46 protein-coding genes and 1 pseudogene (1 of these 47 running past the window's edge) are annotated in these 57,671 nt (G+C 70.0%); 27 read left to right on the forward strand and 20 right to left on the reverse strand.

The window, feature by feature from the left end:
- A partial coding sequence (locus ACIBAF_RS39165; RefSeq protein WP_399469824.1) for an RNA-guided endonuclease InsQ/TnpB family protein occupies positions 1-855 on the forward strand: 855 nt, incomplete at its 5' end.
- 17 nt (positions 856-872) lie between these two features.
- Positions 873-1,091: pseudogene (locus tag ACIBAF_RS39170) on the forward strand (hypothetical protein); the annotation flags it as partial.
- A gap of 8 nt (positions 1,092-1,099) precedes the next feature.
- Here ACIBAF_RS39170 and ACIBAF_RS39175 read toward each other — a convergent pair.
- Positions 1,100-1,672 (reverse strand): cob(I)yrinic acid a,c-diamide adenosyltransferase, encoded by a 573-nt coding sequence (locus ACIBAF_RS39175; RefSeq protein WP_399469826.1) that lies wholly within the window; start codon positions 1,670-1,672, stop codon positions 1,100-1,102.
- A 449-nt stretch (positions 1,673-2,121) separates the two neighbouring features.
- Here ACIBAF_RS39175 and ACIBAF_RS39180 point away from each other — a divergent pair, with 449 nt between their 5' ends.
- Positions 2,122-2,445, forward strand: a complete 324-nt coding sequence (locus tag ACIBAF_RS39180) for an STAS domain-containing protein (protein WP_079659504.1) — start codon at positions 2,122-2,124, stop codon at positions 2,443-2,445.
- Between the two features lie 237 nt (positions 2,446-2,682).
- Positions 2,683-5,223, forward strand: a complete 2,541-nt coding sequence (locus ACIBAF_RS39185) for an ATP-binding protein (RefSeq protein ID WP_399469828.1) — start codon at positions 2,683-2,685, stop codon at positions 5,221-5,223.
- An 84-nt stretch (positions 5,224-5,307) separates the two neighbouring features.
- Here ACIBAF_RS39185 and nucS read toward each other — a convergent pair whose 3' ends face one another.
- Positions 5,308-5,988 carry an endonuclease NucS gene (gene nucS, locus ACIBAF_RS39190; protein ID WP_399469830.1) on the reverse strand — a complete coding sequence of 227 codons (681 nt, stop codon included), beginning with the start codon at positions 5,986-5,988 and terminating at the stop codon, positions 5,308-5,310.
- Positions 5,989-6,308: 320 nt separating this feature from the next.
- On the opposite strand from nucS, the gene ACIBAF_RS39195 reads away from it, so the two are divergent.
- Positions 6,309-6,701, forward strand: coding sequence for an SCO5389 family protein (locus ACIBAF_RS39195; protein WP_079659502.1), 393 nt, complete (start codon positions 6,309-6,311; stop codon positions 6,699-6,701).
- 92 nt (positions 6,702-6,793) lie between these two features.
- On the opposite strand, the gene ACIBAF_RS39200 is transcribed toward ACIBAF_RS39195, so the two are convergent.
- Positions 6,794-7,822 carry an LLM class flavin-dependent oxidoreductase gene (locus tag ACIBAF_RS39200; protein ID WP_399469833.1) on the reverse strand — a complete coding sequence of 343 codons (1,029 nt, stop codon included), beginning with the start codon at positions 7,820-7,822 and terminating at the stop codon, positions 6,794-6,796.
- A 241-nt stretch (positions 7,823-8,063) separates the two neighbouring features.
- Here ACIBAF_RS39200 and ACIBAF_RS39205 point away from each other — a divergent pair, with 241 nt between their 5' ends.
- Positions 8,064-8,396: an ATP/GTP-binding protein gene (locus tag ACIBAF_RS39205; RefSeq protein ID WP_399469835.1), complete on the forward strand. Its 333-nt coding sequence runs from the start codon at positions 8,064-8,066 to the stop codon at positions 8,394-8,396.
- A gap of 43 nt (positions 8,397-8,439) precedes the next feature.
- Here the strand turns inward: ACIBAF_RS39205 and ACIBAF_RS39210 are convergent, their stop codons facing one another.
- The 4 genes from ACIBAF_RS39210 to ACIBAF_RS39225 all read right to left on the reverse strand — a co-directional run bounded on the left by ACIBAF_RS39210 (position 8,440) and on the right by ACIBAF_RS39225 (position 12,539).
- Entirely contained in the window at positions 8,440-9,321 is an 882-nt protein-coding gene (locus tag ACIBAF_RS39210; RefSeq protein WP_399469837.1) for an ABC transporter permease subunit, read from the reverse strand.
- Positions 9,318-10,697, reverse strand: coding sequence for an ATP-binding cassette domain-containing protein (locus ACIBAF_RS39215; protein ID WP_399469839.1), 1,380 nt, complete (start codon positions 10,695-10,697; stop codon positions 9,318-9,320). Before ACIBAF_RS39215 ends, ACIBAF_RS39210 begins: the two co-directional genes overlap by 4 nt.
- A 109-nt stretch (positions 10,698-10,806) precedes the next feature.
- Positions 10,807-11,577, reverse strand: coding sequence for an ABC transporter permease (locus ACIBAF_RS39220; RefSeq protein WP_399469917.1), 771 nt, complete (start codon positions 11,575-11,577; stop codon positions 10,807-10,809).
- A 2-nt stretch (positions 11,578-11,579) separates the two neighbouring features.
- Positions 11,580-12,539, reverse strand: coding sequence for an ABC transporter ATP-binding protein (locus tag ACIBAF_RS39225; protein ID WP_399469841.1), 960 nt, complete (start codon positions 12,537-12,539; stop codon positions 11,580-11,582).
- Positions 12,540-12,723: 184 nt separating this feature from the next.
- Between ACIBAF_RS39225 and ACIBAF_RS39230 the strand changes: the two genes are divergently transcribed.
- Entirely contained in the window at positions 12,724-12,975 is a 252-nt protein-coding gene (locus ACIBAF_RS39230) for a hypothetical protein (RefSeq protein ID WP_399469843.1), read from the forward strand.
- Positions 12,976-13,033: 58 nt separating this feature from the next.
- Here ACIBAF_RS39230 and ACIBAF_RS39235 read toward each other — a convergent pair whose 3' ends face one another.
- The 3 genes from ACIBAF_RS39235 to mce form a co-directional block, all read right to left on the reverse strand.
- Positions 13,034-13,972, reverse strand: coding sequence for a cellulose-binding protein (locus ACIBAF_RS39235; protein WP_079659495.1), 939 nt, complete (start codon positions 13,970-13,972; stop codon positions 13,034-13,036).
- A 183-nt stretch (positions 13,973-14,155) separates the two neighbouring features.
- On the reverse strand, positions 14,156-18,037 hold the full coding sequence (scy, locus tag ACIBAF_RS39240) for a polarized growth protein Scy (RefSeq protein WP_399469845.1): 3,882 nt from the start codon (positions 18,035-18,037) through the stop codon (positions 14,156-14,158).
- Between the two features lie 232 nt (positions 18,038-18,269).
- Complete coding sequence (mce, locus tag ACIBAF_RS39245) at positions 18,270-18,710, reverse strand: methylmalonyl-CoA epimerase (protein ID WP_319675716.1); 441 nt, start codon at positions 18,708-18,710, stop codon at positions 18,270-18,272.
- Positions 18,711-18,861: 151 nt separating this feature from the next.
- Here mce and ACIBAF_RS39250 point away from each other — a divergent pair, with 151 nt between their 5' ends.
- On the forward strand, positions 18,862-20,073 hold the full coding sequence (locus ACIBAF_RS39250; RefSeq protein ID WP_399469848.1) for an acetyl-CoA C-acetyltransferase: 1,212 nt from the start codon (positions 18,862-18,864) through the stop codon (positions 20,071-20,073).
- A gap of 64 nt (positions 20,074-20,137) precedes the next feature.
- The gene (meaB, locus tag ACIBAF_RS39255) at positions 20,138-21,094 is read left to right on the forward strand and encodes a methylmalonyl Co-A mutase-associated GTPase MeaB (protein ID WP_399469850.1); all 957 of its coding nucleotides are present in this window, start codon (positions 20,138-20,140) and stop codon (positions 21,092-21,094) included.
- Positions 21,095-21,110: 16 nt separating this feature from the next.
- On the opposite strand, the gene ACIBAF_RS39260 is transcribed toward meaB, so the two are convergent.
- A complete protein-coding gene (locus ACIBAF_RS39260) occupies positions 21,111-21,527 on the reverse strand; it encodes a hypothetical protein (RefSeq protein WP_399469852.1) in 417 nt (138 codons plus the stop codon).
- A gap of 178 nt (positions 21,528-21,705) precedes the next feature.
- On the opposite strand from ACIBAF_RS39260, the gene ACIBAF_RS39265 reads away from it, so the two are divergent.
- Together ACIBAF_RS39265 and ACIBAF_RS39270 are read left to right on the forward strand one after the other, a co-directional pair.
- The gene (locus tag ACIBAF_RS39265) at positions 21,706-25,446 is read left to right on the forward strand and encodes a helix-turn-helix domain-containing protein (protein ID WP_399469854.1); all 3,741 of its coding nucleotides are present in this window, start codon (positions 21,706-21,708) and stop codon (positions 25,444-25,446) included.
- Between the two features lie 175 nt (positions 25,447-25,621).
- Complete coding sequence (locus ACIBAF_RS39270) at positions 25,622-26,860, forward strand: MFS transporter (RefSeq protein WP_399469856.1); 1,239 nt, start codon at positions 25,622-25,624, stop codon at positions 26,858-26,860.
- Between the two features lie 31 nt (positions 26,861-26,891).
- On the opposite strand, the gene ACIBAF_RS39275 is transcribed toward ACIBAF_RS39270, so the two are convergent.
- The 4 genes from ACIBAF_RS39275 to ACIBAF_RS39290 all read right to left on the reverse strand — a co-directional run bounded on the left by ACIBAF_RS39275 (position 26,892) and on the right by ACIBAF_RS39290 (position 29,554).
- On the reverse strand, positions 26,892-27,368 hold the full coding sequence (locus tag ACIBAF_RS39275; RefSeq protein ID WP_399469858.1) for a MarR family winged helix-turn-helix transcriptional regulator: 477 nt from the start codon (positions 27,366-27,368) through the stop codon (positions 26,892-26,894).
- A gap of 92 nt (positions 27,369-27,460) precedes the next feature.
- A complete protein-coding gene (locus ACIBAF_RS39280; protein WP_399469919.1) occupies positions 27,461-28,267 on the reverse strand; it encodes an AIM24 family protein in 807 nt (268 codons plus the stop codon).
- Positions 28,268-28,269: 2 nt separating this feature from the next.
- On the reverse strand, positions 28,270-28,920 hold the full coding sequence (locus ACIBAF_RS39285; RefSeq protein ID WP_399469860.1) for an AIM24 family protein: 651 nt from the start codon (positions 28,918-28,920) through the stop codon (positions 28,270-28,272).
- Position 28,921: 1 nt separating this feature from the next.
- A complete protein-coding gene (locus ACIBAF_RS39290) occupies positions 28,922-29,554 on the reverse strand; it encodes an AIM24 family protein (protein ID WP_399469921.1) in 633 nt (210 codons plus the stop codon).
- Positions 29,555-29,736: 182 nt separating this feature from the next.
- Here ACIBAF_RS39290 and ACIBAF_RS39295 point away from each other — a divergent pair, with 182 nt between their 5' ends.
- The 3 genes from ACIBAF_RS39295 (at position 29,737) to ACIBAF_RS39305 (ending at position 31,584) form a co-directional block, all read left to right on the forward strand.
- A complete protein-coding gene (locus ACIBAF_RS39295; RefSeq protein WP_399469862.1) occupies positions 29,737-30,081 on the forward strand; it encodes a DUF3817 domain-containing protein in 345 nt (114 codons plus the stop codon).
- Complete coding sequence (locus ACIBAF_RS39300) at positions 30,078-30,371, forward strand: MTH1187 family thiamine-binding protein (RefSeq protein WP_319346316.1); 294 nt, start codon at positions 30,078-30,080, stop codon at positions 30,369-30,371. The genes ACIBAF_RS39295 and ACIBAF_RS39300 overlap by 4 nt, the downstream gene beginning before the upstream one ends.
- 223 nt (positions 30,372-30,594) lie before the next feature.
- Positions 30,595-31,584, forward strand: coding sequence for a matrixin family metalloprotease (locus ACIBAF_RS39305; RefSeq protein ID WP_399469865.1), 990 nt, complete (start codon positions 30,595-30,597; stop codon positions 31,582-31,584).
- 39 nt (positions 31,585-31,623) lie between these two features.
- On the opposite strand, the gene ACIBAF_RS39310 is transcribed toward ACIBAF_RS39305, so the two are convergent.
- The gene (locus tag ACIBAF_RS39310) at positions 31,624-32,607 is read right to left on the reverse strand and encodes a DUF5937 family protein (protein WP_399469867.1); all 984 of its coding nucleotides are present in this window, start codon (positions 32,605-32,607) and stop codon (positions 31,624-31,626) included.
- Positions 32,608-32,703: 96 nt separating this feature from the next.
- Between ACIBAF_RS39310 and ACIBAF_RS39315 the strand changes: the two genes are divergently transcribed.
- The 8 genes from ACIBAF_RS39315 (at position 32,704) to ACIBAF_RS39350 (ending at position 50,586) form a co-directional block, all read left to right on the forward strand.
- The gene (locus tag ACIBAF_RS39315) at positions 32,704-34,092 is read left to right on the forward strand and encodes an MFS transporter (RefSeq protein WP_399469869.1); all 1,389 of its coding nucleotides are present in this window, start codon (positions 32,704-32,706) and stop codon (positions 34,090-34,092) included.
- Positions 34,093-34,103: 11 nt separating this feature from the next.
- On the forward strand, positions 34,104-34,613 hold the full coding sequence (locus tag ACIBAF_RS39320) for a MarR family winged helix-turn-helix transcriptional regulator (RefSeq protein WP_079659470.1): 510 nt from the start codon (positions 34,104-34,106) through the stop codon (positions 34,611-34,613).
- Positions 34,614-34,657: 44 nt separating this feature from the next.
- Positions 34,658-34,996 carry a DUF3817 domain-containing protein gene (locus ACIBAF_RS39325; protein ID WP_079664761.1) on the forward strand — a complete coding sequence of 113 codons (339 nt, stop codon included), beginning with the start codon at positions 34,658-34,660 and terminating at the stop codon, positions 34,994-34,996.
- Positions 34,997-35,122: 126 nt separating this feature from the next.
- Positions 35,123-36,823, forward strand: a complete 1,701-nt coding sequence (locus ACIBAF_RS39330; RefSeq protein ID WP_399469871.1) for a methylmalonyl-CoA mutase — start codon at positions 35,123-35,125, stop codon at positions 36,821-36,823.
- 515 nt (positions 36,824-37,338) lie between these two features.
- On the forward strand, positions 37,339-40,974 hold the full coding sequence (locus ACIBAF_RS39335; protein ID WP_399469923.1) for a LamG-like jellyroll fold domain-containing protein: 3,636 nt from the start codon (positions 37,339-37,341) through the stop codon (positions 40,972-40,974).
- 119 nt (positions 40,975-41,093) lie between these two features.
- Positions 41,094-48,101 (forward strand): polymorphic toxin-type HINT domain-containing protein, encoded by a 7,008-nt coding sequence (locus ACIBAF_RS39340; RefSeq protein WP_399469873.1) that lies wholly within the window; start codon positions 41,094-41,096, stop codon positions 48,099-48,101.
- Positions 48,102-48,984: 883 nt separating this feature from the next.
- Positions 48,985-49,110, forward strand: coding sequence for a hypothetical protein (locus ACIBAF_RS39345; RefSeq protein ID WP_399469875.1), 126 nt, complete (start codon positions 48,985-48,987; stop codon positions 49,108-49,110).
- A gap of 633 nt (positions 49,111-49,743) precedes the next feature.
- Positions 49,744-50,586 (forward strand): tyrosine-type recombinase/integrase, encoded by an 843-nt coding sequence (locus ACIBAF_RS39350; RefSeq protein WP_399469877.1) that lies wholly within the window; start codon positions 49,744-49,746, stop codon positions 50,584-50,586.
- On the opposite strand, the gene ACIBAF_RS39355 is transcribed toward ACIBAF_RS39350, so the two are convergent.
- A complete protein-coding gene (locus ACIBAF_RS39355; protein WP_399469879.1) occupies positions 50,507-50,740 on the reverse strand; it encodes a DUF397 domain-containing protein in 234 nt (77 codons plus the stop codon). The two genes, ACIBAF_RS39350 and ACIBAF_RS39355, sit on opposite strands and share 80 nt — an antisense overlap.
- A gap of 11 nt (positions 50,741-50,751) precedes the next feature.
- Positions 50,752-51,633 (reverse strand): helix-turn-helix domain-containing protein, encoded by an 882-nt coding sequence (locus tag ACIBAF_RS39360; protein ID WP_399469881.1) that lies wholly within the window; start codon positions 51,631-51,633, stop codon positions 50,752-50,754.
- A 144-nt stretch (positions 51,634-51,777) separates the two neighbouring features.
- Here ACIBAF_RS39360 and ACIBAF_RS39365 point away from each other — a divergent pair, with 144 nt between their 5' ends.
- Positions 51,778-52,179 (forward strand): ATP-binding protein, encoded by a 402-nt coding sequence (locus tag ACIBAF_RS39365; protein ID WP_399469883.1) that lies wholly within the window; start codon positions 51,778-51,780, stop codon positions 52,177-52,179.
- A 20-nt stretch (positions 52,180-52,199) separates the two neighbouring features.
- Here the strand turns inward: ACIBAF_RS39365 and ACIBAF_RS39370 are convergent, their stop codons facing one another.
- Complete coding sequence (locus tag ACIBAF_RS39370) at positions 52,200-52,823, reverse strand: TetR/AcrR family transcriptional regulator (protein WP_399469885.1); 624 nt, start codon at positions 52,821-52,823, stop codon at positions 52,200-52,202.
- A 187-nt stretch (positions 52,824-53,010) separates the two neighbouring features.
- Between ACIBAF_RS39370 and ACIBAF_RS39375 the strand changes: the two genes are divergently transcribed.
- From ACIBAF_RS39375 to ACIBAF_RS39390, 4 genes are all read left to right on the forward strand, one after another.
- Positions 53,011-53,988: a tetratricopeptide repeat protein gene (locus ACIBAF_RS39375; RefSeq protein WP_399469887.1), complete on the forward strand. Its 978-nt coding sequence runs from the start codon at positions 53,011-53,013 to the stop codon at positions 53,986-53,988.
- Between the two features lie 647 nt (positions 53,989-54,635).
- Positions 54,636-55,271, forward strand: coding sequence for a DUF6230 family protein (locus tag ACIBAF_RS39380; protein WP_399469889.1), 636 nt, complete (start codon positions 54,636-54,638; stop codon positions 55,269-55,271).
- Between the two features lie 118 nt (positions 55,272-55,389).
- Positions 55,390-56,028, forward strand: a complete 639-nt coding sequence (locus ACIBAF_RS39385) for a DUF6114 domain-containing protein (protein WP_399469891.1) — start codon at positions 55,390-55,392, stop codon at positions 56,026-56,028.
- Positions 56,018-57,391 carry a hypothetical protein gene (locus ACIBAF_RS39390; RefSeq protein ID WP_399469893.1) on the forward strand — a complete coding sequence of 458 codons (1,374 nt, stop codon included), beginning with the start codon at positions 56,018-56,020 and terminating at the stop codon, positions 57,389-57,391. The genes ACIBAF_RS39385 and ACIBAF_RS39390 overlap by 11 nt, the downstream gene beginning before the upstream one ends.
- 135 nt (positions 57,392-57,526) lie before the next feature.
- On the opposite strand, the gene pyk is transcribed toward ACIBAF_RS39390, so the two are convergent.
- On the reverse strand, positions 57,527-57,671 hold the 3' end of the coding sequence (gene pyk / locus ACIBAF_RS39395; protein WP_399469895.1) for a pyruvate kinase. Its footprint extends 1,286 nt past the window's final position; only the last 145 of its 1,431 coding nucleotides appear in the window; the start codon falls outside the window, past its right edge — the gene reads right to left on this strand; the stop codon is at positions 57,527-57,529.

Raw genomic sequence — 57,671 nt, forward strand, 5'->3', positions numbered from 1 at the left:
AAGGTGCCCGGCTGCGGCTGGGTCCGCTTCCGCCTCAGCGCCAAGGGCAGGGGCGCGCGACTGCCCGACGCGAAGACGTTCCGGGTCACCTACCGGGGCGGGCAGTGGCACATCGCGTTCGCCGTCATCCCCGACCCGGTGCCGTCGCCCGGCACGGGCGGGGTGATCGGCATCGACCGGGGTGTCACCGTCACCGCTGCCCTCTCCGACGGCCGCAAGCTGAACTGCCCGCAGCTCACCGTCAAGGAGCGGGCACAGATCCGCAAGCACCAGCGGCGTGCCGCCCGCGCGCCGAAAGGCAGCGAAGCCAAGGCGGCCGGGCACGCGAAGGTCGCCAGGCTCAAGGCGCGGGAGGCGAACCGGCGCAAGGATTGGTGCGAGAAGACCAGCACCTTGCTCGCCCGCACCTACGACCTGATTCGCTTCGAGAAGCTGAACATCAAGAACATGACCCGCTCCGCGAAGGGAACCGTGGAGCAGCCCGGCCAGAACGTGGCGCAGAAGTCCGGCCTCAACCGGGGCATCCTCGCCCAGGGATGGGGCCTGCTCCGGCAGCGCACCGGGCACAAGGCCCCCGGCCGGGTCGAGGACGTTCCCGCTCCCTACACATCTCTGCGGTGCAGTGCCTGCGGGTGGATCGAGAAGAAGTCGCGCAAGAGCCAAGCCGACTTCGAGTGCGTGTCCTGCGGTTTCACCTGCAACGCGGACACCAACGCAAGCCACAACGTCGCGGCAGGACAGGGCGGGATCCCCCGCCCCCGGCGGACAGCCGGTGCCGGAGGGGTGACAACGGCCACCAGCCGCTCGAGCGCCCGTGAACCTCAACCCGACCGGGTTGGAATCCCCCTCTTTTAAGAGGGGGAGGATGTCAAGAGTGGAAGGTCGCGGGCCGCTGGATCCTCGCCGCGCTGGTCGCCGCGGCCCTGCTGCAGGCGGCCGTCTGGTACGTCGGCGGCGACGGCGAGACCGACTCGCTGCGGGCGTGGCAGCAGCGGATGCTGTTCGTCATCGGCATCAACGTCGTCATCGCCGGGAGCTACACCCTGTTCCCGAAGCGGGAACCGAAGCGGGAACCGGCCAAGATGCGATAGCCGACGCGTCAGCGCTCCCCGCCCGGCACCCAGAGCACGTCGCCGACCGCCCTGTTGGCCGTGCGGGCCAGGATGAACAGCAGGTCCGAGAGGCGGTTGAGGTAGGTCGCGGTGAGCGGGTTCATCACCTCACCGTGCGCCTCCAGCGCGGCCCAGGTGGAGCGTTCGGCCCGCCGGACGACTGTGCAGGCCTGGTGGAGCAGGGCCGCGCCCGGGGTGCCGCCCGGGAGGATGAACGAGCGCAGCTTCTCCAGTTGCTCGTTGAAGCGGTCGCAGTCCGCCTCCAGCCGGTCGACGTAGAACTGCTCCACCCGCAGAGGAGGGAACTGGGGGTTCTCCACCACCGGCGTCGACAGGTCCGCGCCCACGTCGAACAGGTCGTTCTGGACGCGGGTGAGGACCTTGACGAGCTCCTCGTCCAGCCCGCCCAGCGCGAGCGCCGTGCCGATCGCCGCGTTCGCCTCGTTGGCGTCGGCGTACGCGGCGATCCTGAGGTCGGTCTTGGCGACCCGGCTCATGTCGCCGAGGGCGGTGGTGCCCTGGTCGCCGGTCCTGGTGTAGATGCGCGTCAGATTGACCATGCGGCCAATCTAGACCGTCCTCGACGCCACGTTCCGTTCCGTTCGTCACTGCCGCAGGCACCTGGTCACTCCAGGGCCAATCGGCGTGAATCGGACAGGATTTGACGACGTGACCGGCGTCTCACGCTCTGAGACGTGAAACGCGTTACTAACCGGTCACACAGCGCCCCCCGCCCGCTAATCTCCCGCCGAGAGACATACGGACAGGCAACCGGAGCGGCTGCGCCGGATGGTTGACGCCGGTGACATCGGACGCGTGAGCGGGCAGGGCTTCTACAGGCACCGAAACCGCACAGGCCCCATACGCCTCACCCCTGCGGGTGAATTCGGTATCGGTTCGCTCACAGACGGCAACCTCCGACCGCTTCGCGCAGTCAGAGGTTCAGTCAGAGGTTGCACCACCGGAACACCACACCGCGGAGCACGAGACGCACGCTTAGGGGAGCGCTATGCACATCAGGGGCGACCACGTCGAGCTGGTCGTCGGGGGCCGCCTCGACGTGGTCAGCGCGGCGGACGCCCGTACGGTCCTGCACACGGCCGTCGACGACGGAGTCGGCGACCTGGTGCTCGACCTGTCCGAACTGGACTCCTGGGACGCCACCGGACTCGGCGTCATCATGGGCGTCCACCGCCGGGCCGGCCGCTGCGGCCGACGTCTGGTGCTGCGTGGCGTACCGCCGCAGATGCAACGACTGCTGGTGGCCACCCGGCTGCACCGGATCCTCGCGATCGAGGGCGGCATCGGCGTGGAGTCCCTGCCCCGGGTGTGACCCATCAGGGGCGTGGCCTGCGGCGGGAAACGTGCGACGGGCGCAATCCTCATAAGACTGTGACGCTTCGGGCGGCCCGGCACCCCGGGCTGTCGTAGATACTGTGCGAAGGTTTACGGTTCGTCTGCCCGCCGCCCTCAGCCCTCGAGCGGGCACCGGACCAGAAGCGACAGCGCAGTGTGCAGCAAGGCCGGGAGGGGCTACCGCCACACACGACGCTTTTGGGGGGCTTGACCCATGGACCCGAACACCCGGGGACCCGAGGAGTACGGCCGCGAAGGCGACGGCCAAGCGCCGCGCCAGCGCCCCTCCAGGGACCCCCTCACACCCGACTTCGGCCAGCACACGCCGGCCCAGGCCCGCACGGTGCGGCTCGTCGCCGGCGCACACCTGCTCACGGTCAACCCGGTCGACGGCAGCGAGATAGAGCTCTGCCCGCCCACCGAGCGAGCCGAACGGCCCGCCAAGCGCACGCCCGAACAGCGCGCCGAGGCCGAGCGCGCCGCCCGGCCGCCCGCCCCCGCGGGACCGGCCCGGCCCGCGCGGCCGCTCATCGGCCGCCAGGACGAACGCGAACAGCTGGTCCGCCTCCTCGCCCGCGGCCGCTCCGTCCGCCTCACCGGCGCTCCCGGCTCCGGCCGCACCAGCCTCCTCGACCTCGTCGCCGAGGACTGCGAGGACCTCGCCCCCGACGGCGTCGTCCGCCTCACCGGCCTCGGCCGCACCACGTCCGAGCTGCTGCACGACCTGTTCCACGCCGTCTACGACGCCCCCCGGCACCGCCCCGAGGACGACGACCTGCGCGCCCTCGTCCGCGAGATCGGCGCGGTCGTCGTCGTCGACGACCTCGCCCTCGGCGGCGCCGCCCTCGACGGACTGCTCGACGCGACGCCCGAGTGCGCCTTCCTGCTCGGCGCGACCCCGGACACCCCGCTGCCCTCCGCCGACTCCGCCGTCGAGGAGGTCGTCCTCACCGGACTGGACCGCGCGGGCGGCGTCGAGGTGATCGAGCGCGCCGTCGGCCGCGTCCTCACCGAGGAGGAGGCCAACTGGGCCGGCGACCTCTGGTTCGAGTCCGAGGGCCTGCCGCTGCGGTTCGTCCAGGCCGGCGCCCTCCTCTCGCAGCGCGACCAGCTGCGGGCCGGCGCCGACGCCGTCGACGCGTTCGGCGTGTTCGAGGACGCCCGGCCGTTCACCGCGTCCCTCGACGCCGTCGACGTGGCCGGGGCGGGCGAGGCCGAGGAGATATCCCTCCCCTCGCTCGGCGAGGCCGCCGCACCCGCCCCGCTGCTCGCCGCCCGCCTCAGCGCCTCCGCCCGCGCCACCCTGCGCTTCGCCGTCGCCCTCGGCGGCGAAGTCCCGCACCAGGCCCACCTGCCCGCCCTCGTCGGCGACACCCACGCCGACGCGGCCCTCGGCGAACTCACCGCCTGCGGACTCGTCTCCCCGGTCGGCACCCGCTACCGGCTCGCCGCCGGCGTCCAGGCGCAGCTGGAGGCCGCCGGATACGCCGACGACATCGCGGCCCGCGCCGACACCGCGGCCCAGCACTACGCCTGGTGGGCCGGCCATCCCTCGGTCACCCCCGAGCGGGTCTGCGCCGAGGCCGACGCCGTCCTCGCCGCCCTCACCGCGGTCGTCCCCGCCACCACCCGACCCGCCGAGGACGAGGAAGCCACCGCCGTCCAGCTCGCCCGCACCGCCGCGCCCGCGTTCGCCGCGGGCCTGCACTGGAGCGCCTGGGAGAGCAGCCTGCACGAGGGCGCCGAGGCCGCCCGGCTCGCCGGCGAGTCCGCCGACCGCGCCTACTTCCACCACGAGCTCGGCATCCTCGCCCTGTGCTCCGGCGAACTCGACCGGTCCCGCTCCGAGCTGGAGGCCTCCCTCGCCCTGCGCGGCACCATCGCCGACAAGCGCGGGACCGTCGCCGGCCGCCGCGCCCTCGCCCTGGTCGCCGACGCCTCGGGCGACGTCCCGGGCCTGGCCGCGGCGACCGCCGCCGAGGAGGTGCCCGACGCCCGCCACGAGGAGTCGGCGTCCCCGCCGCGCGGCATCGTTCAGGCGGCGCTGCCCACGTTCCCGCCGGAGGCCGAGACCCTCGTCTCCCGCCGCGAACCGCCCGCACCGCCGGCCCGGCACAGCCGCGGCGGCCTGAAGGGCCTGGCCAAGCGCAACCTCGTCGCGGCCGGCGCGGGCGCCCTGCTCGTCGCCGTCCTCGGCACCGTGGTCACACTCGGCGCGACCTCCGACAACGACGCCCACGACCCCGCCCGTCAGGGCGGCGTCAACCCCTCCGCCAGCACCGGCGTGGGCGACGGCGGCCTGGACTCCGACACCCCGAGCGACGGCAGCGGCTCCGCCGACACGGGCGACGCGACCAGCAGGCCGACGGACCCGGGCCCGGACGGCACGATGGGCACGTCCGACGACCCCACGCCCACCGGGGAGGCGGAACCGTCGTCGGGGGCGAGCAGCTCGCACGGGACGGGGGACGGGGGGCCTTCGAGTACGCCGGCCCAGCCGTCGTCGAGCACGAGTTCCGGGCCTGGGCACGGGTCCGGGTCGCCTTCGCCCTCCGGGTCGTCCAGCAGCGGTACGAGCACGTCGCCCTCACCCTCGGCGTCCCAGTCCGACACCACCAGCCCGCCCCCGGCCGAACCCTCCCCGCCGACCTCGAACTCGGCCAGCAGCTCGATGTCCTCCTCGCCGGCCGGCTCGGTCAGTTCCTCCGGTTCCTCCGGTTCCTCCGCGTCGGCCTCGCCGGACCAGGTGATCTGAGCCTCGGGCGCACGACAGGGGCCGGGTTCCTTCCCCAGGAACCCGGCCCTTGTCGTCGTACCGTTCGTGTCGTCGTACGCGAGCTCAGAACAGCCGCAGCTTGTCGTCCTCGATGCCGCGCATCGCGTCGTAGTCGAGGACCGTGCAGCCGATGCCGCGGTCCGTGGCGAGGACGCGGGCCTGGGGCTTGATCTCCTGGGCCGCGAAGACGCCGCGGACCGGGGCGAGATGCGGGTCGCGGTTCAACAGCTCCAGATAGCGCGTGAGTTGCTCGACTCCGTCGATCTCGCCGCGTCGCTTGATCTCCACCGCGACGGTCTGGCCGTCGGCGTCCCGGCACAGGATGTCGACCGGGCCGATGGCGGTCATGTACTCGCGGCGGATGAGGGTGTAGCCCTCGCCGAGGGTCTCGATGCGGTCCGCGAGCAGTTCCTGAAGGTGTGCTTCCACGCCGTCCTTGATCAGGCCGGGATCGACGCCGAGTTCGTGCGACGAGTCGTGGAGGATCTCCTCCATCGTGATGATGAGCTTCTCCCCGCCCTTGTTGACGACCGTCCAGACGCTCGCCGCGCCCTCGGAGTCTCCCGCGTCCTCCTTCAGCGTGCAGGGCGGCGACATCCAGTTCAGGGGCTTGTAGGCCCGGTCGTCCGCATGGATGGAGACGCTGCCGTCCGCCTTCACCAGAATGAGGCGGGGGGCGGAGGGGAGGTGGGCGGTGAGCCGGCCGGCGTAGTCCACGGAGCACCGGGCGATGACGAGACGCATGGTGCACAACGCTATCCGACGCCCCGCCGCCCACGCGATTCGCCCGCCCGTCTCCCACCGCCACCCTGACCGAGGCCCCTTCGGGCCCACCCCTTTTGATCTGGTAACCCCTCGTTTCGAGGCTGCTCGACAGTGGCCGATTGTGTGCCTACCAGCAGTTCCCTATGTGCCCATTCTCCTGGTGCCGTCACCGTCCGTTGCCTACCGTAGTGAACGGGAGGTCGCGATGCGTGTACTCAGCGTGTGCGGTGTTTCGGCATGCGAACTCCCTTTCCCTGTCCGGCAACCCCTGTTGTTCCGGGGGTGCGAGAGGAGTACCCATGTCGCTCGACGTCTCACCGGCCCTACTCGAACAGGCCGAGCGAGGCGAGGTCGACGAAGCAGAATTCGTCGACTGCGTCCGGACCTCCCTGCCCTATGCATGGGAGATGGTCAGCTCCCTGGTGGCCCAGCTGAAGGTGGACGGCGGAGCATTCGCCGACAACCAGACGCCCCCGCCGGACGAGCAGGCACGCGGGCAGTTGCTGCGCGCGCTCGCGAGTGACGCGATACGCGGCGCGCTGCAGCGGCACTTCGGTGTGCGTCTGGCCTTCCAGAACTGCCACCGGGTGGCGGTGTTCCCGTTGGACTCGGCTGTCGACGAGAAGCTCGCCCGCTTCACCTCGGTCCGCAGCCAGGTGCTGAACCAGTCCCCTGAGTTCCGGGACTGCTGAGGCACTCGTGTGAGCCTCTTGCTTGCCGCTCCTGACGCGGGAGGTGCCATCAGCAGTACGGGAGCGGCAGGCTTCGCGGTCGGCTGGGCTGTTCACCGGAGGTGGGGGAGCACCTCCGAGCCCAGCCGTCGTACGTTCTCCTCGGTGGCGGCCAGGTCGCCGGAGCCCTCGACGAGGAGGGCGAAGCGCGAGATGCCGGTCCGCTCGCTGGTCGCCGCGAGGCGGTCGACGCACAGCCGCGGGGTGCCCACCGGGTGCAGCCCGCAGAGGAGTTCGGTGTACGCCACCGGGTCCCGCATGCTGCGGGCCCGGCCGTCCACCGTCACATGGGCGTCGAGTCCCTGCTTCAGCCAGCCCGGCATCGCCTTCACCAGCGTCTCCACCGCGTCCGTGCGCCGGTCCGCGATCTGGCAGACGCCCGCCGAGACATGCGCCGCGCCCCGGATCTCGTCCTCGGACCGGCCGGCGGCACGCGCGTACTGGCCCCAGCGGGCGACCATCTCGGCCTTCTCCTCGTCCCCCACGTGCATGCCCAGCAGCATCGGCAGTCCGCGCTCGGCGGCCAGCCGCACGCTCGCCGGCGAGGTGCACGCGACGACGACCTCCGGGCCCGACGTCTCCGTCAGCGCCTCCGACGGCCGCGGTACGACGGCCACTTCGCGGAAGCGGAAGCGCTCGCCGGCCGCCGCCACCGAGGGTTCGCGCAGCCAGCGCACCAGCAGATCGAGTGATTCCGGGAACCCCTGCTCGTACGCCTCGAGGCCCGATCCGAACACCTCCAGGTCGACCCACGGGCCGCCGCGGCCCACGCCGAGCGAGAAGCGGCCGCCGCTCGTCAGATGCAGCAGCGCGGCCTGTTCGCCGAGGGCGACGGGGTGGACGGTGGGCAGCACGCTGACCGCCGTGCCGACCCGGATGCGGCGGGTGCGGCCCAGCAGCAGAGCGGCGAGCGTGACCGCCGACGGGCACGTGCCGTACGGCACGAAGTGGTGCTCGGCCAGCCAGACCGAGTCGAGACCCGCCTCCTCGGCCACCTCGGCCGAGCGGACCGCGCGGTGCAGCGCCTCCCCCTGGCCCTGGCCCGGGAACTGGGCTCCCAACACGAAACTTCCAACGCGCATGGACTTTCCTGCTTCCTTGGCTCCGACACGGAGCTCCCCCACCCGGCATAACCGTCTGACACGTGCCGAGGACACGGCCTGGCGAAGAGATTTGCGGATTGTCTGCAGAATGCGTCGTCGTGCGGCTCGTGCGGCGTCCGCGAGGGGGACCTGTAGGGCTCGCCGTCCTACGGGTACCCGCGTGCTCGCCGCGTAGGCTGGACGCCAAACCTGCTTCCTGTATAGCCCCGTGAGGTGTCCTGTGTCCCCGCGTCGCAACCGACCCAAGGGTGAGGGCTCGTCCGGCCGCAGCGCCGAGGACGACCGCGAGAGCCGTTACGGCGGCTGGCAGTCCGCGGAGAGATGGCAGGGCGAGCAGTGGAGCGTACGGCATGTGGCGGGCGCGAGTGCCCAGGGCAAGACGTACCGGTGCCCCGGCTGCGACCAGATGATCCCCGACGGTGTCCCGCACGTCGTCGCCTGGCCCGAGCACGCGGGGGTCGACGACCGCCGCCACTGGCACAAGGCGTGCTGGAACGCACGGGACCGCCGCACCCCGGGGATGCAGCGGTCCCGTAACGCGCCCAGGTTCTAGGGCAGTTCCAGGGGCTCTGGTGCTCCAGGGCCCTGGTGGACGGTCAGACGTCCCGCTTCTCCAGCAGGGCGAAGGCGCCGCCCAGGACGACGGCCGTCGTGCCCAGCGCGATCCACAGCGGGTCCCAGCCGGAGGGGCCGCTGTCGCTGAGCGAGCTGGAGTAGAAGACGCCCAGCTGGTTCGGGATCGAGTACTCGAAGAGGATCTGCTGCAGGCGTTGCAGCGACGACGAGAACATGAAGATCGCGATGACCAGCGGAGCCAGCAGGACGCCGATCATGATGGTGATGGCGCCGGCCGAGTGCCGGATGATCGAGCCGACGGCGAGCGAGAGCAGCCCGAGCAGCGCCATGTAGAGGGACACGCCGAAGGTGGCCTTCAGCCACTCCCCGCCGGTCGGCTGCCGCGCCTCGGTCAGCATCGCCACGTGCACCATCGCGATGAAGCCGGACGACAGGAACGTCACGACGAACGCGACGGCGAAGAACACCACCGCCTTCGCGGCGAGGACCCGGCCGCGCGTCGGGCAGGCCACCATCGTGGTGCGGATCATGCCGGTGCCGTACTCCGAGGCGGTGGTCAGCACGCCGAGCGTGATGATGCACATGCTGCCCAGCAGGATGCCGAAGAAGCCGAAGGAGAGCGCGGTGTCGCCCTCGAGGTCGCTCTCGGAGGCGTTCGCGGCCACCACCGCTCCGGCCAGCAGTCCGACGCCGACGACGAGCAGCACGAACACGCCCAGCGTCCACATCGTGGAGCGCACCGACCGGATCTTCGTCCACTCCGAGGCGACGGCGTGCCCCAGGTGGGTGCGCACGATCGGGATCGGCGAGGTGTAGGCGGCGCCGGGCGCGCCGTACGAGGGACCGGGCGCGGCCTGCCAGGCGGGCGCGACCTGCGGCGACGGGTGCTGCGGGGTGCTCATCGGGCGTCCTCGGACTTGATCGGGGCGTCGGGGGCGGGGGCAGCGGCGGCGGGCGCCTTGTCCAGCGACGGGGCGGGGGCGACGGCCGGAGCAGGGGCAGCCGGTGTACGAGCCGGCGGCTGTCCCTGCGCCTGAGCCTGAGCCTGCGCCTGCGGTGCCGGCGCGGCTGCCGGGGCTTGGCCGACGGGCGTGGCCGGGGCGGCGCCGGCCGGCTGGGCGGGGGCCTGGGCGTACGGGTTCGGGTTGCCTGGGCCGGGAGTCGCGGTGGGGGCGCTCGGGGCGCCGTATGCGCCGTAGAGGGCCGGCGGAGAGGTCTGGGCCGGCTGCGGGGGTGCGTAGCCCTGCTGCTGCGGGGGCGGCGGGGCGTACCAGCCGGGCTGGCCCTGGCCGGGCACCGGCATCTGCATCGGCGGCTGCGCGCCGGGCGGCAGCTGCTGCTGGAGGCCGGCCTTCTGGTCGATGGTCGACCGGTAGTCGACGGCGCCCTGCGTCATCCGCATGTACGCCTCCTCCAGCGAGGCCTGGTGCGGCGACAGCTCCCACAGGCGTACGTCGGTGTCGTGGGCGATGTCGCTGATGCGAGGGAGGGGCAGTCCCGTCACCCGCAGCGCGCCGTCCTGCTCGGGCAGCACGTGGCCGCCCGCCTCGGTGAGCGCGGCGGCCAGCTTCTCGCGCAGCTGCGGCTCCGTGTGCGGGGTGCGCACGCGCGCGAAGTCGGCGGAGTTGGCCGAGATGAAGTCCGTCACGCTCATGTCGGAGAGCAGCTGTCCGCGCCCGATGACGATGAGATGGTCGGCGGTCAGCGCCATCTCGCTCATGAGGTGGGACGAGACGAAGACCGTGCGGCCCTCCGCAGCGAGGGACTTCATCAGGTTGCGCACCCAGAGGATGCCCTCGGGGTCGAGGCCGTTGACCGGCTCGTCGAAGAGCAGCACCTGGGGGTCGCCGAGCAGCGCGGCGGCGATGCCGAGCCGCTGGCCCATGCCCAGGGAGAAGCCCTTGGAGCGCTTTTTGGCCACCTCCTGGAGGCCGACCACGCCGAGCACCTCGTCGACCCGCCGGGCCGGGATGCCGGACAGCTGGGCCAGGCTCAGCAGGTGGTTGCGGGCGTGCCGGCCGCCGTGCACGGCCTTGGCGTCCAGCAGGGCGCCCACCTGCCGGGCGGCGTTCGGCAGCCTGCGGTACGGGTAGCCGCCGATCGTCACCGTCCCGGCGGTGGGGTTGTCCAGGCCGAGGATCATCCGCATCGTCGTCGACTTGCCCGAGCCGTTCGGCCCGAGGAATCCGGTGACGGCGCCCGGCCGTACCTGGAAGGAAAGGTTGTACACAGCGGTCTTGTCGCCGTACCGCTTGGTCAGGCCGACAGCCTCGATCATGCTCCGCACCCATCGAAAGGATCAGGACAGCAGGGCACACGCCCCCGTAAGGGTTAGGAGGATATCGGGGCGCTGACGGTTCCGCTCAAATGAAAGCAAAGCCTGAACGTCACGCGTCGCGTTTCTTCAGCAGGAGGTAGCCGCCGGCCAGCGCGGCGACCACCCACAGCGCCATGATCGCGAGCCCGCCCCAGGGGCCGTACGGAGTGTCGTCGTCGATCGGCGTGACCACCTGCATGATCTTGCTGCCGGCCTGGTCGGGCAGATACCGTCCGATCTTCTTCGTCGCGGAGACGTTGCCGAGGATGTTGGAGATCAGGAAGAAGAACGGCATCAGGATGCCCAGCGACAGCATCGGCGAGCGCAGCATCGTGGCCACGCCCATCGAGAACACCGCGATGAGGGTCATGTACAGGCCGCCGCCGATGACCGCCCGCAGGACTCCGCTGTCCCCGATCTCCGCCTTGTGGGCGCCGAGCATGGCCTGCCCGAGGAAGAACGTGACGAAGCTGGTGAGGAGCCCGACGGCGAGACACAGCCCGGTGGCCACCGCGATCTTGCTGAACAGGAACGTGGCGCGCTGCGGCACCGCGGCCAGCGAGGTGCGGATCATGCCGGTGCTGTACTCGTTCGACACGACGAGCACCCCGAACACGATCATCGCGAGCTGGCCGAGGCTCATCCCGGCGAAGCTGATGAACGTGGGGTCGAAGGAGAGCTGGTCATTGCGGCTCATGCTGTCGAAGTCGTTCTTCGACAGCGCCGAGATCAGCATGCCGAGGGCGATGGTGACGATCACGGCGAGGGAGAGCGGCCACACGGTGGAGGCCACCGACCGGATCTTGGTCCATTCGGACCGGATGACCTGGGTCGCCGCCATCATCAGCTCCTCGTCCAGTCGTCGCCCCACTGCTGCTGCTGTGGCTGCGCGGGCGTGTCCGTGTGCGCGTGGTACTCCACCGACTCCGCGGTCAGCTGCATGAACGCCTCTTCCAGGGAGGCCTGTTGGGGGCTCAGCTCGTGCAGCACGATCTGGTGCTGCGCGGCCAGCTCCCCGATGCGCTCGGACTTGCCGCCGTCCACCTCCAGCACCCCGCTGCCCGTCTCCACGACCGTGATCCCCGCGCCGTGCAGCACATCGAGCAGCCGCTCCCGCTGAGGGCTGCGAATCCGCACGTACGACCGTGAGTTCTGGGCGATGAAGTCGGCCATGGAGGTGTCGGCGAGCAGCCGGCCCTGGCCGATGACGACGAGGTGGTCGGCGGTCAGCGCCATCTCGCTCATCAGGTGCGAGGAGACGAACACGGTCCGCCCCTGCGCCGCGAGGGACTTCATCAGGTTGCGGATCCAGTGGATGCCCTCGGGGTCGAGCCCGTTGACCGGCTCGTCGAACATCAGGATCCGGGGATCGCCGAGGAGCGCGCCCGCGATGCCGAGCCGCTGCCCCATGCCCAGCGAGAAGCCCTTGGCCTTCTTCTTCGCCACCGCGGTGAGCCCTACGGTGTCCAGCACCTCGTGCACCCGGCTCTTGGGGATGCCGTTGCTCTGCGCCAGGCACAGCAGATGGTTGAACGCGCTGCGCCCGCCGTGCATGGCCTTGGCGTCCAGCAGCGCGCCGATGTACTTGACGGGGTCCTTGAGCCGGTCGTAGTGCTGACCGTCGATCCGCACGTCCCCGGCGGTCGGCCGGTCGAGGCCGAGCATCATCCGCATGGTGGTGGACTTCCCGGCGCCGTTGGGACCGAGGAAGCCCGTGACGATGCCTGGTCTGACGGTGAAGGTGAGGTTGTTCACCGCCACTTTCTCGCCGTACCGCTTCGTCAGGCCCGCAAGCTCGATCATGCGGACCACGCTAGGCGCGGGCGTCTGCGGATGCCACACGTATGGGCAAACGGAGACCGACCAGCGTGGCAAGAATGGTGAAAGCCGTCGTCCAGAGGAAGGCGTACGCGAGGGCCCACTCGCCGTGCCCCGGGCCAGTGCGGCGGCGAGAACGGCGGTGCCGAGCTGCTGGAGGATCCGGGTCGTGCTGCCGGCGTCCGGGACGTGCTCGGGGGCGAGGTCCTGGAACGCCCCTGACCATCAGGGCCGGGTCGGCCGCGCAGATCCCGCAGCAGGGGAGCGTGCCGAGGGCGGTCAGCAGCAGCCCGGTCACCGCGACCGGGCGGCAGCCCAGACGGTCGGCGAGGCCGCCGGCAGACCGGGCCGGCAGGGCGCCGACGCTCTGCGGGACGCGCAGCCGCCCGGCGGGCAGCACGCTCTCGTGCCGTGCCTGTGACATGACGAAAGCCCGCGCCCCCCGAAGGGGACGCGGGCCTCGGCGTTCGATCGGGAACCTACCGGGACTGCTGGGCCGGAACCCCGCGGGAGATCGGCTCGTCGTCCGTGGACGGCGTGCCGGCCGCGGCCACCGCGGCGCCCGTGAGCGTGGCGAGCATCTCGCGGACGTTCGTCAGCTGAGCGTTGATCGAGTCGCGGCGGTTGGTGAGCGCCGCCAGCTCGCGCTCGGATTCCGAGCGGATGCGGTCCGCCTTGGCGTTGGCGTCGGCCACGATGTCCTCGGCCTGACGCTGCGCCGTCTCGACGGTCTGACGGGCGCGACGCTCGGCGTCGGTGCGCAGCTTCTCGGCCTCCAGGCGCAGCTGCTCCGCGCGGTGCTCGATCTCCGCGAGACGCTTCTCCGCCTTCTGCTGACGGGACGCGAGGTCGCGCTCCGACTGCTCGCGGCGCTTGGCGAGGTTGGTCTCGAAGTCGGCAGCGGCCTGCGCGGCCTTCGCACGGGTCTCCTCGAAGAGGGCGTCGGCCTCCTCACGCTTCGACTGCGCGTCCTTCTGCGCCTCGGAACGCAGCTGCGACGCGTCGCTCTTGGCCTTCTCGACGATCCGGACGCCCTCGTCCTCGGCCTTGGCCTTGCGCTCCGCAGCGAACGATTCTGCGTCGTTGCGAACCTGCTGGGCCGCCGACTCGGCGAGCTCACGGTGCTGCTCGGCCGCCCGACGGGCCTCCTCGCGCAGGTCCTTGGCCTCTTCCTCGGCGAGGCGGAGGATCTTCTCGACACGCGCGCCGAGACCGGCGTACGACGGCTCGGCGTCGCTCACCTGGGCCTGGGCGTTCTGCGTTTCGAGGTGGAGCTCCTCGATGCGCTTTTCCAGAGCAGTGATACGGGCCAGAGCGCTGTCACGGTCGGAGACGAGCTTCGAGATGCGTTCGTCCACCTGAGCGCGGTCGTACCCACGCCGCACAAGCTCGAAGCCGTAGGGGGAAGTGTCGCTCATGGGGTTCCTGTCGAATGAGACCGGTGAGGTGATAGGGGGAATCCTAGGGGCCTTTGCGGTGTGTCATCGAGCGTATGCGTGTTTGATCTGGAGAATGACACCCCTTTTGGGTGGCTGAGCGGCAGACCGCTTGCCAAAGATTCGGTCAAAGGCCCCAGACTTTAACGCAATCCACACATTCCGCTAGCCTTCAGAGGACTTCCCACCCGATCGAGGCGCCCCGATGGCGGCGCCCGCCTTGACGCCTCCGTCCTTGCCGCCGCCCGGCGCCTCGAAGGACTCCAACGCCTCCAGCACGTCCTGGACACGGGAGATCTCGGCGTTGATGTCCTCACGCCGACGCACCAGGACCTCCAGCTCGCGCTTGCCCTCCTCGACCGTGCGCCGCGCCTCGCGGATCGCCTCGGCCTTGAGCTCCTCGGCCTCCCGGACGAGCGTCGACTTCTTCTGCTCGGCCTCCTTGAGCAGCCCCTCGGCCTTCTTCACCGCGGCGATGCGGACCTTGCCCGCCTCCGAGTTGGCGTCCGACACCAGCTCCTTCGCCTTCGCCTGCGCCTTGGCGAGCTGCTCCTCGGCCGCCTTGATGAGCGCGTCACAGCGGTCGCCCGTCGACTTCATCGTCTCGGCGGCCTCACGGCGGGCCCGCTCGTGCAGCGACTCGATCTCGGCGGTGATGCGGTCGCGCAGCTCCTCGGCCCGCTCCCTTATCGCGGTCGCGTCCCGGCGGGCGCCGACGAGCAGCTCGTCCGCGTCCGTACGGGCCTTCTCCACCCGCGAGTTGCCCTCCACCGTCGCCTCGGAGACGACCCGGTCGGCCTCGCTGCGGGCCGCGCCGACCATCGAGTCGGCCTGCGCCTCCGCGTCCGCGGTGGTCTTCTGCGCCTGCGTCTGCGCCTCGGTGAGCAGCTTGTCGGCCTCGGCCGCCGTCTCCGTGATGAGGGTGTCGACCTGCTCGGCCGCCTCGGAGCGCCGCTTGTTGGCCTCCTTGCGGGCCTCGTCCAGCGTCGAGTCGGCCTCCTCGCGGGCGACGCTCATCAGCCGGTCGGCCTCCGCGGCCGCCTCCGTCTTGACGCGCTCGGCCTCGGCGCGGACCCGCTCGGCGTGCGCCTGCGCGGAACCCACCGTCTCGGCGGCGTCGGCGCGCAGCCGCTCCGCGTCCCCGGAGGCGTCCGAGATGAGCTTCTCCGCCTTGGCGACCGACTCGGCGCGCAGCCGGTCGGCCTCCGCGACCGTCTCCGAGTGCAGCCGCTCGGCCTCGGCGATGGTCTCCGTCTGGAGCCGCTCCGCCTCGTTGCGCGCCTCGGTGATGAGGGTGTCGGCCTGCGTCGCCGCGTCCGAGCGGATGCGGTTGGCGTCGTCACGGGCGTCCGCCCGGGTGCGCGAGGCGTCCTGCTCGGCCTGCGCGATGGTGTCCGAGGCCTCGGTGCGCACCCGCTGAGCGTGCGCGGACGCCTCCGAGCGCAGCCGCTCCGCCTCCGCGATCGCCTCGCCGACGGTCCGCTCGGCCAGCTCCTGCGCGGCCTGAGCCGCCTCGTTCGCCTCCCGCCGGACCCGGTTCGCGTCCTCGGAGGCCCGCTCCTGCACCGTGTAGGCGTCGGAACGGACCCGGTCCGCCTCCTCCTCGGCCTCACGCCGGGTACGGTCCGCCGCGTGCTCGGCGGCCGAGCGCAGCCCGGTGATCTCGTCCTGCGCCTGCTCGTGCAGCCCGGCCACGGAGTCCCGTACCTGCTGCGCGTGCTGCTCGGCCCCCGACACCATCTCGGTGGCGCGCCGGTCGGCCTCCTCGACCAGCCGGACGGCCTCGCTCTGCGCCTCCTCCACGCGCCTGCGCGCGGAGGCCAGCAGCTCCTCGCTCTGCTCGCGGGCCCGCTCGCGCTCCTGGTCGGCCTCCTGGCGGGCGGAACCGAGGAGTTCCTCGGCCTCGCGCCGGCGCCGGAGCGCCTCCTCCTGGGCGGCGGCCAGCGTCTCGGACGCCTCCGCGGACAGCCGCTCGGCCGCGGCCTGCGCCTCCGCGCGCACCCGGTCGGCGGTGTCCTGCGCCTCGCTCTTGAGCCGTTCGGCCTCGGCGGCGGCCTCCGATCGCAGCCGGACGGCGACGGCCTCGCCCTCGGCGCGCGAGGCGGACGCGTCGGCGGCGGCCTCGTTGCGCAGCCGGTCGGCTTCGTCGGCGGCCTGCTGCTGGAGCGTACGGATCCGCTCGGCGGCCTCCGAGCGCAGCCGGTCGGTCTCCTCGCCGGCCTCGCGGCGGATCCGCGCGGCCTCCTCCCGGGCGTCGGTGAGCGCCTGTTCGGCGGAGGCGAGCCGGGACTCGACCTCCGTCTGCAGCCGGGTCAGCTCCTCGGCGGCCTCCGCCTGCCGGGCCTCGACCCCGCGTTCGGTCTCCTCGCGCAGCTCCTGCGCGGCCCGCTCGGCGCCCGAGGTGATGGTCTCGGCGAGCTCCACCGCCTCCTCGCGGGAGCGCTCGGCCTCGGCGCGGGTGCGCTCCAGGGTCTCCTCGGCCTGGCGGCGCAGCGTGGTGGCGCGCTCGATGGCCTCGGTGCGCACCTTCTCGCTGTCCGAGGTGGCCTTCTGGCGCAGTTCGTCCGCGTCGGCCCTCGCCTTGGACAGCAGTTCCTCGGCGGTCCTGGCCGCCTCCTCGATCTGCTGGACGGCCTCCTTGCGGGCCTCCGCGCGGATCTTCTCGCCCTCGGCGACCGCGTCGGCGCGCAGCTGCTCGGCCTCGCCGCGCAGCCGGCGGGCCTCCTCCTGCAGCTCGACCGTCTTGGCGCGGTACTCCTTGGTGTCGTCCTTCGCCGAGCCCTTGAGCTGTTCGGCGATGTCGTGCGCCTCGGCACGCAGCCGGTCCGCCTCGGTCTCCGCCTCGCGGCGGATCCGCTCGGCCTCCTCGGCGGCGGCCTTCGTGGTGTTCTGCGCGTCCTCCTGCGCCTTGTTGAGGACGTCCTCAGCGGTCTTCGCCGCCTTCGACAGCTGGGTGGCGCTCTCCTCGGCGGTGAGCGTGCGGGCCTTCTCGGAGGCCTCCGCGACGATCTTCTCGGCCTCGGCGCGGGCGTCGGCGACGACCTGCTCGGCGTCCGCCTTGGTGGTCTCGGCCTCCTTGGTGGCCTCGCTGACCAGCCGGGCGACCTGCTCCTTCGCCGTGCGGGTGCGCTGCTCGTTGGCCGACTCCGCGCTGGAGAGGGCCTTCGACGCGGACTCCTTGGCCTCGGCGAGCACCTTCTCGGCCTCGGCCTGCGCCTTGCGCAGCGCCTCCTCGGCCTCGGACATGCGCTGTTCGGCGGCGCGGCTGAGCTCACCGGCCTGGCGGCGGGCCGCGTCGGACTCCGTGACGGTGGAGGTGCGCAGCTGCTCGGCGTGGTCGCTGGCCTCCTGGGCCTGCGTGGAGGCGGCGTTCAGCATCCGCTCGGCGTCCGTGCGGGCGCGCAGCAGGAGCTGCTCGGCCTCCGCGCGGGTCGCCTCGGCGTCGGCCTGGAGCCGCTGGCGGGCCTCCGCGGCGACCCGCTCGGCCTCGGCGCGCGCGGCCGCCAGGGACTGCTCGGCCTCGGCGCGCGACTCGTCGAGCAGCCGGCGCGCCTGCGCCTCGGTGCGGGCCCGCAACTGCTCGGCCCACGCGACGTTCTCGTTGACGTGCGATTCGACGTTCTGCCGGCGCTCGGCCAGCTCCTGGTCGAGCTGCTGACGGCGGGTGACCGCCTCCTGGTGCAGCTCCGCCTGGAGCCGGGCGGCCTGCTCGGCGTGCTCCTGGAGGATCCGCTGCGTCTGCGACCGGGCCTGGCTCAGCTCGCGCTCGGCGTCCTGCCGCAGCTGGTCGGCCTGCATCTGCGCGTTGCGCAGCATCTGCTCGGCCTGGTACCCGATGTCGCCGCCGTCGAAGGCGGGCCGGGACATGATGGTGCGCCGCGCCTCGTGCAACTTGGCGCGCAGCACCTCGACCTGGTAGCCGAGGTCCTCGGCGTGCTGGATCGCCTTTTCCCGCTCGGTCTTCAGCCGCTTCATCTCGGCTTCGAACCGAGTCAGGTGGTCGACGTCAGCCGCCGGCTCCCGCTCCTGGCTCTCGTAGCCCCGCACTGCGCGGTCCCATCCGTCCCTGGTCGCAAGCTTCCCGAACGAGCTCCGTCCATCCGCCGAACGGGGCTCCCGGGGAATGGTGTCAGATCAACGGCGGAGCATGGGCTGCTGCCCCGACGCTCGTCCCCCGAAACCCGGACCCCGGCTGCGCCCTGCCGCCGTACGGCAGGACCGGGTCGCCCCGGTGTGAGCGGCGACCGCCCCCAACCCTACCGGCCCATATGTACGAGGGTCAGTGCTCAGGTGACTCAACAGGGGCCGATGTGACCAGTTCTGTCAGTACTCCGTGGCAATCCTTTGGGTGCAGAAAAGTGATTCGTGACCCCATGGAGCCGCGCCGCGGCTCTTCGTACAGAACGCGTACGCCCTTGGAGCGGATGTCCGCGGCCTCGCCGTCCACATCCGCCGTACCGAAAGCGATGTGGTGGACCCCTTCGCCGTTCTTGTCGAGCCACTTGGCGACGGTCGAGTCCGGCCGCGTCGGCTCGAGAAGCTGCAGGTACGAGGCGCCGCCGTCGGACGTATCGTTGATCTTGAGCATGGCCTCGCGGACGCCCTGCTCCTCGTTGACCTCGGAGTGGAACACCTCGAAGCCGTAGGTCGCCCGATAGAACTCGACGGTCGCGTCGAGGTCGTGGCAGGCGATACCGATGTGGTCGATTCGCGTCAGCATGGAGTCAGTGCACCGCGCGGGAGGTGGTTACGCAACGTGCGCGCGATCACACTGAAGGCCGGGTGACGGCACGGAGTGCCACTCAGTACATTCGAAGTAAACCCTCGTTCACTCCTCGGCCTGTGCGGGCCGGTAAGGGGAATCGCAGCTCATGACTGAATCGACTGGTTCCAACGGCACGACCTCGGTGATCGTCGCGGGCGCGCGTACGCCCATGGGACGGCTGCTGGGCTCCCTGAAGTCCTTCTCCGGAGCCGACCTCGGCGGCTTCGCGATCAAGGCCGCCGTCGACCGTGCGGGGATCGGCGGCGACCAGGTGCAGTACGTGATCATGGGCCAGGTGCTCCAGGCCGGCGCGGGCCAGATCCCGGCCCGCCAGGCCGCGGTCAAGGCCGGCATCCCGATGAACGTCCCGGCGCTCACGATCAACAAAGTGTGTCTGTCGGGCCTCGACGCGATCGCGCTCGCCGACCAGCTGATCCGCGCCGGCGAGTTCGACATCGTGGTGGCCGGCGGCCAGGAGTCCATGACCAACGCCCCGCACCTGCTGCCGAAGTCCCGCGAGGGCTTCAAGTACGGCGCGATCGAGATGCTCGACGCGATGGCGTACGACGGTCTGACCGACGCCTTCGAGAACATCGCCATGGGCGAGTCCACGGAGAAGCACAACACCCGTCTGGGCATCGCCCGTCCGGAGCAGGACGAGATCGCCGCCCTGTCCCACCAGCGCGCGGCCGCCGCCCAGAAGAACGGCGTCTTCGAAGCCGAGATCACCCCGGTCGAGATCCCGCAGCGCAAGGGCGAGCCGGTCGTCTTCAGCAAGGACGAGGGCATCCGCGCCGACACCACGGCGGAGTCCCTGGGCAAGCTCCGCCCGGCGTTCACCAAGGACGGCACGATCACCGCGGGCTCGTCCTCGCAGATCTCCGACGGCGCGGCGGCCGTGGTCGTGATGAGCAAGGCCAAGGCCGAGGAGCTGGGCCTCGCCTGGATCGCCGAGATCGGCGCCCACGGCAACGTGGCAGGACCGGACAACTCGCTGCAGTCGCAGCCCTCCAACGCCATCCTGCACGCCCTGAAGAAGGACGGCCTGGACGTCTCCGACCTGGACCTGGTCGAGATCAACGAGGCCTTCGCCGCGGTCGCCGTGCAGTCAATGAAGGACCTCGGCGTGTCCACGGAAAAGGTGAACGTGAACGGTGGGGCCATCGCCCTGGGCCACCCGATCGGCATGTCCGGCGCGCGCCTCGTGCTGCACCTGGCCCTGGAGCTCAAGCGGCGGGGCGGCGGCGTCGGCGCGGCGGCGCTGTGCGGCGGCGGCGGTCAGGGTGACGCGCTGATCGTGCGGGTACCGAAGGCCTGAGTCCTTCCCGCCGGGTTGTTCCCGCCGGGTTGTTTCTGCCGGTTTTCTCTCGAACGGAGCTGTGATGCAGGACGTCTCCTCGCTGGTCGCCCAGGCCAGGGAAGGCCGGCCCCGGGCGGTGGCCCGGCTGATCTCCCTGGTGGAGGGGGCGTCCCCGCAGCTCAGGGAGGTCATGGCGGCCCTGGCTCCGCTCACGGGCAACGCGTACGTGGTCGGCCTGACCGGTTCGCCGGGCGTCGGCAAGTCGACGTCCACGTCGGCGCTCGTCACCGCCTACCGCAAGCAGGGCAGGCGGGTCGGCGTCCTGGCCGTCGACCCGTCGTCGCCGTTCTCCGGCGGCGCCCTGCTCGGCGACCGTGTGCGCATGTCGGAGCACGCCTCCGACCCCGGCGTCTACATCCGCTCCATGGCCACCCGCGGCCACCTGGGCGGCCTGGCCTGGGCGGCCCCGCAGGCGATCCGCGTGCTGGACGCGGCGGGCTGCGACGTGATCCTGGTCGAGACGGTCGGCGTCGGCCAGTCGGAGGTCGAGATCGCCTCCCAGGCCGACACCAGCGTGGTGCTGCTGGCCCCGGGCATGGGCGACGGCATCCAGGCGGCGAAGGCGGGCATCCTGGAGATCGGCGACGTCTACGTCGTCAACAAGGCCGACCGGGACGGCGCCGACGCCACCGCCCGCGAACTGAACCACATGCTCGGCCTCGGCGAGGCCCGCGGCCCCGGCGACTGGCGGCCGCCGATCGTGAAGACGGTCGCCGCCCGCGCGGAGGGCGTCGACGAGGTCGTCGAGGCGCTGGAGAAGCACCGCGCGTGGATGGAGGAGCACGGCGTCCTCACCGAGCGGCGCCGTGTCCGCGCCGCCCGCGAGGTCGAGACGATCGCCGTCACCGCCCTGCGCGAACGCATCGGCGACCTGCACGGCGACCGCCGCCTGAGCACCCTCGCCGAACGCATCGTCGCCGGCGAACTGGACCCCTACCTCGCGGCCGACGAACTGGTGGCGGGACTCACCGAGGGGTGAGCCCCGCCGGGCCACGTCAGCGCGCGCAGAAGCGGTGCGTGCTGTCGCGCAGGGCGGACGTCGACTCCGTCCAGTACTCGACCTTGGTGACGCCGCCGGCGCGGTCGGCCGTCAGCGGGATGGTCACCGACCGGCGCTCGTCGTCGACCCACGGCGAGGGCGCCACCGCGACGACGTTCCGGCCCTGGATCGCACGGAAGTGCGCCCGGGTGCTGCCGAGCTGGTCGTCCACCACCGTCGCCGTCACCGTCACCGAGCGGTTGGTGAAGTGGGCGCTGATGGCGCGCAGGCCACTCGTCTCGCCCCCTGTGACGGGGCACGAGACGCGGGCGCCGGCGGGCGCCGGGGGCTGGGCCGGGGCGGCGGGCGCCGCCAAGGCGAGGGCGGCCGTCGCGGCGGCCACGGACAGGGCGATGCTGATCTTTCCGGGCATGGAAATGCCTCCGTTCGTCGATCGGATGGAAGGGCTGCGGAACCCGGTGTGCCGTCACTCAAAGTGCTGATCCCGGCCCGCTGACAGCACGTTGCCCGCCCCGGAACCGGCACGCTAGGTCCGGCGCGTACCCCCTTTCGGGCGCGTTGGAATACGGCCGGTGACCTGGGGGAACGCGATGCATGAGGAAACCGCGGCGGAGGACTTCGGGGCGGCGCTGCGCAGGATCCGTCAGGCCGAGGGACTGTCACTCTCCGAGCTCGCGCAGGTGGCGAACTACAGCAAGAGCCACCTCTCCAACATCGAGCACGGCCGTAAGCGCCCGAACCGCGAGCTCGCCGAGAAACTCGACGCCGTGCTCGACACCGGCGGAGCCCTGCGCCGGCTGTGCGCCACGCCCGGCGCCCAGCCCGGACAGCGCGCCACCCCCTGCCCGTACCGCGGCCTCGAGTACTACGGCCCGGACGACGCCCGCTGGTTCTTCGGCCGCGCCGGGGCCACCGCCACGCTCGTGGACCGGGTCGCCGACGCCGTCCGCGAGGGCGCCGGCCCGGTGGTCGTGTTCGGGGCCTCCGGCTCGGGCAAGTCCTCGCTGCTGCGGGCCGGACTGCTGCCCGCCGTCGCCGACGGCGCGCTGCCGAGCCCGCCCGGCGGATCCGGCCCCTGGCACGGCGTCGTCGTGACGCCCACCGCCCGTCCCGTGGACGCCCTGGCCCGCGCCCTCGCCCCGCACCTCGACGCCGACGAGGGCGAACTCGCCGGGCGGATCAGGGCGGGCGAACCACTGGCAGAACCGGACGGCCTACGGCGGCTGCTGCTGGTCGTGGACCAGTTCGAGGAGGCGTTCACGCTCTGCGCGGACCCCGCCGAACGCGCCGCCGCCATCGACGCGCTGTGCTCGCTGCCGCTCGCCGTCATCGCGCTACGCGCCGACTTCTTCGACCACTGCCTCACCCACCCGGCCCTCGTCGGCGCGGTGCAGCGGCGGCCGATGGCGCTGGGCGCGATGAGCCGGGACGAACTCGCCGCGTGCGTGACCCGGCCCGCCGAACTGGCCGGACTGGAGATCGAACCCGGCCTCCTCGACGTCCTGCTGCACGACCTCGACCCGGCCGGCCGCGGCTACGAGCCCGGCACGCTGCCGCTGCTGTCGTACGCGCTCCTGGCCACCTGGCAGCAGCGCACCGGCAAGCGGCTGACCGCGGCCGGCTACCGCAGGACCGGCGGCATCCAGGGGGCCGTCGCCGCCACGGCCGAGCGGACGTACCTCGACCTCGGCCCCGAACAGCGGGCGATCGCCCGGCAGCTGACGCTCCAGTTGGTGCGGGTGGGGGAGGAGGGCGCGGACAGCAGACGGCACGTCGAACGCGACCGGCTGGTTCCCGGGGCGGAGGCGGCCCTTGAGGCGTTCACCCGGGCGCGGCTGTTCACCGTGGACGGCGACCGCGTCGCGATCACCCACGAGGCGCTGCTGCGGGCCTGGCCGCGGCTGGCCGGCTGGATCGACGCCGACCGGGCCGGGCTGCGCACCCACCAGCGGCTCACCGAGGCCGCCCGCGCCTGGACCGACGGCGCCCGGCGACCCGAACTGCTGTTCCAGGGCGCCGTGCTGGCGGTCGCGGAGCAGTGGGCCGCCGACCACCCCCGCCGGCTCGGCCCCGCCGAGCGCGAGTTCCTGGCAGCCGGTCGCAGGGAGGCCGATCGGGGGCTGCGCCGCCTGCGGCGCGCACTGGCCGCCCTCGCCGGACTCCTGGGCCTGCTGCTCGTCGTCTCCTCGGTCGCGGTCCTCAACGGCCGGGAGGCCCAGCAGCAGCGGGACCGGGCGACACGACAGGCCCGGGAGGCCCAGGCCGTCGCCATGACCGAGCGGGTCGGGGCGCTGCGCACCGCCGACCCGCTCCTCGCCGCCGCCCTCTCCGTCGCCGCCCGCCGCAGGGCGCCGGACCTATTGGCCGCGCGCGGCGCGCTGCTGAGCAGCACCGGCCTGCCGCACCCCACCCCGCTGCCGGGCAACGACGTCAGCGTCTCGGCGTTCGCCTTCGGGCCCGGCGGTCTCACCGCCGTCGGCACCCGGCAGGGCGTCGTACGGCTGTGGCGGGGGACGCGACGGACGGGCGAGATACGGCTCCCCGGGCGGCCCGCGGTGTGGGGGCTCGCCGTCGCCGCGGACGGCCGCACTCTCGTCGTGGCGGACTCGGCGCAGACCCGGGTCTGGCGAGTGGACGGACGGTCCGCCCGGCCCGGCGCGGTGCTGTGGGCGAACGGGGGCGCGCGTGACGCGAAGATCGCGCCCGACGGGCGCACGCTCGCCGTCGCCGGGGTGGACGGGAGTCTGCGCCTGTGGGACCTCGCCGACCCGCGACGGCCGGCCGTCCACCGCGTGTCCGAACGGCCGCTGTACTCGGTCTCGTTCAGCCGGGACGGCTCCCGGCTCGCGACCGGCGGTGAGGACGGGCACGCCACCCTCTGGACGCACGGCACGCACCGCCTCGCCTACGACGTCGTCGACACCGTGTCCTTCACCGGCCCCTCGGTCACCGAGGTCGCCCTCAGCCCCGACGGGCGGCGCCTCGCCGCCGGGCTCTCCGACCGTGCCGTGTGGCGGTGCGACCTGGACGCCGGCGGCCGCTGCGCCGCACCGGTCAGGACGACGCAGCGCGCCGAGGGCTACACCGTCGGGATGGCCTACAGCCCCGACGGCTCGCTGCTCGCCGTGGCCGGGGAGGCGGGCGGACTCCAACTGCGCCATCCCCGGACCGGGTTGGTGCTGACCACCCTCGCGCACCCGACCCCGCTGCAGTCCCTGGCCTGGGGACCCGGCGGCCGCACGCTGTACGCCGGGTCGGCGAGCGGCGGCACGGCGTCCCTGTGGCGGCTGCCGCTCCCACAGCTCATCGGACACGCGGAGCAGGTCTACGCCGTCGCCCTCGACGACGCGCACGCCCGCGCCGCCACCGCGTCGCTCGACGGCACGGCCGCCCTGTGGGACGTCCACGATCCGGCCCGCCCCCGCTTCCTGGCCGGCCTCCCGCACCGCACCGGGGTCACGGCCGTCGCCTTCGACCGCTCCGGCGCCCGGCTCGCCACGGGCGCCGAGGACGGCACGGTCACCGTCTGGGACGTGCGCCCCGGGCGTCTGCGGCGGCTCGGGCAGGAACGCCTCCACCGGACGACGGTGAACGACGTCGCCTTCAGCCCTGACGGGACGCTGCTGGCGAGCGGCGCCCGCGAGCGGGGCGCACGGCTGTGGGACGTCTCCGCCGATGGCCGGCTCACCGCACGCGCCCGGCTGGCCGGCGGCGCCGGGGTCCAGGCGGTCGCCTTCGGGCTCGGCGGACGGGCCCTGGCGACGGCCGAGACCGAAGGCGCCGTACGCCTGTGGGCCACGCGGGGGCGCGGCGCCCCGCGACCGCTGTGGACGCGGGCGGACCACACGGCGATCGTCACCGACGTCGCCTTCGCCGAGCGGGGCGGGCTGCTCGCCTCCGGCGGCAAGGACGGGGCCGTTCTGCTGTGGCGGCTCGACCCGGACGACGCCCGGCACCGGCCGGCCGGCGGGCCCCGGCCGCTGCTCGGCCACACCCGGCACCTCGCCGCCCTCGCCTTCGCCCGGCACGGAGACACCCTGCTCACGGCGGGCGAGGACGGGGCGGCGCTGCTCTGGGACACCGGCCGCGCCGACCCCGTCGTACGGGAACGGCTGGACTCTCCCGGGGAGACGTTCGACGACGCGGCCGTCAGCGCGGACGGACGCACGGTCCTCACGGCGGACCACTACACGGCGCGGGTGTGGACCACGGACGTGGCGCAGGCCGAGCGGCAGGTGTGCGCGACGGTGGGCGCACCGCTGACGGAGGCTCAGTGGCGGCTGCGGCTCCCGGGGATCGACTACCAGCGCCCGTGCGCAGGGCACGGCTGAAGGGGCGGGAAATCGCGTGGTGCGGCGCGGGGGCGCGCTGATACGTTCACCCGCGTGTTTCTCCTCTTGGCATAGGGCCCGCCTCGGCCCGTGACCGGCGAGCGGCAGTCGGCCGCGCCGGTCGCGGCGATTCGGCGACCTCTTTCCCGCCCTGCCATGAGTCGAGGAACTCCTCATGTCCGCTTCACCCGCCGTGCGGCCCTCGTATGCCCTCGTACTGCGCGTTCCGCACGCCCGCCGTACCTTCGCCGCCGCGCTGACCGGCCGGCTGTCGTACGGGATCGTCCCGCTGTCCTTGATGCTCGCCGTGACCCGGTCCTCGGGCTCGTACACGGTGGCGGGCGCCGTGATGGCCCTGTTCGGGGTGACCGTCGTCTTCCTGTCGCCCGCGCGGGCGACCCTCGTCGACCGGTACGGGCCGCGCCGGGCGCTCATGCCGATGGCCGCCGCGTACCTCGCGGCGCTCGGGCTGCTGACCGCGGCCGTCTCGCGCCCGGACACCGCCTTCGCGTCCGCGCCCGTGCTGGGCGCTCTCGCCGCCGTGGCCGGCGCCTGTGTGCCGCCGCTGGGGCCGACCATGCGGGCCGTGTGGGGCAGGCTCACCCCGGATCGCGCGCTGTTGCAGCGCGCCTACAGCCTCGACGGGGTCGCCGAGGAACTGCTCTTCGTCGCGGGCCCGTTGCTGGTCGGCGTGCTCGTCGGCTTCGCGCCGCCGGCCGCCGGGATCGTCGTCGGGGCGGCCCTGATGGCCGGGGGCACGGCGGGGTTCGTGTCGTCGCCCGCGGTGCGGGGCGTGCGGCCGGGGAAGGCCGCCGGGCGACGGGGCGGGGGCGGGCTGCGCGGGCTCGGGCGGCCCGTCGTCGCCATGGCGGGCGTGGGGCTCGCGCTGGGCGTGGTCGACCTGCTGGTCGTGGCGTTCGCCGAGCGGCACGGGCAGGGGACCGCGACCGGCGGGGCGGGTGTGGCGTGGGTGCTGGCCGCGCTGTCGGCGGGCAGCGCTGTCGGCGGGCTGCTCAACGGGGCCGTCGCATGGCGGGCCCCGGCCGGGGCGCGGCTGCCGCTGCTCACTGCGGGGCTCGGGGTGACCCTGTGCGGCGCGGGGCTGGCACCGGGGCTCGGCACGCTCGCCGTGGCCGTCGCGGTCGCCGGGTTCTTCGTGTCGCCGACGCTCACCACGGCCTATCTCATCGCCGACGAGTGCGCCGCACCGGAAGCCCGGGTGCGGGCCGGGGCGTGGATCAACACGGCCGTCAACGCGGGGAGCACGGTCGGCACGGCGGTCGCGGGCGCGCTGGCCGGGCGGCTGCCGGTGGGGGTGTGCTTCGCGGTGACGGGGGCGGCGGTGCTGCTGACGGCGGCGGTCACCGGCGTCTCCAGGAGGAGGGGCACGAGCGGACTCGTACCCCTCGCCTGACGGTCGCCCAGGAGGGGGCGTCCCGTGACTCCTACGGGCGTCCCCGGTGCGAGCGGAGGTGTTCCGCGACGGGCTTCAGGGCCTTGGACAGCTCCGCCGTGGCCTCGGGGGAGAGATGGTCGATGAAGTGGCGCCGTACGGAGTCCACATGGTGGGGCGCGACCTTCTGCATCGTCTCCAGGCCGTGGTCGGTGAGGACGGCGTACAGACCGCGGCGGTCGGACTCGCAGTTCTCACGGCGCACCAGATCGGCGTTCTCCATGCGGGTGATCTGGTGCGAGAGGCGGCTCTTGGACTGGAGGGTGGCCGACGCGAGGTCGCTCATCCGCATCCGGACGCCCTCCGACTCGGAGAGGTTCACCAGGATCTCGTAGTCGTTCATGGTCAGTCCGAACGGCTGCAGGTCCTTTTCGAGCTGGTACGTCAACAGCCTGTTGACCTCCAGGTGGGTGCGCCAGGCGCACTGCTCCGCATCGGTCAGCCAGCGCGTGGCCGTTTCGGTCTCCATAAATGAAGTCTACCTAAAATGTTGAAAGGCGAACTAGTGAGGGTGGTGTGACGGTGCGCACGCGTTCGATGTCACACTCCGCAGACTACCGCTCACAGCCCGAAGCGACGCTGGAGGTCGCCCAGCTGTCCGGGAAGGCGCGGTGCGCCGGATTGCGCCCCGTGGCCGCCGTGACCGCCCGCTCCCGCACCGCCGCCGGGCACTCCCGGCTCGCGCGGAACCGCCCCCGTGGCCTGCTCGGCCATGAGGGTCTCGGTCGACTGCAGAAGCACCGTGCCGGCGCCCACGAACTCGAACTGATGCTCCTCCCCGGAGGCCCCTCCGAGGCCCGTCAGCGCACGTAGACCGCCCATGACGCCGGTCATGTACCCGTGGTCGTAGTGATGGCACGGGGACGGGCAGTCGGCCCAGCCGACAAGCGCTTGCGGGTCCACCCGGATCGGCGGCTCCATGAACACCACCGGACCGTTAGATGCGGCGACGAACTTGCCGGTTCCGATCAGCGTGAGAAATCCGGGGACGATCGACTGCTTGAGCGACAGACTTGGCTGAAAAGCGAGCAGATTGCCCGAGCGAATGGTCAGATTGCCGTCGTCCAGGTCGTACGAATTGACATCGAAGGCCCGGTCGGCGAGGAGCATCTTGCCCGAGCCCTCCGCCACCACCCAGTCGCTCGCGTGCAGTGGCGAATGGAACGAGGTGCGCACGAGACGGTCCAGCCGGCCGTGTCCGACGCCGTTGAAGTCGATCGAGCCGTAGTAGGCGATCATCTTCCCCTTCTGCAGGAACCACTGGCTCCCCTTGAGCTCCACGCAGAAGGTGTAGTTGTTCACGTTGTCGTCGACCGGCAGGGTCATGGGGTCGTGCACCGTCGGGCCGCCGCCCGGAGCCCCGTACATGCTCACAGCTTCTCCTCCGACGCCTGGACGAACACCGCACCGCTGCCGCTGAGCTCCAGCTGGAACGCCTCGCCGGAGCCGCGGCCCACCATGTCCCGCCAGCCCAGCGCGGTCGACAGCTTGTTGCGGACGTCGCCGTGGTGCGCGACGTAGGCCTGGGGGTCGACGTGGACCGGGCGCTGCGGGGTGATCGGGACCTCGAAGACCCCGCCGTGGGCCATCACGGCGACCGCCCCCTGTCCCTTCAGGGTGGTGGTGAACAGGCCCTGGCCGCTGATCTGGCCGCGGACCATGCCCATGACCCCGCCCTGCGAGCCCAGGAACATCGTGCCCTGCTGGAGCGTGCCCTCGAAGGCGAGCAACCGGTCCGCCTCCACGTACAGCGTGTCGCCGGTGAGCCGGATGACCTGGACGTGATGGCCGCCGTGTCCGAACAGGACCGTGCCGCTGCCCTCGACGGTCATCAGGGGCGTGTCCTCGTTGGCGAGCCGCCGCCCGATCATCGACATGACGCCGCCCTGCCCGCCCTGGACGTTGGGCGTGAACGCCACCTCGCCGCGGTACGCCAGCATCGCGCCGCGCTGGCTGAAGAGCCGTTGCCCGGGGACGACGGTCGCCTCGACCATCTTGGAGTTGATCTCACGGAAGGTCATCTCACACGTCCCCCGCGATCGTGTTGCGCTCGCTCGGCTGGACGTACACCAGGCCGTCCCCCTCGAACCGGATCTGGAAGGCCTCGCCGCCGCCCTCGCCCATGAACGTGCGGAACGTCACCCCGGACTGGAAGGACTGCCGGACGCTGCCCTGGTGCGCGACATACGCGCCGGGGTCCACGGTCAGCGGGTACTGCGGGCTGACCCGCAGCACCACCGCCGGCCCGTCCGAGGTGATCGCGGCCTGGCCGTGCCCCTCGACGGTCGTCGTGAACAGCCCGTTGCCCTGGGTCGCGCCGCGCAGCCCGGTGAAACTCGTCCCCGTCCTCAGGCCCGCGTCGGTCGCGAGCAGGTTGCTCGCCTCGACGTACAGCTTGTCGCCCTGGAGTTGGACGAGGTTGATCTCGGAGGCCCGGTCGGCGAACCAGCACGTGCCCTGCCCCCTCACCTCCATCACGGTCATCTGCTCGCCGGTGAGCCGCCGGGTCACCATGCCCCGGATCCCCTCGCCGCCCCCGCTGAGCTTCTTGAAGGCCACCTGCCCGTCGTACGCGACCATCGAGCCGTTCTTCGCCTTCACGGCGTCCCCGGTCATGTCGACGGCAAGCACCTTGCTGCCTTGAAGTCGAAACATCGCCACGCTGCGAAGGTAGCCGCCGGACGGGTGCGCGGAACAGCACCCGGGGGTGGAGAGCGACCCTGAACGCACCCTTAGGGGGATCGTTTGCCACAATGGGCGAACGCTTGTGCGCGCATTCACAAACCGGCGTTCACAAACCGCCCGCCCATCGCCGTACCTCCCCCCGAAGGTGACCCGTGGACCTGAAGACAGCCTCCGCCCTCCGCCGCCTGCGCCTGGTCTCCGCGCCGGAGGCCGTGTCCTTCCTCCTCCTGCTGGTCTGCTCGCTGCTGAAGCGGACCACGGACTTCAACGCGGTGCCGGTGATGGGCATGGTCCACGGCGTGCTGTTCATCCTGTACGTGCTGTTCTGGGCCGACGCCTGGAACCGCACCAAGTGGTCCCTGAAGACCGCCGCCCTCTACTTCGTCCTCTCGGTCCTGCCGACCGGCGGTTTCTTCGCCGAGCGCAAGCTGCGCCGTGAGGCCGAGGACGCGGTCATCGCCTCCCGCGCCCGCAAGGAAGGCGTCGTGAACGCATGATCGTCGCCTTCTCGGTCACCCCGCTGGGCGTCGGCGAGGACGTCGGCGCATACGTCGCCGACGCCGTCCGGGTCGTCCGCGAGTCCGGCCTCCCGAACCGCACCGACGCCATGTTCACGTCCATCGAGGGCGAGTGGGACGAGGTCATGGACGTCGTGAAGCGCGCCGTGGCCGCCGTCGAGGCACGCGCCCCCCGGGTCTCCCTGGTCCTCAAAGCGGACATCCGCCCCGGCGTGACGGACGGCCTCACCTCGAAGGTCGAGACCGTGGAGCGCCACCTCGGGCAGTGACGCCCTGCCGGTGACACCCCGCTGGTGACACCCCGCTGGTGACGCCCCGCCGGTGACGCTCCAGAGCAGGCCGCCGCCCAGCTCGACAGCGTCCGGTACGCCTGTCTGATGAGTCGCCCAAACGGGTGGCGGAGGGCGGGGTTTTGGCGTGCGCCGCGTGGCTAATGTCTCCCGGGGTCGATCAAGTTGCGCCCGGTGGCGCGGCATTGAAGGGGAGTGTGCGGTGGCAGGGCGGCGCGGACCGGGGCGACTCGGCGGGGCGATCACGGCGTTCGTACTGACGGCATCGCTGGCGGTGGTCTGCGTGGGGGAGGCGCACCGCGCGACGCCCGCGTGCGCCCGCGCCCGGGGCGAGTTGACCGTCGACGACCTGCCCGCCGGCTCGTCCGTGCTCGACTGCCTCGCCGTCGGCCGCACGGTCACCCACGCCGGAGCCGCCGTGACGGTGCCCGAACCCGGCACGACGGTCAGCGTCGACGCGCTCACTGCGAACGGCTCGGCACGCGACTTCACCCTGGCCGTCGCCGCCGACGGCACGGTCTCCTACCCCCACGAGGAGGCTCACGAGGAGGCCCACACGGAAGCCGTAACGGGCAGCCGCGCCGACGCCCCCGCCCCCTGCGCCGACGGCGCCTACTCCACGGCCGGCCGCAAGGAGTACGGCACGTACGAGTGGTTCGTCGGCGACGGCCCCCTGCCCGGCGGCCTGTCCCGCGCCGAGGCCCGGCGGGCCTTCGAGGACGCCGTCGCCACCATCACCACCAGCCGCAACGACTGCGGCTACGAAGACGCCGTCACGGCGAAGGCCCGCTTCCTGTCGACCACCGGCAACGAGGCCGGCATCGACCGCGCGGCCCGCTGCGTCCGCCGGGACGGCCTGAGCGTCTGGGACGGGGGCGACCTCGGCGCCGACGCCGTCGCCACGACCTGCTCATGGAGCCGTTCGGTCCCCGGCGGCCCGGACGAACTGCTCGAGGCCGACGTCCGCTTCAACACCCACGACTACACGTTCACCGACAAGCCGTCCGGCAACTGCACGCGCGCGTACGACATCCGCAGCGTCGCCACGCACGAGGCCGGCCACGTCTTCGGCCTCGGCCACTCCGGCGCCGGACACGAGAACCTCACCATGTACGCGAACTCCTTCGCCTGCTCCACCGGCGCCCGCAGCCTCGGCAAGGGCGACGTCCTCGGCCTGCGCAGCCTCTACTGAACGGCTGAACGGCTGAACGGCCGCGTGGAGAGAGCGTGTTCAGGCGCCGCCCGACACCAGCGCCATCCCCAGCGGCGTCCGCTCGTACAGCACCTGGTGGCCGTAGCGCCGGGACACCAGCAGCCCGGAGTCGCGCAGCACGCCCAGGTGCGCGGAGACCGAGGACGGCGCGAGGCCGAGGCGGTGGGCGAGGGCGGAGGTGGACGCCGGGTCGTCGAGTGCGGTGAGCACGGCGGCCCGGCCCCGGCCCAGCAGCCGGACCAACGCCTCGGGGGAGCGGTCGTCAGGGTCCGACCACAGACCGCCGATGCCCCGCGCCGGGTAGACGAGGGTCGGCTGCCAGGGCGGATCGAAGGCGCTGACGACGTCGGGCCACGAGAACACGCTCGGCATCAGCACCAGGCCCTGCCCGCCCAGATGCCGCTCGTGCTCGCCCTTCGAGGCGACGGTCAGCGTCCCCGCCCGCCAGCCGCACCGCCGGTCGATCTCCGGCAGCAGCCCGCCCAGGCCCACCTCGGCGAGCCGCCGCGAGTGGAAGGCGACGTCCGCCTCCAGCAGGGCGCGCAGCCGCGGCCAGTCCGGCGCGAGGAGGGTGTGCCAGATCTCCTCCAGCACCTCGGACAGCTCCCGGATCATCCGCTGCGGATCCGCGAGCCACGCCCGTCCCTGCGGCGAGTCCAGCGCGCCCGGGGTGTCCGCGAGCGAGCGCGCGGTGTCCGCGCGGGCGGCCCGCGGATCGGCGGCCCGCACCGCGGCGAGCTCCTCCTCGAACCCGGCCACGGTTCCCACCGGCGGCGGGCACAGCCAGTCGGGGGAGTGGCCCCGGCGCGGCATCAGCAGCCACAGCCCGGTCAGGTCGAGCGCCTCGGCCGCCGTACGGATCCGGCGCAGCCAGGGCGCGTGATAGCCGTGCCGGTCGGGCCGCTTGAGCGTGCGCGCGACCTCCTGCGTCTCCCACAGCGGGGACACGGCGAACCGGCAGCGCAGGAAGTCGTCCTCCCCGAAGTGCAGATGCGACGGCACGCTCTCCCACCCTCCCCACGAGCCCTCGGCCCGTCGAACATTCGGCTGTGCCCGAAACTCTAGGCCCCGCACCCCCGCCCGAGCACGCTGCTGCCCATGTCAGAAGTCCCGACGGCCACGAAGGCCACGACGAACACGGCCCATACGGCGAACGCAGCCGATACCGCGAACGCAGCCGATACCGCGAACGCAGCCGGTACCGCGAACGCAGCCGATACCGCGAACGCGCACCCGGCCCCTACGGCGAACCCGGCGAAGCCACCGCCCGCCGGCTACCGCCGCGTCCTCGCCGTCCGCGAGTTCCGGGCCGTCTTCGCCGCGCATCTGCTGTCCATGCTCGGCGTGATCGTCGCCGAGATCGCGCTGTCCGTCCTCGTCTACGACCTGACCGGCTCGCCCCTGATGAGCGCCCTGGCCTGGGCCCTCGGCTTCCTGCCCTACGTCGTCGGCGGCACGCTGCTCGCCGGGGTCGCCGACCGCTTCCCGGCCCGGCGCGTGCTCGTGGGCTGCGACCTGGTGTGCGCGGTGTGCGTGGCGCCGATGACGGCGCCGGGCGCCCCCCTCGTCGTCCTGCTGGCCCTGCGCTGCTGCCTCGCCGTCGTCTCGCCGGTCTTCGCCGGCACCAGGATGGCCACCCTCGCGGACATTCTCGGCGACGGCGACCTGTTCGTCCTCGGCCGCTCCCTGCTGCGCATCACCTCGCAGAGCGCACTGCTCGTCGGGTTCGGGCTCGGCGGACTGCTGCTCGCCGTCGCCTCCCCGCGCCAGGCCCTCCTCGTCACCGTCGCCACCTTCCTCGCCTCCGCCGCCCTGCTGCGCCTGGGCACCCGTAGCCGCCCCGCCCGGTCCCGCACCGGCGGCGCGCTGGTCACGGACTCCCTCCAGGGCGCCCGGCAGGTCCTCGCCGACCGCCGTACCCGGGCGCTGCTGCTGCTCTTCTGGGTGGCGCCGACGTTCACGGTCGCCCCGGAGGCGCTGTCCGCGCCGTACGCCGACGACCTCGGCGCCGGCTCCGTCGGCCTCGCCCTGCTGATGTGCGCGCTGCCGGTCGGCGCCATCGCCGGCGAGCTGTACGCCGGGGCCCGGCTGCGGCCCGTCACCCGCGAGCGCATCGCCCTCCCGCTCGTCTGGGTGACGCTGCTGCCCTACCTCGGCTACGCCCTCCATCCCGGCCTCGCCGTCTCTCTCGTCCTGCTGCTGGTCTCGGGGGCCGGCTCGGCGTACACCCTCGGCCTCGACCAGTGGATCGTCCGGGACGTGCCCGAGGAGCTGCGTGGGCGGGCCATGACGCTGCTCACCGCGGGGCTCATGACGTTCCAGGGCGTCGGCATGGCCCTGGCGGGGGTGGCCGCGGAGCTCGTGGGCGTCACGGGCGCGGTCACGGGGGCGGGGGTGCTGGGGACTGCGTGCTGCGTGATCGTGGCCGGGGAGGTCCGGCGGACCGAAGGCCGAGACGGGGCTGACCAGGATATGACCGGCCGGTAAGGTCTGGAGACGTGCCGAAACCGCTCAGTCTCCCCTTCGACCCCATCGCCCGCGCCGACGAGCTCTGGAAGCAGCGCTGGGGGAACGTGCCGTCCATGGCCGCGATCACCTCGATCATGCGCGCGCACCAGATCCTGCTCGCCGAGGTGGACGCCGTGGTCAAGCCGTACGGCCTGACGTTCGCACGCTACGAGGCGCTGGTGCTGCTCACCTTCTCCAAGGAGGGCGAGCTGACCATGTCGAAGATCGGCGAACGGCTCCAGGTGCACCCCACCTCGGTGACGAACACCGTCGACCGCCTGGTCAGGTCGGGCCTGGTCGACAAGCGCCCCAATCCCAACGACGGGCGCGGCACCCTCGCCGTGATCACCGACAAGGGCCGCGAGGTCGTCGAGGCGGCCACCCGGGACCTGATGGCGATGGACTTCGGGCTCGGGGTGTACGACGCGGAGGAGTGCGGCGAGATCTTCGCGATGCTGCGCCCGCTCCGGGTGGCGGCGAACGACTTCGAGGACCAGTAACCCCGCGCAAGATCGCCCGATAACCGGTGGTTACGCTCGTCCTCATGAAAAAGAGCGTGCTGACCCGCTACCGCGTCCTGGCCTACGTCACCGGTGTCCTGCTGGTCCTGCTGTGCCTGAGCATGATCGCCAAGTACGGCCTGGACGTGGACGGCGCCGCGGACTTCACCCGCGTCGTGGCCATCGCGCACGGCTGGCTCTACGTCGTCTACCTGGTCTTCGCCTTCGACCTGGGCTCCAAGGCGAAGTGGCCGGTCGGCAAGCAGCTGTGGGTGCTGCTGGCGGGGACGATCCCGACGGCCGCGTTCATCGTGGAGCGGAAGATCAGCCACGAGCTGGAGGGCAAGCTCGCAGACGCGGCTCCCACGCCCGTCAAGGCCTAGCCCCGCCGTCGCCGCCGTACGCCACGCGCGCGTGCGGCGGTTGTTCTCGAAGTTTTACTAGGACGTCCTACTAAAATTCATCGACTCCCATCGACATTTACTCGGACGTCCTAGTAAATTTGAAGCATGGACGCTGACGCCATCGAGGAGGGCCGCCGCCGCTGGCAGGCCCGGTACGACGCTTCGCGCAAGCGTGAGGCCGACTTCACCACGCTCTCCGGGGACCCCGTGGAGCCGGTGTACGGGCCGCGGCCCGGTGATGCCTACGACGGCTTCGAGCGGATCGGCTGGCCCGGCGAGTACCCCTTCACGCGCGGGCTGTACCCGACCGGGTACCGAGGGCGGACGTGGACCATCCGGCAGTTCGCGGGGTTCGGCAACGCCGAGCAGACCAACGAGCGCTACAAGATGATCCTCGCCAACGGCGGCGGCGGCCTGTCCGTCGCCTTCGACATGCCGACCCTCATGGGGCGCGACTCCGACGACCCGCGCTCGCTCGGCGAGGTCGGGCACTGCGGGGTCGCCATCGACTCGGCCGCCGACATGGAGGTCCTCTTCAAGGACATCCCGCTCGGCGACGTGACGACCTCCATGACCATCAGCGGTCCGGCCGTCCCCGTCTTCTGCATGTACCTCGTGGCCGCCGAACGGCAGGGCGTCGACCCAGGCGTCCTCAACGGCACGCTCCAGACGGACATCTTCAAGGAGTACATCGCCCAGAAGGAGTGGCTCTTCCAGCCCGAGCCGCATCTGCGCCTGATCGGCGACCTGATGGAGTACTGCGCGGCCGGCATCCCCGCCTACAAGCCGCTGTCCGTCTCCGGCTATCACATCCGTGAGGCGGGCTCGACGGCCGCACAGGAGCTGGCGTACACGCTGGCGGACGGCTTCGGGTACGTCGAACTGGGGCTCAGCCGCGGCCTGGACGTGGACGTGTTCGCGCCCGGCCTGTCCTTCTTCTTCGACGCGCACCTCGACTTCTTCGAGGAGATCGCCAAGTTCCGCGCGGCGCGCCGGATCTGGGCGCGCTGGATGCGGGACGTCTACGGGGCGCGGACCGAGAAGGCGCAGTGGCTGCGGTTCCACACCCAGACCGCCGGCGTCTCGCTGACCGCCCAACAGCCGTACAACAACGTCGTGCGGACGGCCGTGGAGGCGCTCGCGGCCGTCCTCGGCGGGACCAACTCGCTGCACACCAACGCCCTCGACGAGACCCTCGCGCTGCCGAGCGAGCAGGCGGCGGAGATCGCGCTGCGCACGCAGCAGGTGCTGATGGAGGAGACCGGCGTCGCGAGCGTGGCTGACCCGCTGGGCGGTTCGTGGTTCGTCGAGCAGCTGACGGACCGGATCGAGGCGGACGCCGAGAAGATCTTCGAGCAGATAAAGGAGCGGGGCGCCCGGGCCCACCCCGACGGGCGGCACCCCATCGGGCCCATCGCCTCCGGCATCCTGCGCGGCATCGAGGACGGCTGGTTCACCGGCGAGATCGCCGAGTCCGCCTTCCGCTACCAGCAGGCCCTGGAGAAGGGGGAGAAGACGGTCGTCGGCGTCAACGCGCACACCGGGTCGGTGACCGGGGAGCTGGAGATCCTGCGGGTCAGCCACGAGGTGGAGCGGGAGCAGGTCAGGGCGCTGGGCACGCGGAAGGCGGCGCGGGACGAGCGGGCCGTGCGCACCGCCCTCGACGCCATGCTGGCCGCCGCCCGTGACGGCTCCAACATGATCGGGCCGATGCTGGACGCGGTACGCGCCGAGGCGACGCTGGGCGAGATCTGCGACGCCCTGCGGGACGAGTGGGGGGTGTACACGGAGCCGGCGGGATTCTGACCCGCAATCCGGTGACCGAATCGGCCAGGGAACAATCGTGCATGGCGCGGGATCCCACTAAGTCGTGCCACTACGTGGTCTCAACCTGCTGGCCGCCCATCGAGCCCGCACTGGTACGCCCCGCTGAGACGCCGAGACTGCTTCCGAAACGTTTTCAACAGGCCGGTGTACAGGGAACTTGAGCTGCAGCCCGTCGGCTGTCGGGTCCGCCGCTGATGGATCGCCTGGTGGCGGAGTCCCAGACGTCCCGCTGTCGGCATCGGCGAACCATGCCATCAGCGGGGGTCGCATACAAGCCATCTGGGGTGCCAAAGGGTGACTGCGCATGGTGATAAATCCTTGACGCAAGGTGAGAAGGGGGTTTGAATGCGCTTACTTTTTTGAAGATCGTGTGACTCTGGGGGCGGGGTTCTGTGCAGTTCGCACGGGGTGCTTCAGGCACGGCTGGGCGTCGTAGACGCGGTAGGCGTAGGGGAACGGGAGCCACGACGGCTGCGTTGGCCGTGCTGCTGAGCATGTTGGCGCTGCCCGCGCAACATGCCACCGCTTCTCCCGCGGAGGCCGATTCCACCCCACTGACCGAGGGGCGGCAGGCACTGGTCGAGGCCGAGAAGTCCGGCCAGCGCGTGGAGGTGACCGGGGAGCGTACGGATCGGACTACGGTCTACGCGAACCCCGACGGCTTCACCTTCACACTGGAGCAGTCGGTTGTCCCCGTACGCGTGTCCAAGCCGGGCGGCGGCTGGCAGGTGCCGGACGCGACTCTGGAAAAACGTTCCGATGGTTCGGTGGGGCCCAAGGCGGCTGCTGTGCCGATCGCGTTCTCGGCGGGCGGCGACAAGGCGCCCCTGGCTCGGATCGCGGAGGAGGGCAGCTCGCTGGAACTGAAATGGCCGGGCAGGCTTCCGGCGCCACAGCTGGACGGCCCCAGTGCCCTTTACGTCGAAGTGCTGCCAGGTGTCGACCTTCAGGTGACCGCGACACCGGAGAGCTTCCAGCCCGTGTTCGTCGTGAAGACGCCTGAGGCCGCGGCGAACGAAGAGTTGAAGAAGCTCACTTTCGGTCTCAAGGCCCAGGGGCTGGACGTTCGCGAGGGAGCGGCGGGCAATCTCACGGCCGTCGACGGCAGTGGTCGTACAGTGTTCAAGGCTCCGCCGGCGCGGATGTGGGACTCGGCGGGAGGAGCGTCCGACACGTCGGGGGCATCCGTGGCTCCCGAGGCTTCCGGCACGCAGACGCAGCTCATGGGGGCGCAGACGCTTGCAGAGGAGACGGTGGAGTCGTCCGATCCCGCCGGGTCGGCGCTGTCCGGTTCGGGTCTGGAGCCCGGTCAGGGCGACAAGGTCGCCAGGATGAATGTCGCCGTCACCAAGAACTCCCTGTCTGTCGTCCCCGACGCGGGGATGCTCACCAGGACCGACGCCTCCGCCTTCCCGCTCTTCATCGATCCGACCGTGACCTGGGGCGAGTCCGAGCGCACCCTGCTGCGCAGCGACGGCTATGAGTCGTACGGCTGGGGCAACGGCGACGACGACCAGGGCAAGGGGGCTGGCAAGTGCGGTACCTGGAACGGCTATTACTGCGGACCGGGGTACGTGCAGAAGCTGTACTTTGAGTTCTCCCCGGCGAGCCTGAAGGGCAAGAAGGTCCTCGACGCCACGTTCCGTGTGACCGAGCCGTGGGCGTTCCAGTGTGACCCGCGCTGGGTGGACCTCGTACGGACGAACAACATTTCCTCCGCGACCACTTGGTCCTCGCGGCCCGCAGAGCTGGACCTGATGGTCGACCGGAGCGTCTCCGCGGGCCGTGGCTCGCTGTGCGACCCCGACTCTCCCGACGCGCCGATCGAGTTCAACGACAATCCGGACGAGACGAACGAGAACCTGACGTCGACGGTGTCGAACTTCGCGGCGGGCAAATTCTCCCGGCTGACGCTGGAGGTCAAGGCGCACGACGAGTCCGATCCGTCGGCATGGAAGCGGTTCAAGAACGATGCCGTGCTCGCGGTGAAGTTCGTGGCGGTGCCTGCCCTTCCGACTGAGGTGGGCGTGGTCACAGGCACCGGATATGTGTGCTCGACCAGCTCGACCGACCCGGCCGTCGTGTCCGACCCGACCCCGCTGGTACAGGGGAAGCCGCGCACCGCGGTCGGTGGCTCGGTGGGTGCCAGCCTGCGCATCCGGTGGCGGACGGAGAAGTCCGACGGCACGACCTGGACGCTCGCTCACACCGACCTCGACGGTCCGAGCTCCGGCTACGTCGGGAACCTGATCAAGCAGGCGCGCAGCCTGCCCGCTCTCCAGGAGGGCGTGCTGTACCGGCTGAAGGCGCTGACCTTGTCGTACTACGAGGACGGCAGCAACCGGCAGAACTCCGCTTACACCACGCCGTGCTACTTCAAGGTAGACCCGACAGCGCCCAAGGCACCACAGATCACCCTCGGTTCCCCGTACACAGCGTGTACGACCAACGACTGCACGGCCCACGGTGGACCGGGCGTCAAGGGCACGTTCACCTTCAAGCCGACTACGGGTGACGCGAACAACGTGGCCTATCAGTACCGGCTCTCTTCCACAGCCGCGTGGTCGGTCGACCAGACCGGCTCGACCGTTTCGGTAGGTGTCACGCCTGCGAAGGAAGGCACGTACCGCCTTTACGTACGAGCCAAGGACAACGTCGGCCGCTACGGCGCGCAGTCCGTCGTCGATTTCCTGGTCGCAGACGGTGAGAAGCCGGTCGGACAGTGGAACTTCACCGAGACCGACGGCGCGGCGGTGGACTCCGCGACGTGGGACGGTGCGGACAACGCAACCCTCGCCGGCGGTGCGGTACGTGACGACCGTGGCCGTCGTGGACTGATCACGCGTGACACGTCCGGTGTGGCCTTGGAGACGCCGGTGACGGACAAGGGCCTGGCTCTCGACGGCAGCACTGGGTACGCGGCCACAGCCGCAACGGTGCTGGACACCTCCGCCTCCTACACGGTCTCGGCCTGGGTACGGATCGACCCCGCTACCTCGCGCACGTTGACGGTGCTCAGCCAGGCGCCTGACAGTGCGAGCCCCTTCTCGATGAAGTACATCCCCTTCGGGCTGTCGTACGCGGGTGGCGGGGCTAATACCTGGAGCATGAGCGTGATGGGGACCGACGGGGTCCTTCGCAAGGCCAGTGCATCGCAGGCGACGCCGCGCGGGGTGTGGACCCACGTGGTCGGGGTGCACGACGCCGAGGCGAAGAAGGTTTTCCTCTACGTCAATGGGGCGCTGCAGAGCTCGGTCGACTCCGGTACGGCGTGGAAGGGGTCGGGGCCACTGCAGATCGGCCGCGGCATCTGGGCAGACGCCTACACCGACTACTTCCGCGGCAGCATCGACGAGCCCACGACGTGGCAGCGGGCCCTGTCGAAGGAGGAGATCGCGGCGGAGGCGAAGACGCTGACGTCGGAGGGTTATGCCGGTGTGGAACTGGTCGCCGACTGGTCGGCGGATCGAGGCGTCGACACCACTATTGCCGACACGACCTCTGGTTATGGCAGGGCGCTGTCTCTGGTCGCCGGTGCGTCGCTGGACGGTGAGTCGATCGTGCTGGACGGCGTGGACGATGCGGCCACCACGGTCGGGCCTGTCGTGGACGACACGGGTTCGTTCACGGTCTCCGCGCTGGCGTCCCTGGACAGCGCGAAGCTGGCCAGTAAGGAAGTGGGGTACACCGGTCAAGTGGTCGGCCAGCGGACGGCTGACGGCTCGGCATGGGGTTTCTGGTTCCAGTTGACCGGTAAATCGACCGTGTGGGACGAGGAGGCCTTGGAGGAGAAGACCGTCCCGGTGGGTCTTTGGCACTTCGGCCGGCTCAACGCCGACGGCACACTCAGTGCGGTGGCCTCCGAGGAGAACGCGCTGTTGGACGGCATGGTCCGGATGACCGGCGTCTTCAATGCTCAGGACGGCACGATCGGCCTCTACCTGGGAGCTGTCCAGAACGGCGACGACAAGGCGTTCACTGCCAAGATCGGCTCCGGTGATTTCGCGGTCGGCAAGGGCTTCACGAGCAGCGTATGGCAGCACTACCTGCCCGGACGGGTTGCCGAGGTCCGTCTGTGGGCGGGCGCCATGACCGGCTCCGACCAGGTCGGAGAGACCGTGGGTGACTGACGAGCAAAGGTGAGGGCAGTCCTTGGCGCGTGCCCTCACCCATACGCGCACGGCAGACACAGCAGTCTGCGGACGACTTGCTGAAACTTCTCCTAGCAGGACCGGGTGGGGCGAAAGATATGAACCTTGGCAGGGGCACCTCAAGATGGAGTGGGGATTTGGCACGGCATAGAGCCGGCCGGATCCTGGTGCAATCGCTGGCTCTGGCGCTCCTCGTGCCTCTGGGCGCGGCGCAACTGGCGCAAGCCGCGGAATCCTCCGGTCTCGGGCGCCCCGACGCGCCCAAGTCGCGGGTGAGCAAGGTCGAGGAGCTGGACGGCCTCGGCGCGAAGGAGGCCCGGCAGCAGGTCGTGCAGGACAAGAAGGCCAACAAGGAACAGGCCGACCGGGCCCGCACTCAGCAGATGGCGACCTGGCCCGGGAAGGGTGAGGCGACGCTTGGTCTGGCCCGCGGTAAAGCGACCGGCGTCGAGCCCAGTGGTGTACCAGTCACCATCACACCCACCTCGGGCGGAACGGCCGCGGCAAGCGGTAAAGCGCGCGTCACCGTACTCGATCAGAAGGCGGCCCGCGCGGCAGGTATCACGGGAGTTCTCCTGACCGCCGACGCGGACAGCGCCGGTAGCGCCGAAGTCAGCGTTGACTACAGCGACTTCGCCTCCGCCGTCGGCGGCGGCTGGTCCCAGCGACTGCGTCTGGTCCAGCTTCCCGGATGCGCGCTGACGACGCCGGAGAAGTCGGAGTGCCGCACTCAGCGTCCTTTGGCGTCGGACAACGACCTCACCCACCAGTCGGTCTCGGCGAAGGTGAGGATTGCCGAGCCCGAGGACGGCCCGTCCACCCAGTTGCTGAAGGCCGCTGACAGTGCTGCCTCCGCCACCGTGCTGGCCGTCACCGCTGCCGCGGCAGGTTCCGGAGAGTCCCCCAAAGGCACCGGAAGCTACTCAGCCACTCCGTTGTCGGAGTCCTCGTCCTGGGAGGCAGGAGGCAGTTCGGGCTCCTTCACATGGTCGTACGACTTTTCGCTGCCCCCGGCCGCGGCAGGCCCGCAGCCGCCGCTGTCGCTCTCCTACGACTCGGGCAGCGTGGACGGCCGTACCGCCACGTCCAACAATCAGGGCACCTCAGTTGGTGAAGGCTTCGGACTCACCGAGTCCTACATCGAACGCTCCTACGGTTCGTGCGACGACGACGGCCACGATGACGTCTTCGACTTCTGCTGGAAGTACGACAACGCGCGTCTGGTGCTGAACGGCAAGGCGTCACGGTTGGTCAAGGTCAACGACAGTCGATGGAGGCTGGAGAACGACGACGCGTCGAAGGTGACACGGTCCTCGGATGCGGACAACGGCGACGACAACGGTGAGTACTGGACCGTCGTCACGGGTGACGGCACGAAGTATGTGTTCGGCCTGAACAAGCTGGACGGCGCCGACGCCCAGCGCACCAACTCCGTGGCGACAGTGCCGGTGTTCGGTGACGACTCGGGCGAGCCCGGCTTCTCCGGCGGTGATACGTTCGCCGACCGTGCCCTCACTCAGGCCTGGCGGTGGAACCTCGACTACGTCGAGGACACCCGAGGCAACGCGGCCACCTACTGGTACACGAAGGAATCGAACTACTACAAGAAGAACAAGTCCGAGACCGCCAACGCCGCCTACACCCGCGGTGGTTACCTGGGCCGCATCGAGTACGGACTTCGCAAGGGGGCGCTGTTCACCGACAAGGCGGACGCGAAGGTCACCTTCGGCTACGCAGAGCGCTGCACCGCGTCGGACTGCTCCAGCCTGACCGAGGACACCTCCGACAACTGGCCGGACGTCCCGCTCGACGCGATCTGCTCCAAAGACGACGACGAGTGCAACGCGTCCGGCCCGTCCTTCTTCTCCCGTAAACGCCTGACAGGGATCGACACCTTCTCCTACAACGCCACCAGCGCCGCGTACGACCCGGTGGACTCCTGGGACCTGACCGAGCAGTACCTGGACGGCGGGGACATTGGTGACAGTTCCGACCAGGTCCTGATCCTTAAGTCCCTCAAGCGGACAGCGAAGGCCGGCGACACGGCCATCGCCCTGAACCCGGTCACCTTCACCTATCAGATGCGGCCCAACCGGGTCGACGCCACAGACGACATCCTGCCTCTGACCCGCCCGCGCGTCTCCACCGTCACCTCCGAGACCGGCGCGATCACCACGGTGACACTGTCGGGCGAGGAGTGTGTGCGCAGCCAGGTCCTGGGTGCGGCGCCCGACACCAACACCCGGTCCTGCTACCCCCAGTTCTGGCACATCAACGGGGCTGAGAACGCCTCGATCGACTGGTTCCACAAGTACCGGGTGCTGGCCGTCGTCGCCTCGGACCCCACCGCCGCGAACGAGTCGGTCGAGCACTCCTATACCTACAGCGGAGCAGCGTGGCACTACAGCGACGACCCGTTCGTGAAGAAGGAAGAGCGCACCTGGTCCGAATGGCGTGGATACGCCCAGGTTACGGCGTGGACCGGGGCGACGGACGTGACGCGCTCCCGCACGGTCTCCCTCTACCTCCAAGGCATGCACGGCGACGAGAAGAGCGACGGCACCACTAAGTCCGTCTCCGTCGCACCGCTGCCAGCACCGGCTCTTGACGCGGCGTCGATCACCGACAAGACCGAATACGCGGGGCAGTTGCGCGAGCAGGTCACCTACGACGGCTCCACGGCGATTTCCGCAGCGGTGAACGACCCGTGGTCGCAGGAGACCGCCCGGCAGACCCCGCCAGATGCCGGTGACCACGTCGCCCGCTATGTCCGTACGCAGAAGGTGCACAGCTACACCTACCTGACGGCGTCCCAGACCTGGCGCGAACGTCTGACGAGCACGTCCTTCGACAGCTACGGCATGCCGGTCACGGTCGACGACTTCGGGCAGGTGGGCAAGGCGTCGGACGAGACCTGCACCCGCACCTGGTACGCGCGCAACGCCGATCTGGGAATCATCAGCCCGGTCTCGCGCACCCGCACAGTCGCCCGTACCTGCGCGACGGCGGACATCTCGGTGACCCTGCCCGCGACCATGGATCCGGCCAAGCCCGCCCGTGGCGATGTGATCGGGGACGTCAGTACCGTCTACGACACCGCGAACGCCACCGCCTGGTCGGCGCCCCAGAAGCCCACCAAGGGCCTGGCGACGTGGACCGGCCGTGCCACTGGCTACGCTGCCACCGCGGACGCCAACGGCGACCGGCTGCCTAGCGGTTGGCAGAAGATCTCTGCGACGACGTACGACGCCCTGGGCCGCCCTCTGAGTGTCAGCGACGCGTCCACGAACCCTCCCACCTTGCTCGCTTACACCCCCGTCGACGCAGGGCCGCTGACCAGGATCATCACCACCGATCCCAAGACGTACAAGACGGTCAGCTTCCTCGACCCGCGGCGCGGCCAACCGCTGCGCATCTACGACGTCAACAGCAAGAAGACCGAGCTGAGCTACGACGCCCTCGGCCGGCTGACCCAGGTGTGGCTGCCGAACAGGCTGAACGGCAGCCAGGCTCCCAACCAGAAGTTCGCCTACCACTTGGACAACACCAAGCCGTCGTGGGTTTCGTCCTCGTCGCTGAAGAACGACGGCGAGACCTACAACACCACGTACACGCTTTACGACGCGCTTCTGCGCCCCTTGCAGGCCCAGTCACCGACACCACAGGGTGGACGCCGACTGACGGACACGCGGTACGACACGCGTGGTCTGGCGTACGAGACGTACGCCGACATCTTCGACAACACCAGCACGCCCAACACCACGTACACCCGGGCCGAATACGGCGAGTCTCCCACCCAGACAGGGACAGTGTTCGACGGGGCCGGACGCCCCGCCAGTACCAGCCTGTACGTCTACGGTGTCAGGAAGTGGTCCACGACGACCACCTACACCGGTGACTCCGTCGCGACAACAGCGCTCGAGGGCGGCTCGGCCCAACGCACGATCACCGATGTACGCGGCCGGACGACGGAAACGCGGGAGTACGCAAGCACGAGCCCGGCCGACGCAGCCTTCGGCACCGCCCCCGGAGCCCCTTACACCTTCACGAAGTTCACCTACGGCCTGGACGGCCAGCAGGAGACGGTCACCGGACCCGACAATGCCAAGTGGTCATACGTCTATGACCTGTTCGGTCGCCAGGCAACCGCGGTCGACCAGGACAAGGGAACGACGACCACCGAATACGACGTCCTTGACCGGCCCGTGAAATCCACGGATTCCCGGGGCATGTCGGTCCTGACCGGATATGACGAGCTGGGCCGTGTCACAGGTACCTGGAAGGACTCCAAGACGGAGGCCAACCAGCTCACCGGGTTCGTCTACGACACCCTCCTCAAGGGTCTGGTTACGTCCTCCACCCGCTACGACGGCGGCAAGGCGGGCGCGGCGTACACACAGACCGTCACCGCCTACGACAGCCTGGACCGCGCCACGGGCACCCAGTTGCAACTGCCGCAGAGCGATCCGCTCGTGAAGGCAGGTGCACCGTCCACGCTGGCATATGAGACGTACTACAACATCGACGGCACTCTGAAGCAGACGAAGGACCCTGCGCTCGGAGGGCTGTCGTCCGAGAGCGTGGACTACGACTACGACGCGCTGGGTGACGTGACCTCCATCGCCGGTGCGACCGGCTATCTGCTGGACGTGGACTACTCGGCTCTCGCGCAGCCCCAGTTGCTGACGCTGGGCACGGGCGGCACCGGCAACAAGAGCGTCTACGTCGCCAACGACTTCGAAGAGGGCACCGGCCGCCTGACCCGCAGCCATGTCACGGACCAGACCCACGGCTACATGCTGCAGGACCTCAACTACACCTACGATCAGACGGGCAACGTCACCGCAATCAGCGATCCGACCCTTATGGGCGGCAGCAGCTCGGCCGACACCCAGTGCTTCGCCTACGACGGCCATCAGCGTCTGACCGAGGCCTGGACACCCGCTTCACAGAAATGCTCCGACGCCCGGAGCGCGTCGAGCCTGTCCGGTCCGGCCCCGTACTGGTCGAGCTACGAGTACAACAACGCGAGCCAGCGGACCAGTGAGACGGTCCACAAGAGCAGCGGCGACACGAAGACGACCTACTGCTACACCAGCACCGCTCAACCGCACACCCTGACCGGCACCACGACCAAGACCGACTGCACGGCTCCGGAGCGCGCCTACGAGTACGACAAGTCCGGTAACACCTGGCACCGCCCCGGCGTGAGCGGAGCCCAGACTCTGGACTGGTCACCCGAGGGCAAGCTGAGCAAACTCACGGAGAGCGGGAGATCGACCGACTATCTGTACTCCGCTGACGGCTCCCTTCTGATCCGCAACACGCAGGACGGCGAGCGCGTCCTCTACGCCGGCTCCACCGAACTGCACCTTCGAGCCAACGGCACCACCTGGGCACAGCGTTACTACGCCGCCGACGGTGTCACGGCCGCCCTCCGCACCAACCAGTCCGGCTCCAACAAGCTCAGTTACCTGACGGGCGACCAGCACAGCACCTCCTCTCTTTCGCTCAACCCGGACACCGACCAGACCTTCACCAAGCGCTACATGACGCCGTTCGGGAACGACCGCGGCGCGCCGCTCTACGGTCCCTGGCCCGATGACAAGGGCTTCCTCGGAAAGACACGCGACACGACCACCGGCCTGACCCACGTCGGAGCCCGCGAATACGACCCTGGCATCGGTCAGTTCATCAGCGTCGACCCGATCCTGGACTCGAGCCAGCCGCAGAGCCTGAACGGTTATAGCTACTCCGGCAACAACCCGGTCACCTTCAGCGACCCCTCCGGACTCTGGTGTGACAGCTGCAACGACGGCCAGGGCTGGACCCGCCCCGACGGCGGCACGAAGGGCGATTCCGACGGGGGACTGAATTCGGACGGCACTGTGCGCACGCGCACTTCCGGAGGAGGGGGTGGCACGGCGGACGACGGTGGCGGCCACACCGGATCCACACCCCGGCCCGTGGTCGACGGAATCATCATTCCGCCCAAGGAAGAGCTGTCGATATACGCAGGGGGATACCCGGATTCAGCCACCTATTCGCAGATGCTGTCGCGCTGGGCAGAACAGAAATGCTCCGTCCGCAGCAGCAGCGTCGAGGCATTCTGCGACACGGCAACCAGGGCAGGACTGCTGAAAGACCCGCACAGCAGCGCGAACGACCCGTGGGGCGTCAAAGCGACCTACCACTGCCTGACCGGACGGGGCGACTGTGGCGAGGCGATTGTCTCCGACATCATCACTGTGGCCAGCATGGCTTTCGGTTCCCCCGGCAAGGCTTCCCTGGCACGCGGTGGCTCGCGTGCGGCTGCGGCTGAGTTGGATACAGCTGCCGCGTCCCTGTTCAAGGCGGCGTGCAGCTTCTCGCCGGATACGCCGGTCCTGCTCAAGAACGGCAAGACCAAGGCCATCAGCAAGGTCGAAGCCGGGGACGAGGTCGAGGCCGCCGACCCGGACACCGGCAAGCACAAGGGCTCAAGAAACGTCACCGCCCTCCTCGTCCACCAGGACGACGACCTCATCGACGTAACCGTCCGCACTGCTGACGGCCGAACCTCGACTGTCCACACCACCTCCCGCCACCCCTTCTGGGACGACACTCTTCACACCTGGACAAAGGCCGCAGATCTCAGAGTCGGCCACTTGCTCAACACAGCGGCCGACAGCCATGTCCGAGTTGTCGCCGTCACCGATCGCCCCGGCTCCGCCGACATGTACAACCTCAGTGTCTACGACCTTCACACGTACTATGTACTCGCAGGTGAAACTCCTGTATTGGTTCATAATTCGTGCGGCCCGTCAGTGGGACCAGGCGCCGACTTGGCTAATCTGACCGGATCCGAAAGGGCTCGAATTCAGAATGCTGCCAATAGAATCGGTCATCCAATCTCTGTGGTTGGCAGTCGGGCTGCCGGCACTGCGGGTCCGGAATCTGACTGGGATTACGTGATTACGGGAATCAATAGCCGGAAGAAACATTCGGTCTCTAGCTCAATCCCTAAGGGTGACGTTACGCTAGGGGTCGGCCGAAGGCAGGACATCTTTACCGAGGTGACAGTTGACGAGTCATCGCCATATATCACCTTCTATCCGCAAAGGTGAAGCAATGTGAGATTTAGCGAAGATATCTGAAGCGATCGATGGTGGCCACACCTGCGGCCACCATCGATCCTGTTATTTAACGACATCAAGCCGGGAATGGGCGAGTTATGGATAGAGAATACGAGCGAGTCGCTTCATGGGGGCGATCCCTGTATGAACGTCAACCGGATCCGGTGTTGTGGGCGGGTGGCGTTCTCCAGGGTGCTGCGGAAGCCTTGGAGTTGTATGATTCGGCGGACGTTCAATCTGCACTGCGCCTAGTTTCGAAAAGGGATGAATGGCGGGGTGCGCGTGCCATTTTCGATCAAATTCGTCGGCGCCGATTGGATAAGGAGAACCCTCCTGCCGTTACTGAGGATCTATTGTTGCGACTCGCGGAAATAGTAGCGAAGCTCGCGCATAATGCATCTGGGGAGACTCCTCCATTTGATTATGACACTGGCTGGCAGGTTGGCCCGATCGTTTATCGTATAGCCTCAGAGATCCCAGGGCTGACGCACGGCGACCTCTTGGCTTCTGCCTTGGGGGACTGGCCAGCCGGGGAATGACGAGTCTCGATGGGGTTGAGTTGGTGGAGTGTTTCTCGGCGTCTGCGCCGTCATCGTCACAGGAAACGGCTATTTCACCAGGATAGCCAGAACCTGCAACTTCACCGTCGCAGACCCCCACACGTACTATGTGCTGGCGGGGCTACGCCGGTCCTCGTACATAACTCCGGGTGCGGGCCGGGGATTACGACTCGCCATGAAAAGGCTGGCGACATCGGGGAAATATCGCGATGGTCAGGCGACCTCGAGATCCAGCGTCGCAGTGGTACCACGAGGGGCTGAGCGATAAAGAGCTCCTGGACGGCATTAACAACCCTGGCGAAGGTGACGGAATCATGGTTTCGCGTGACGGCAAAATCCTTGGAGGGCATCACCGTAAGGATGAACTTCAAAGAAGGATCGCGGACGGGCGCATCGACCCGGATACAGAAATGCGCATCGATGTCTATGATCCGGAGTAGTGCCTGATGGCTCTGATTCGTTCAACAGACCCTGAATTTCGGGTATGTCAGATCAGCTTCGAAATGCTACTGGCGATCCAGCTAGAAGCAGAGGAGCGATGCTGGGCGACTCGGTGGTCCTCGGTGGACGCGCTCCGCAGTCAGGTCAAGGATGGCACTGTCGCCCTCCAGTCACTGATGCGGGAAGAGCGAGGGGGCGCTGTGCATGCATACAGGTGCCTCGTATTGTTCTCGTCCGCAGACAGAAAGGAAGCTGGAGGAATATCCACAATCGATCTCATTCCGGAAAGGTTCGAGTCATTGGAGCGACTTGACCGCGACTCGGATGTCCGAAAGGCTCTCGCTCGAATGTTCTCCTTTGCGATGGGTGGAATTTCGATGATCTCGAAGAAGTGATGGGCTCTGCGGTTGTTCGCGTCTGAATCCCTTGGATTCGGCGCTGAGTCGGTTGACTCAAATGAATTCAGGGATTTGCGGCTTCGGTCGGAGCCTCGTTTCTGAAGGGTCTCGGAACTGAAGAATCTGAGCATGACGGTTCTTCGCTTCGACCCGAAAGCCCCTGGGGCCCGCCGATGTTCGGTGGGCCCCAGGGGTGTTTGACGGCAACGGTGACGCTGAGGTTGAAAGGGTGGGGTGACGGGGCTACGGGGGCTCCAGCCCGAGTCCGGTCTCGGCTATAAGTCCCTGACCAACCTTCGTCCAGCCGGCACGGAAAACCGCCCACCCCCTTGGAGGTCAGGGCTGCTCTGCTGCCTTCGCGCAACCTGCGGGCCCCCTCAGGCGGCCACACCCCCAACTCGAACAAGCGAGAACTATCGGAGCCACGTGACTGATTGGCTCGATCGCTGCCGCGAGACTGGCCCGGCATGGGACAGAGTCGCCGCCCAGCACATCGCACTGTGGGCGCATCGCTCCGGGGTACCGCACAGCGCCACCGCGCGGCGCGTCTCCGCGGTCCGCTCGTTCTACGCGTATGCGCTCCGTAGTGACGCTGTCGTGTACAATCCGGCGGCCCGCCGTCCGCGTCTCACGAATCCCGCCCAGTTGACTCCGGCGGGTCTCGGCTCATGGCAGATCGCGGTACTTCTCGCCGCGTTCGACGAGCGGGGCCGGCACGTGTCGACCCATCCTCACCAGGACCGCGCCTGCGGCTACCTGCAACTCGGCCTCGCTCTACGCTCCGGCCTGCTGCTGGCCGTCAACCTCGACGACCTCAGCACCGAGCGGGACATCGGTATCGGCGCCGATACGCTGCGCCTGCCAAACCCTGCGGGCGGACACCGGCTGGTGGCTCTGCCGCCGCTGGTCGGCGATGCCGTCAACGCCTACCTGTCACGCCGCCGCCCACCCCGTGACAGCACCCACGGCGGCCCGCTGTTCACCAGCCGTACGGGAATCAGGATGCCGCACCGTTATCCCCATGACCTGCTGCGTGCGGTGGCCAGGTCGAGCGGTCTGCTTTCACCGCCCGTATGAGGTGACCGAGGCGGACCGGGCCAGTGGTGATGATCTCGTCCGGGGCGTCGCTCTCACGGAGGCGGAGGGTGCCGTCGGGGGTTGCGGCAAGGTAGATGCAGTTGCCGGACTCGTCACCGCTGAACGACGATTTCTGCCAAGCGAGTTGGGGCACTGTGGGCCTCTCTAGAGGTCGTACAAGAGGTGTTGGATCAGCATCAGGGAGCTAGCTACTGCCTGCGCTTCGGGTGCGTTCGAAGGCGCGATCGGTGGGAGTGCGGACTCCTTCAACCGGGAGAAGAGCGCTCGGTATTGGGACAGGTGGTTCTGCGCGTCACGGTAGATCGGCTCGTTCGGATGTTCCAGTACGACCGTGGCCAGTTCTTCGACCGGCGGCCGCACGTACAGGAACGGAGTGCTGACGCCCAGGAAGGTTCGTGCGCGGAACGGGAAGACCTGGATGGTCACGTTCGGCAATCTCGACAGTTCGATGAGATGCAGCAGTTGCCTGCGCATAACACTGGAGCCGCCGTAGTGCATGCGCAGGGCGGCCTCGTGGATCACGGCGTGCACAGCGGGGGCGTTCTCGCCCACGAGAGGTCGCTGCCGCTCCAGCCTGAAGGCAATGGCGTCCTCGGCTGTGGCATGTTTGGGCTTCACGTCTGCGAACAGAGCCCGGATGTACTCCTCGGTCTGGAACAGGCCGGGGACGAGCAAAGGCTCGTACGAGCAGAGGCTGACCGCACCGGCCTCCAGTTCCGCGAGGTTGAGCGCGTACTGAGTGACCCTTCCCTGATAGGCGCTCCACCAGCCCTTGCCGCTGGACTCGGACATGGCGACCAAGGCTTCAAGATATGGGGCAGAAATGCCCCCGTAGTGCTGGCATAGCTTGTGCACCCGGTCGGTGGTGACGGCCGTGCGGCCGGCCTCGATCTTGCTCAGGAAAGGGGCCTTCATGTCGGCCGCCGCAGCAGCGTCGTTCGTGGAGATGCCGCGGGCATCGCGCAGTCTGCGCAGCTCGGCCGCGACGCGCCGCTGCCGTTCACTGATCTTGGTTCGTAGCGCCAAGAGTCCGTCCTTTTCTGGGAGTTGGGTGTCACTCTTTCGTGGGAGGTGGTGGAAAATCTGGCTCCACTCGCTCTACCGTCAGTATCGCAACCGGCACACACTGTGTGTATCCGAGCGGTGAATCTTCCCTAGGACGGAGGCCTCATGAACAACGAGGACGACTGGGAGTACAGCATCAACCTCCCGCACAACCCCCTCGCCGTCGGCGTCGCGCGCGGCTCCCTGCGGCTGATCCTCCGCGCACATGGGTTCGGCGAACTCCTCGTCACAGCCGAACTGTTGGTCTCCGAGCTGGTCACCAACGCGCATGTGCACGCTCCCGGTCCTTCTTGTCTCCGCGTGAAGGGTTCAGCGAAATGGCTGCGGCTCTCGGTCTGGGACACCAGCAGTGTGCCGCCCCGGCTTCCGCTCTTGTGCAGCGTGGACCGTGAAGAGGGGCGCGGGATCGGGATCGTGGAAGAACTCGCCGACCGGTGGGGGCACTACTCTCTTGGAGCGCCCGTCCCGCGCGGGAAGCTGGTCTGGTGCGAACTGGGCGGTGGGTGACTCGTGGGAGGGAACCGGCGTCAGGCGGTCGCCGACGAGGTCAGGCCGTTCAGCAGGAGTATGGTGAAGGTGCGGGCCCATTCGGCGTCGACAGGCTCGGCGCTCACGAGGGACCGGTGTACCACCGCTCCCGCGATCACGTCGAAGATGAGGTCGGCCGTGCGGGCCGCCTCCTCGGGGTCGGACTCCGGGGGGAGTTCGCCGCGGGCGTGGGCGCGGGCCCGGCCCTCCAGGACGAGGTCCTTCTGGGGGTCGACGATGGAGGCGCGGATGCGTTCGCGCAGGGCGTCGTCGCGGGTGGACTCGGCGACGGCCGCCATCAGGCCGCTCTTGGCCTCCGGGCGGGCCAGGATCGCCGCGAACTGCAGGACCACGCCCTCGATGTCGGCGGCGAGGCTGCCGCGGTCGGGGAGTTCGAGTTCGCCGAAGAGTTCCGCGACCGCGTCGACGACCAGTTCGTTCTTGCCGGACCAGCGCCGGTAGAGGGTCGTTTTCGCCACGCCCGCGCGCGTCGCCACATCGCCCAGGGTCAGCTTCGACCAGCCCAGTTCGACCAGCGCCTCCCGTGTCGCAGCCAGGATCGCGGTGTCCGCGGCGGCGCTGCGCGGACGGCCGGTACGGCATACGGGGGTGCGGCTCTGCATCCCCCGACCATAACCGGCGGTTTGTTCCGGGCTTCCGTGAGGCAGATCACCAGAGGGCGATCCAGGGGCACGGTGTCGTGGAGGCACTCAGTGCCATTACGCTACGACTCGTAGCGTAAGCTCGTGTCGTCGGGGACGTGCACGGAACGCTTTTCATGCAGGGGCGCTGACGGGGGAGGATAGACGCATGCAGCCACGGAACATGTCCATGAGCGGAGTCGTCGACCTCGCCGCGGTGAAGGCGGCCCAGGAGGCCAAGGCGAAGGCGGAGCAGACGCGCGCCGAAACGGCGCGGCAGGGCGGCGCGGGGGCCGTCTCCCCGGCCGATCTCGTCATCGACGTCGATGAGGCGGGGTTCGAGCGGGAGGTCCTGCAGCGGTCCGCCGAGGTGCCCGTCGTCATCGACTTCTGGGCCGAGTGGTGTCAGCCCTGCAAGCAGCTGAGCCCGGTCCTGGAGCGGCTCGCTGTCGAGTACAACGGCCGCTTCCTGCTCGCCAAGATCGACGTCGACGCCAACCAGATGCTGATGCAGCAGTTCGGGGTGCAGGGCATCCCGGCGGTGTTCGCGGTCGTCGCCGGGCAGGCGCTGCCGCTCTTCCAGGGGGCGGCCGGCGAGGCGCAGATCCGGCAGACCCTCGACCAGCTGGTGCAGGTCGCCGAGCAGCGGTTCGGGCTCACCGGTCTGAGCGTCGATCCCGACGCCGAGCCGGGCGGCCGTCCGGAGGCCGCCGCGGCCGAGCCGGTCGGGCCGTACGACGGACTGCTCGAAGCCGCCGTACAGGCGCTGGACGCCGGTGACTTCGGCGGCGCGGTGCAGGCGTACCAGAACGTGCTCGCCGACGACCCGGGCAACAGCGAGGCCAAACTCGGGCTCGCGCAGGCCGAGTTGCTTCAGCGGGTGGGCGGTATGGATCCGCAGCAGGTGCGCAAGGAGGCGGCCGACCGACCGGGGGACGTCGAGGCGCAGATCGCCGTGGCCGACCTGGATCTGGTGGGGGGTCATGTCGAGGACGCCTTCGGGCGGCTCATCGACACCGTGCAGCGCACGGCCGGCGACGACCGGGACGCCGCACGGATGCGACTGGTCGAACTGTTCGAGGTGGTAGGGCCGGACGACCCCCGGGTGGCGGCGGCCCGGCGTGCGCTGGCGCGGGCGCTGTTCTGATCCGGGCGGAGCGCGGGTTCTGACCAGTCGCTAAACGTCAGAGCCCGTGTCGCCGGAGTGAAAGTTCTGCCGAGATGACTCTTCCGCGGCCGCGTTTTACCAAATCTTGGTAATCGCGGCCGCTGTTACTGCCAGTAAGACGAGGGCGTTGGTCTGTCGGATTCTGTCCATCGATCAACGTCTTTGTCCTGGGCATGGATGACACCCTGCGTTGCCGGTCGAGACCTGTGGGTCGTTGTTCGGTTATCCGGCCGTTACTAGCCAGTAACGAACCCCCTTGTGCGGGCGGCGAGAATGCACCACGATCGGCCACGCTCGGTCCAATCCCGTACCCCGACAGCCGGTTGGGTCAACGGGTTTTCCTGGGTCCCCACCGAGCAGGGCAGGCGGCAGTGGCGCCGGCCCTTGGGCAGGGGGGTCTTCGCTGCGCGAAGCCTGCCCAGCAAGGTTGTGCGTGATGCGTGTCAGGCGCGACCAGTGGTTGTCGCTCGGGGGTGATCGCCGGTGATCGGTGCGCGGTACGCGCCTCCGAGTTACGGGCGCTCCCCTTCCCGAGGACGTAGCACTTCTCCCATCCCTGCCCGGCTGAGCCGCCGTTTCAGGAGGCTAGTCAGGGCCAGGAGATGTACGTCCGAGAAGGAGGAAATATGGAGTCCCAGGTGCGTGGCGGGACCAGATGGAAGCGGTTCGCTGTGGTCATGGTGCCCAGCGTCGCCGCCACGGCATGCATAGGTGTCGCCCTTGCGCAGGGTGCGCTCGCGGCGTCGTTCAGCGTGTCGGGTCAGTCGTTCAAGGTGTCGGCCGACGAGCTCGACGGCCACAACATGATCCAGTACGGCGCGATCGACTCGGGTTACAACCTCGACGGCTCGAAGACGGCACACCCGGTATCGGTGTCCGCCTTCAAGAGCGCGACGATCACGAACATGTGCCAGTCCGTGGTTACCCCGAACATTCCGCTGCTCGGTTCCGTCACCCTGACGCTGAAGGCGGGCGGCGGCGGTACGCCGGTCGAGGCCGACAATCTCTACATCGATGTCGCAGACCTCAACGCCGGCAACGCGACGTTCACCGGTCTGAACATCGGTGTGGCGGCCAAGGACTCGACCAAGGGTCCGGGCATCAAGAGCGGCGACGCTGCCAACCCGTACGGCTTCGCCCAGGAGGCGGACCGTGCCGTGCTGACCGACGTGAAGCAGACGGCGTGGGCCACCACCGCCGGAACCTTCAAGCTCAGCGGCCTGAAGATGTCGCTGTCGACGGGTGTCAAGGAGTGCTACTAAGCACTCTCTGACGGGCGGGGGAGCCGGTGGCGCCCCCGCCCGTCCATCGTGAAGGCCGGGTCTTCACGCGCTGTACACCTCACCACCACAGAACCGCCGCACCAGGGAGCTGTTTTCCATGAGCGCCGAGACCCCTGCCGACCCCGGTCAGTTCACCCGCCGGAGGCAGCAGTTCCGCGCCTGGCGGGGCACCAGGCCTTTCTGGGCGGGCCTGTTCGTCCTTCTCGCCGGCTTCCCCATCGCCTACTTCCCTTACGCGCACCTCCAGGTGGGCCACCTGACGCTGGCGATGTCGACCACCGCGGGCGCCGGGTCGCTGATCATCGGGGTGCTGCTGGGAGTCCTCGGCATCAGTCTGTGGTTTCAGAAGCACGTACAGGTCTTCGCGGGCGTCGCGGCGATCCTGCTCGGCCTGGTCTCCATCCCGGTGTCCAACCTCGGCGGGTTCCTCATCGGCTTCCTGTTCGCGCTGATCGGCGGGGCGATGGCCGTGTCCTGGGCGCCGGGCACGCCGCCCGCCCCGGCCCAGACGCCGGACGCCGTGGCGAACGCCGGAGACGCCCCCGAGGGCGCGTTTCCCGAGAGTTCCGCCCCGGCGGGCGATCTCACCGTGAACCCGTACAGCACGGGCCCGGCCCCCACCGCGGGGCCGTCCTTCACCAAGGACGACGAGGCGACGGGCGATCCGCACGATCTGCACGAACTGTCACGAACGAGCCCGGCGAACGGGGCGAACGGGAGGCACAGTGCCGGCTGACGAGGTTTCCACCGGGAGCGACGTGGACGCTGCCCGCGTGAGAACCACCGGGCCGCGCCATGCGGCACCCAAGAAGCCGCTGTTCACGAGATTCCACGTGCCGGCCGGCAAGGCGATAGCCCTGGCGGCCATGCCGACGGCGGTTCTCATGGGGATGGGCTTCACGCCCACCCTCGCCAACGCCGAGGATCAACCGGCGTCCAAGAGCCTCACGATCGACGAGTACAAGGACTGCGTGGCGGCCCTGGAGGGCGCGGACGCCTCCGCTTCGGCCTCGCCGTCGCCGTCCGCCTCGGACAGCGCCGGCGAGGACGCGGACGGCTCGAAGGGCGACTCCAAGGACGAGTCCACGGACGGCTCCAAGGACGGCTCCAAGGACACGTCGAGCGACTCGGGCGACAAGGGCGGCTCCTCCTCGTCGGATTCAGGTTCCGGCGACACGGCGGAGCCCTCCCCTTCGGCGTCGTCCTCGCCCGCGAAGTCGGCGACGTCCGGTGACACCCCGACGGCGAGCCCGTCGGCCACCGAGACGAGCAAGAGCGTCCTGGAGACCGTCGGCGACGCCATCACGGACCTCTTCGACGGCAAGGACGCCGACTCGACGGCCACGTCGAGCCCGTCCCCGTCGGCCTCCGGATCGGCCTCGGCCGGCGACTCGTCGTCGGACTCGGGCTCCGGCTCCTCGGACACCTCCGGTTCCTCCGGTACGGGCAAGGACTCCTCCGGCACGTCCAAGGACACCAAGGACGCCGTCACCGACACGGTGAAGGACACCGTCAAGGACACCGCCGAAACGGCCGAGGAGACGGCGAAGGACGCCGAGAAGGCCGCCGGCGACGCCACGGCCTCGCCGAGCCCCTCGGAGAGCGCCACCACGAACGCCGAGGACTGCCCCGTCGCCACCGACGACGAGGGCGGCATCGACAACAAGGTCAGGCTGCCCGACGACCCCTGGTACCTGAACGCCAGTTCGCTGCTCCTCAAGGGCGCCGACTACCAGGGCGTCGTCAAGGTGAAGACCGCCAACGGCACCGTCAAGGAGGTGCTGAAGTACGTCATCTCCGACGGGACCGACATCGGCGACCTGCACCAGACGGTGAACGACAAGCAGTCGGGCCGGACCTACCATGTGCAGGCCGGCAAGGGCACCACGTCGACCATCCGCGACGGCGACACGATCATGTACACGGAGAGCATCTCCGGGAACCTGTTCGGTCTGATCCCGATCACGTTCAGCCCGAAGAGCCCGCCGCCCCTGAACATCCCGCTGATCTACTTCACCAACGTCAAGGTGCAGCAGGCGGGTCAGTTCGGCGGCACGCTGACCGTGCCGGGACTGCACCAGTACACGACGGCCGGCTGAGCGCCCCCAGACCCGTTCGGGAGCCGCACAAGCGCTTGAGGGCGCCCCCTGGTGCAGGGGGCGCCCTCAAGCGGTCCCTCCCAGGCCCTCAAGGCACTGGGGGAGTCGTTCACGCCCCTTCAGGGGGCTGCCGGATCAGTCGCGGGAACCGCCGCCGAGGTGGTGGACGCGCAGCATGTTGGTGGTGCCGGGGACGCCGGGGGGCGAACCGGCCGTGATGATGACGATCTCGCCCGGGTTGAAACGGTTGATCTTGGCGATCTCCTGGTCGACCATGTCG

This window comes from Streptomyces sp. NPDC051677, from assembly GCF_044453465.1.
GTDB lineage: Bacteria > Actinomycetota > Actinomycetes > Streptomycetales > Streptomycetaceae > Streptomyces.

What these genes read in the sequence shown, in the direction of transcription:
- ACIBAF_RS39175 (WP_399469826.1), bottom strand. Translation starts at nt 1,672, where the DNA reads ATGGTCAATCTGACGCGCATCTACACCAGGACCGGCGACCAGGGCACC.
- ACIBAF_RS39180 (WP_079659504.1), top strand. Translation starts at nt 2,122, where the DNA reads ATGCACATCAGGGGCGACCACGTCGAGCTGGTCGTCGGGGGCCGCCTC.
- ACIBAF_RS39185 (WP_399469828.1), top strand. Translation starts at nt 2,683, where the DNA reads ATGGACCCGAACACCCGGGGACCCGAGGAGTACGGCCGCGAAGGCGAC.
- nucS (WP_399469830.1), bottom strand. Translation starts at nt 5,988, where the DNA reads ATGCGTCTCGTCATCGCCCGGTGCTCCGTGGACTACGCCGGCCGGCTC.
- ACIBAF_RS39195 (WP_079659502.1), top strand. Translation starts at nt 6,309, where the DNA reads ATGTCGCTCGACGTCTCACCGGCCCTACTCGAACAGGCCGAGCGAGGC.
- ACIBAF_RS39200 (WP_399469833.1), bottom strand. Translation starts at nt 7,822, where the DNA reads ATGCGCGTTGGAAGTTTCGTGTTGGGAGCCCAGTTCCCGGGCCAGGGC.
- ACIBAF_RS39210 (WP_399469837.1), bottom strand. Translation starts at nt 9,321, where the DNA reads ATGAGCACCCCGCAGCACCCGTCGCCGCAGGTCGCGCCCGCCTGGCAG.
- ACIBAF_RS39215 (WP_399469839.1), bottom strand. Translation starts at nt 10,697, where the DNA reads ATGATCGAGGCTGTCGGCCTGACCAAGCGGTACGGCGACAAGACCGCT.
- ACIBAF_RS39220 (WP_399469917.1), bottom strand. Translation starts at nt 11,577, where the DNA reads ATGGCGGCGACCCAGGTCATCCGGTCCGAATGGACCAAGATCCGGTCG.
- ACIBAF_RS39225 (WP_399469841.1), bottom strand. Translation starts at nt 12,539, where the DNA reads ATGATCGAGCTTGCGGGCCTGACGAAGCGGTACGGCGAGAAAGTGGCG.
- ACIBAF_RS39235 (WP_079659495.1), bottom strand. Translation starts at nt 13,972, where the DNA reads ATGAGCGACACTTCCCCCTACGGCTTCGAGCTTGTGCGGCGTGGGTAC.
- mce (WP_319675716.1), bottom strand. Translation starts at nt 18,710, where the DNA reads ATGCTGACGCGAATCGACCACATCGGTATCGCCTGCCACGACCTCGAC.
- ACIBAF_RS39250 (WP_399469848.1), top strand. Translation starts at nt 18,862, where the DNA reads ATGACTGAATCGACTGGTTCCAACGGCACGACCTCGGTGATCGTCGCG.
- meaB (WP_399469850.1), top strand. Translation starts at nt 20,138, where the DNA reads ATGCAGGACGTCTCCTCGCTGGTCGCCCAGGCCAGGGAAGGCCGGCCC.
- ACIBAF_RS39260 (WP_399469852.1), bottom strand. Translation starts at nt 21,527, where the DNA reads ATGCCCGGAAAGATCAGCATCGCCCTGTCCGTGGCCGCCGCGACGGCC.
- ACIBAF_RS39265 (WP_399469854.1), top strand. Translation starts at nt 21,706, where the DNA reads ATGCATGAGGAAACCGCGGCGGAGGACTTCGGGGCGGCGCTGCGCAGG.
- ACIBAF_RS39270 (WP_399469856.1), top strand. Translation starts at nt 25,622, where the DNA reads ATGTCCGCTTCACCCGCCGTGCGGCCCTCGTATGCCCTCGTACTGCGC.
- ACIBAF_RS39275 (WP_399469858.1), bottom strand. Translation starts at nt 27,368, where the DNA reads ATGGAGACCGAAACGGCCACGCGCTGGCTGACCGATGCGGAGCAGTGC.
- ACIBAF_RS39280 (WP_399469919.1), bottom strand. Translation starts at nt 28,267, where the DNA reads ATGTACGGGGCTCCGGGCGGCGGCCCGACGGTGCACGACCCCATGACC.
- ACIBAF_RS39285 (WP_399469860.1), bottom strand. Translation starts at nt 28,920, where the DNA reads ATGACCTTCCGTGAGATCAACTCCAAGATGGTCGAGGCGACCGTCGTC.
- ACIBAF_RS39290 (WP_399469921.1), bottom strand. Translation starts at nt 29,554, where the DNA reads ATGTTTCGACTTCAAGGCAGCAAGGTGCTTGCCGTCGACATGACCGGG.
- ACIBAF_RS39300 (WP_319346316.1), top strand. Translation starts at nt 30,078, where the DNA reads ATGATCGTCGCCTTCTCGGTCACCCCGCTGGGCGTCGGCGAGGACGTC.
- ACIBAF_RS39315 (WP_399469869.1), top strand. Translation starts at nt 32,704, where the DNA reads ATGTCAGAAGTCCCGACGGCCACGAAGGCCACGACGAACACGGCCCAT.
- ACIBAF_RS39325 (WP_079664761.1), top strand. Translation starts at nt 34,658, where the DNA reads ATGAAAAAGAGCGTGCTGACCCGCTACCGCGTCCTGGCCTACGTCACC.
- ACIBAF_RS39330 (WP_399469871.1), top strand. Translation starts at nt 35,123, where the DNA reads ATGGACGCTGACGCCATCGAGGAGGGCCGCCGCCGCTGGCAGGCCCGG.
- ACIBAF_RS39335 (WP_399469923.1), top strand. Translation starts at nt 37,339, where the DNA reads ATGTTGGCGCTGCCCGCGCAACATGCCACCGCTTCTCCCGCGGAGGCC.
- ACIBAF_RS39340 (WP_399469873.1), top strand. Translation starts at nt 41,094, where the DNA reads ATGAACCTTGGCAGGGGCACCTCAAGATGGAGTGGGGATTTGGCACGG.
- ACIBAF_RS39345 (WP_399469875.1), top strand. Translation starts at nt 48,985, where the DNA reads ATGGTTTCGCGTGACGGCAAAATCCTTGGAGGGCATCACCGTAAGGAT.
- ACIBAF_RS39365 (WP_399469883.1), top strand. Translation starts at nt 51,778, where the DNA reads ATGAACAACGAGGACGACTGGGAGTACAGCATCAACCTCCCGCACAAC.
- ACIBAF_RS39370 (WP_399469885.1), bottom strand. Translation starts at nt 52,823, where the DNA reads ATGCAGAGCCGCACCCCCGTATGCCGTACCGGCCGTCCGCGCAGCGCC.
- ACIBAF_RS39375 (WP_399469887.1), top strand. Translation starts at nt 53,011, where the DNA reads ATGCAGCCACGGAACATGTCCATGAGCGGAGTCGTCGACCTCGCCGCG.
- ACIBAF_RS39380 (WP_399469889.1), top strand. Translation starts at nt 54,636, where the DNA reads ATGGAGTCCCAGGTGCGTGGCGGGACCAGATGGAAGCGGTTCGCTGTG.
- ACIBAF_RS39385 (WP_399469891.1), top strand. Translation starts at nt 55,390, where the DNA reads ATGAGCGCCGAGACCCCTGCCGACCCCGGTCAGTTCACCCGCCGGAGG.